Origin of the sequence: Nocardia sp. PE-7, assembly GCF_030486425.1 — a bacterium.
Taxonomy (GTDB): domain Bacteria; phylum Actinomycetota; class Actinomycetes; order Mycobacteriales; family Mycobacteriaceae; genus Nocardia; species Nocardia salmonicida_A.
Genome location: NZ_CP129614.1, coordinates 6,473,508 through 6,529,025, shown reverse-complemented (window position 1 = coordinate 6,529,025; position 55,518 = coordinate 6,473,508). Strand labels below are relative to the sequence as shown.

Here is a 55,518-nt window from a genome sequence, read left to right as displayed (position 1 = left end):
CGCGGTACACGGCCTGGATGTCCCAGTCGGTGAAGTTGCCGGTGCCCTTGACGTTGCCGGTGCCGTCGAGCTGGGTGCGTTCGGTCTTCAGGCCCACGACCTTGCCGTCGGCGCCGATGATCTCCGAGGGCGACTCGAAGAAGTGCAGGAACAGCTTGTGCGGGCGGTCGCCGTGATCGCGGATGGCCCACTGCTCCAAGGTGTTGGCGACCATGTCGACCTGCTTGGAGTTACGGCGCGCGGCTTCGGAGCCCTCGTCGTAGTCGATGTCCTCGGGGTTGACGATGACCTCGATCGTCGGCGAGTGATCCAGTTCGCGCAGCTCGAGGGGCGTGAACTTGGCCTGCGCGGGGCCGCGACGACCGAACACGTGGACCTCGAGGGCCTTGTTGCCCTTGAGTCCCTCGTAGACGTTCGGCGGGATCTCGGTCGGCAGCAGTTCGTCACCGGTCTTGGCGAGCACGCGCGCGACGTCGAGAGCGACGTTGCCGACGCCGAGCACGGCGACCTTCTCGGCCTCGAGGGGCCACGAACGCGGGACGTCGGGGTGGCCGTCGTACCAGGACACGAAGTCGGCGGCACCGTAGGAGCCGTCGAGGTCGATGCCGGGGATGGCCAGGGCGCGGTCGGCGTTGGCGCCGGTGGAGAAGATGACCGCGTCGTAGAACTGGCGCAGGTCGTCGAGGGTGATGTCGGTGCCGTAGTCGATGTTGCCGAGCAGGCGGACCTGGTCCTTGTCGAGGACCTTGTGCAGGGCGGTGATGATGCCCTTGATGCGCGGGTGGTCGGGGGCGACGCCGTAGCGGATCAGGCCGAAGGGCGCGGGCATGCGCTCGTAGAGGTCGATGCTCACGTCGGCATCGGACTTCATCAACGCGTCGGCGGCGTAGATACCGGCCGGTCCCGCACCCACGATCGCAATGCGAAGTGGGCGAGTCGCTGCACTCTGTTCGGTCATTTCTACGCGCACCCTTTGGTCGAGAACTGATTTGACGGCGTCAACTTAGCTTAGGCTAAGTCGCCGTTTCGGCTTACCGGCAGCTGCCGAGTTGCGGCAGCAGGCCGCAATCACGTGTGATTCTAGCTGCGACGCATATGGCATCCAGGGGCGCGGTGTGGCTGCCCGCACGGTTGTTTTTCCTGTCAGGATTACAGCTTGACATCGTCCTGGCCATGAAGAACCGGGATCCCCACCCTCGCGGGTCGGGTTTTCTGCTTCATCGACGACTGCCCGCCCGGAGGGTTCCGTTGAGGTCTCACACCATCTCCACAGACTGTCACCGCCAGCCCGGCGGCCAAAATATTCTTCGCGGCGTTCACATCCCGATCATGTCGGACACCGCAACCACACACCCATCCACGCACCTCGAGCGGCATCTTGTTCCGCAGGACACCACACGCCGAGCACAGCTTCGACGAGGGATACCAGCGATCTATTGCAACCACTTCGCGGCCGTACCAGTTGGCTTTGTACTCCAGCATCGACCGGAAATTCGACCACGACGCATCCGAGATCGCTCGCGCGAGCGAGTGATCTCGGATCATGTTGCGGACGGTCAAGTCCTCGATCACGAGCGTTTGGTTCTCACGCACGAGCCGAGTAGTGATCTTGTGCAGGTAGTCGCGTCTGCGGTCGGCGATGCGAGCGTGGACGCGAGCGACTTTGCGCCGAGCCTTGGCTCGGTTGGCTGAGCCCTTCTCCTTGCGGGACAAGTTGCGCTGAGCTTTCGCCAATCGGGCACGGTCAGCGCGTTCGTGGCGCGGGTTGGTGATCTTCTCGCCGCTCGACAGGGTGAGCAAATGAGTCAGCCCGGCGTCGATCCCGACCGTCTGATCGGTGCGAGGCAGCGATCCCACCGTGGGGTCCTCGCACAGCAAGGACACGAACCAGCGCCCGGCCGCGTCTCGCGACACCGTCACCGAGGAGGGATCGCCGGGCAGCCCGCGCGACCAGACGATATCGAGCGGTTCGCTCATCTTCGCCAAGGTCAGTTTCCCGTTACTCCATCGGAACCCTGACCGGGTGTACTCGGCACTGGGCCTGGACTTCTTACGGGATTTGAAGCGCGGATACCTCGCCCGTTTGGCCCAAAAGCTGGCGAACGCGGCTTGCAGGTGCCGCAACGACTGCTGCAACGGCACCGACGAAACCTCACCTAAGTAGGCGAGGTCTTCGCCGCGTTTCCATTCGGTCAGCATCGCCGACGTGGCGTTGTAGTTGACCCGCTCGCCCCGCTGCCACGCGGCAGTCCGGGCTTCGAGCGCGAGGTTGTATACCTTGCGTACACATCCGAAGGTTCGTTCCAACTCAGCGGCTTGCTCCGGGGTCGGGCGAAACCGGTACTTGAAAGCCCGCTTCACCACCTCGCTCATGCCTCACAAATTAACATGCTTGTTCGTAAACTGACTTTCCGAAAGGAGGAGTAGCGCTGGGCGCGCCAGGCATCAACTTGTCGTGCTCCTGCCGGTCATGGATGACCGCGCTTCCGCGCTACGGCACCCAATGAACGAGGAGCAAACAGGCTCGGATGACCAGCCCGTAGTGGTGGATCAGACCGACAAGCGTTCCATCGTCCCGTTCGTCGCGGCCGCGGTGATCGCGATCATCGTGCTCATCGGCATCGTGGCGGGCGGACTGCTCTCGCCCGCTGAGAAAAATGTCACAGAGGCCGACCGTCTCGCGGCCGCCGTCACCAACTATATCGACGCCCGCTCGCGCAGCGACCTGCGTCCACCGACCGGTGTGGCCTGCCCCGGCTTCGACGAAGAGTCCTCCGGCCTCGGTGAACGGCTGGGTGGCCCGAAATCGGCTGTCACGATCGACGGCAAGGGTTTCGAGAACGCGACCGTGAACGGCGACCGCGCGAAAATCGACGCGACCGTGGTGGTCGACGGCAAACCGGCCACGATCAACTGGAAACTGACCAGCGTCGACGGCGCGTGGCTGGTGTGCACTTTCTGAATCGTTTGACACGGTGACCTGTGCCGAGGCAATCTCAGATCGCAAGGTCATGAGTGCCAGCGTCAAGCCCCGGCTCGCTGGTCGGCAACCCTCCTCCGCGGTGGGGTGCTCCGGGTGACGACCTGGCCGTGTGTTCGGGGACTTCCGGCACGGCAAGAGCGGATTCACGCAGGAGGATCGACATGACTTACGCCGGCGACATCACCCCTGAGAAGGCGTGGGAGCTGCTCACCGAGCACCCCGGCGCCGTCCTGATCGACGTGCGCACCGAAGGCGAGTGGGCGAACATCGGCATCCCCGACACCAGCTCCATCGAACGCCCGGCCCATTTCATCGAATGGGTCGACGGCACCGGCACGCGCAACCCGGAGTTCGGCGTGCAGCTGGAGAAGGCACTCGCCGGTCGCCCCGACGACGCACCGGTGGTGTTCCTGTGTCGCTCCGGTCAGCGTTCCGCGCACGCGGCGAACCTGGCGACGGCGGCGGGCGTGGCACCGTCCTACAACGTGCTCGACGGTTTCGAAGGTGGTCCCGACGCGTTCGGTCAGCGCGGCAGCACCGGTTGGCGCGCGGTCGGCCTGCCGTGGCGTCAGGCATAAGGAGAAAAGCATGATCACCGGTGGTTCGTTCGACAAGCCACTGCCAGAGGGCGTCGGTCCGGGCACGCTCGGCGTGCGCGGTGGCCTGCGCCGTTCCGGTTTCGACGAGACGTCCGAGGCGCTGTATCTGACCTCGGGTTTCGTCTACGAGAACGCCGAAGCCGCCGAAGCCGCGTTCACCGGCGACGTCGAGCACTTCGTCTACTCCCGCTTCGGCAACCCGACCGTGGCGATGTTCGAGGAACGCATCCGCCTGCTCGACGGCGCCGAAGCGGCCTTCGCGACCGCATCCGGCATGTCGGCGGTGTTCACCGCGCTCGGCGCGCTGCTGAAGGCGGGCGACCGTCTCGTCGCCGCCCGCAGCCTGTTCGGTTCCTGTTTCGTGGTCTGCAACGAGATCCTCCCGCGCTGGGGCATCGAAACCGTCTTCGTCGACGGTGACGACCTCGACCAGTGGGAACAGGCTCTCTCCGTCCCCACCCAGGCCGTCTTCTTCGAGACCCCCGCCAACCCGATGCAGACCCTCGTCGACGTCCGCAAGGTCACCGAGCTCGCCCACGCCGCGGGCGCGAAGGTGGTGCTGGACAACGTCTTCGCCACCCCCCTGCTCCAGCGCGGCTTCGAGCTCGGCGCCGATGTGGTCGTCTACTCCGGCACCAAGCACATCGACGGCCAGGGCCGCGTCCTCGGCGGCGCCATCCTCGGCGCCAAGGACTACATCGACGGCCCCGTCAAAACCCTGATGCGCCACACGGGCCCGGCCCTGAGCCCCTTCAACGCCTGGACCTTGCTCAAAGGCCTGGAAACCATGCCGTTGCGCGTCCGCCACTCCACCGAGTCGGCCCTGCGAGTGGCCGAGTTCCTGGAGACCAAGAACTCGATCGACTGGGTGAAATACCCCTTCCTGGAATCACATCCACAGCACGCCCTCGCCAAGGAACAGATGACCGGCGGCGGCACAGTCGTCACCTTCGCCCTCAACGGCGACGACGGCAAGAAGCGAGCCTTCGAGGTCCTCAACCGCCTCCGCATCATCGACATCTCCAACAACCTCGGCGACGCCAAAACCATGATCACCCACCCCGCCACCACCACCCACCGAGCCATGGGCCCGGAAGGCCGTGCCTCGATCGGCTTGTCCGACGGCGTAGTCCGCATCTCGGTCGGCCTGGAAGACCTCGAGGATCTCCTCGGCGACCTCGACCACGCCCTGAGCTAGCTCCGGGTTCGACGACCAAAGCCGTTCGCTGTCAAGGATTTACACTGCGACCATGACTGCTGGGGGAGTCGCGCAGCCTGCGACGTTCTATTACCCGTCGATCCCGCGTTCGATGGCGATGATCGCGCTTTCGGCCGTGTTCGTCGCGCTCGGCGTTTGGATCGTGTTGTCCGATGATGCACCGTTGGTGCCGCTCATCGCAGGGGTGCTGTGCATACCGCTCGGACTCGGCGCCGGGCTCGTCTTCGTCGGCCGACTGATCTGGCGTCGACCGGAACTGGTATTGAGCAACGACGGACTCGACCATCGCCAGTCCGGTCGTTTCACCTGGGACGAAGTGGCTCACGCGCGCATATTCGTCCAGCGCACCTCGGCGCTGTCCAAGGTGCGTTACGTCCAGCTGGGCCTTCACGACCCGGAGGCATACTTCGCGCGAAGTTCCCGGCGAATTCGCCTGCTGGCCAAGCTGAATCAGAAGCTCGGTTACGGCGCAGTGAACCTGCCGGAATCGATGCTGGGCGCGTCACCGGAACAGGTACTGACCGCAATGCGCCACTATCGACCGACCCTGATCATCCTCCCGTAGCTACGGGCACAACCGAATTCTCCCGGACCACGCCTGTGTTAGCCCTCGAGAAGTGCCAGGCGCCAGGAGACGAATGGGCAGGGCAGATCTGACAGCCCTGTCACGAGTTGAGCGAAAGCTCCAATTCCCCTCGGCGCAAGCGCAGCTCACGCCGAGTCCTGTTCAACGGTGAACCGGCAAACGGGAGCTGGTCGAAATCGACCGTCGCGGCGGCGCGGAGCGCAAGTTGCTGCGCTGACTTCGCGGCCTTGGCAGGCAGCCCGATTTGTCCGGCGAACTCGGCCCAGTGCTTCGCTCGAAGGCCTCTGGTTCGTCCGGCGATCGGCAACGCCATCGAATCGTCGTCGTAGACGAGAGTGCACGGAATGTCGTACAGCGGCGCGATACTCCAGCGCCCCATGCTGTCCCGGAGGACCCCGACGTTCTTGCCGTGCAGGTCACCGTTGCCGGTCAACCACGCGAACAGGAACTGCAGGTAGAGATTTCGTGCTGCGATCAGAGGGGCACGGACCATGCCGGCAAGCGCTTCGACGACCTGCACCGCGTCAACGTTGTATTTCGACGACGGCGGCAACCCGAGGACCTGGGTGGCATCCTCGAACGCGAGACGATGCCATTCGTCCCCTTCGTGCACACGATCGAACCGTTGGACCAGCAAGCCGGGCTGTCCAGATCGGTCGTGCACCAGGTCCGACCTGGCAACCGCAACCTTCAATCCCCGTGCCGCGGTCAAGTGCGCGGATTCGTTTTCGATCAGGTACGGATATCCCGACTGTGACAGCTTCAGGATGAATCGACCGAAGCCCGCGGCAATCGGCGTGCTGATCATCGACGCGCTCGCCTTGTTCTGGATGCCGGGGATCGCCTGTCGATCGACATCGTCTACGAGGCGGTCGAATTCGAGCTCGTCGGCTGACATGCAGTCGACCAGCGCGGGAACGTCAACAGGTTGTGCGCCGGCGGGAAACACTTGAACGTCACCCGGTACATCGGCACCGACCGCGAGCAGCAGGCTGAGTTCGTCATCAGCGCTGGTCTTTACAGCACGACGAAGCACAGTCAAGCGGTGCCCTTCCGGCAGCAGGCCCGCGAAGAAGGCTGGTACAGACCCCGATGCGCCGGTGACCGGCTCGGTGCCGAGCGGCAGCGTAGAAGCGACCGGATCACCGGAATACTCGGGTGCGTACTGAAATTCGGTGGCGCCTTGCTGTGTCCGGTTGATCGAGGCGGCGAGGGTACCGGCCTTATAGACATCTGCGCTCCTGACGGTGCGCAATGCTTCGAAGTCTGTCATGGCGTGACCACCAGGGACAGCCCCAGCGCGCCGGCCACCGCTGCGACCGTCCCGATGCTGGGTGAACCTCGCCCCTGCTCGATATCGCGGACCGTTCGGGTCGAGGTGCCCGCAATTTCGGCAAGCTGCTCCTGCGTCAAGTGATGGAGGCGCCGCTCCGCTCGAATTGTCGCGCCCACCGCTTGCAGCATATTCGCAGCCAGCCTTCAGTCGGCAGAATTCCGCCGAATTTTCCATCGGCTAAGTGAGGGTACCTCACATGTTGGAATACCGGCAATATTCTGCCGACTTGGCGCGGGGTGGCCAACCTGTCACCCCGCCAGGGCTGAACCGGCAGGATATTGCCGAACTGAGGTTGGGGAGGGTGCTGAAGACCTCGAAGATCTGGACCACGCCCTGAGTTAGCTCCGAGTATCTGTCCTTGCGGCGTCCAGAATCGCGATCGCCTCGTCGAGCGGATCGATGACGAAGAGTTCGGTTCCGGCGTCGGTGTCGACGCGCAGGCGAGTGCGGAGGCCGCCGCTGAACAGGCCGCCGTCCGGGCTCTGCCGCCCGACGGCGCGCAGTTGGGTCAGGCTTGCTTCCCAGCGCTTGCCGCCGGTGATCGCATCGAGGTGATTGGGTACGAAGAGCAGTCGGGTTTCGGTCAGGTGGAGGCGTCCGCCGACGGCCCTGCCGCCCTGTGTTCGATTGGCGAGCTTCTGCCAGACGACGTTCTCGGAGGCGTTCAGCGCGGGGCTACCGATCCACAATCCCATGGTTCATTTCCTTGTGTCGTTCCGGTGTTCGTCACCATGGATCGACATCTGGCCGGGCGCCGTTAATGGCGCCCGGCCAGGGATCTGAACATGGCCGGTCTCAGCCCAGTGCGCGCAGGCGGGGGGCCAGGTCTCGCTTGAAGAGGTCGAGGAAGCGAAGCTGATCGTGCCCGGGGGCGTGGAAGACCAGGTGGTTGAGGCCGGCGTCGAGGTAGGGCTTGATCTTGGCGACGGCTTCGTCGGGGTCGCTGGCGACGATCCAGCGCTTGGCGACCTGTTCGATCGGGAGGGCGTCGGCGGCCTTCTCCATTTCGATGGGGTCGGTGATGTCGTGCTTCTGCTCGGGGGTCAGTGAGAGGGGGGCCCAGAAGCGGGTGTTCTGCAGGGCCAGTTCGGGATCGGTGTCGTAGGAGATCTTGATCTCGATCATCTTGTCGATCTCGGCGACATCGCGCTCGACCTTCTCGGCGCCTTCGGTGACCGCGGGCAGCAGCTTCTCGGTGTAGAGGTCCATGCCCTTGCCCGAGGTGCAGATGAAGCCGTCGCCCGAGCGACCGGCGTACCTGGCCACCACCGGGCCGCCTGCGGCGATGTAGACGGGGATGCCGCCCTTGGGAACGTCGTAGATGGATGCGCCGACGGTGTGGTAGTACTCGCCCTCGAAATCGACGCGATCGCCGGTCCACAGTTCGCGCATCATCTTCACCGCTTCACGCAGACGCGCGAAACGCTCCTTGAAGTCGGGCCATTCGCCCTTGTAACCGGTGGCGATCTCGTTGAGCGCCTCACCGGTGCCGACTCCGAGCATCACCCGGTTCGGGTACAGGCAGCCCAGCGTGGCGAAGGCCTGGGCGATCACGGCCGGGTTGTAGCGGAAGGTCGGGGTGAGGACCGAGGTGCCCAGCTGGATGCGCTCGGTGCGCTCGCCGACGGCCGCCAGCCAGGCCAGTGAGAACGGGGCGTGGCCGCCGTCGTGGCGCCAGGGCTGGAAGTGGTCACTCACGGTCGCACTGTCGAGGCCGTGCTGCTCGGCGGCGACGCCGAGTTCGACCAGCTCTCGCGGCCCGAACTGCTCTGCCGATGCCTTGTACCCGAGCTTGAGCTCAACCATTCCAGCCACTCCTGTCGTCCGTCGACCCCTGCTCTCACGACACTAGCGCGCGGTCGGTCATCCGCGCCCACGCTGTTCGGTCACCCACCACGCCGAGTTTTAGCGGACAATTAACTGGTGACCACCAAGGATGAGCAGATCTTGTCGTACCTGACCGACATGGACGGCGTGCTGGTGCACGAGGATCAGCTGATCCCCGGCGCCGACGAGTTCCTCGCCGAACTGCGCACCAACGAGATCCCGTTCCTCGTGCTCACCAATAACTCGATCCGCACCCCGCGCGACCTGCAGGCCCGCCTGCGCCATACCGGCCTCGACATCCCCGAGGAGTCGATCTGGACCTCGGCGCTGGCCACGGCGACGTTCCTCGCCGACCAGCGCCCCAACGGCACCGCGTATGTGGTCGGCGAATCCGGCCTCACCACCGCGCTGCACGAGATCGGCTACGTGCTCACCGACAGCGATCCCGACTATGTGGTGCTCGGCGAGACCCGCACCTACTCCTTCGAGGCCATCACCACCGCGATCCGCCTGGTCGATCGGGGCGCCAAGTTCATCGCCACCAACCCCGACGCCACGGGCCCCTCCCGCGACGGCGTGCTGCCCGCCACCGGTTCGGTCGCGGCTCTGATCACCAGGGCCACCGGTAAGGAGCCGTACTACGTCGGCAAGCCGAATCCGCTGATGATGCGGTCGGCGCTGCGTCAGATCGGCGCGCATTCGCAGTCGACGGTGATGATCGGCGACCGGATGGACACCGACGTGATCGCGGGGCTGGAGGCGGGTCTGCGCACGGTGCTGGTGACCTCCGGGATCTCGACCGAGTCCTCGGTGGAGGCCTACCCGTTCCGTCCGACGATGGTGGTCGACTCGGTGGCCGACCTGATCGGCCGGACCCGCCGCCCGTTCTCCGCCTGATCATGTGACCTGCGCCTCATCGGAATAAGGTTCCCCCTTCGCTGGTTATAGTTGCCATGGCAACCAAAGGAGGGCCCGTGCAGTTCGGAATCTTCAGCGTCGGCGATGTGACCACCGATCCCACCACCGGCCGCACCCCCACCGAGGCCGAGCGGATCAAGGCGATGGTCGCGATCGCGCAGAAGGCCGAGGAGGTGGGTCTCGATGTGTTCGCGATGGGCGAGCACCACAATCGACCTTTCGTGCCGTCCTCGCCGACCACGATGCTCGGCTATATCGCCGGGCGCACCGACAACATCTTGCTGTCCACCTCCACCACGCTGATCACCACGAACGACCCGGTCAAGATCGCCGAGGACTTCGCGATGCTCCAGCACCTGGCCGACGGCCGGGTGGACCTGATGCTCGGCCGCGGCAACACCGGCCCGGTCTATCCGTGGTTCGGCAAGGACATCCGCGACGGCATCCCCCTGGCCATCGAGAACTACGCACTGCTGCACCGGCTGTGGCGCGAAGACGTCGTGAACTGGGAGGGCAAGTTCCGTACGCCGCTGCAATCGTTCACCTCGACCCCGCGTCCGCTGGACGACGTGCCGCCGTTCGTCTGGCACGGGTCGATCCGTAGCCCGGAGATCGCCGAACAGGCCGCCTACTACGGCGACGGCTTCTTCGCCAACCACATCTTCTGGCCCACCGACCACTTCAAGCGGCTGATCGACCTGTACCGCCGTCGCTACGAGCACTACGGCCACGGCAGTGCCGACCAGGCCATTGTCGGACTCGGCGGACAAGTGTTCCTGCGCAAGAACTCTCAGGACGCGGTTCGCGAGTTCCGCCCCTACTTCGACAACGCGCCCGTCTACGGACACGGACCGTCGCTCGAGGAGTTCACCGAGCAGACCCCGCTCACCGTCGGCAGCCCGGAGCAGGTCATCGAGAAGACGCTCACTTTCCGCGAGCACTTCGGCGACTACCAGCGCCAGCTGTTCCTGGTCGACCATGCCGGACTGCCGTTGAAGACGGTGCTCGAGCAGCTCGACCTGCTCGGCGAGGAGGTGATTCCGGTGCTGCGCAAGGAATTCGCGGCCCGGCGTCCCGCCCGGGTACCCGACGCGCCCACCCATGCCTCGCTGGTGGCCGCCGCGCGAACGAAGGAGTTGACCGCATGACCACTCGCATCGCCGTGGTGTCGGCCGGGCTGTCGCAGCCCTCGTCCACGCGACTGCTGGCCGACCGGCTGGCCGCCGCGACGGCACGGGAACTGGGCGGCGAGGTGGAGCTGGACTTCGTCGACCTGCGTGATCACGCCCGTGAGCTGGCCGACAACCTGCTCACCGGGTTCCCCGCCCCCTCGCTGCGGGCGGCGATCGACAAGGTCGTCACCGCCGACGGTCTGATCGCCGTCACCCCGATTTTCAGCGCCTCGTACAGCGGTCTGTTCAAGACGTTCTTCGATGTGCTGGAACCGGATTCGCTGGCCGCGATGCCGGTGTTGACCGGCGCGACCGGCGGCACCGAACGGCACTCCCTCGCTCTCGAGCACGCGGTGCGTCCGCTGTTCGCCTACCTGCGCTCGATCGTCGTGCCCACCGCGGTCTACGCGGCCTCGACCGATTGGGGCGCCAACGGCGCCGACCAGGCGCTGAACAACCGAATAGACCGCGCCGCAGGCGAATTCAGCGCCTTGCTGCTCGGCCGAACGGCTACCCGGCCGACCGATCCCTATCTCGACACCACCCCGTTCGAAGACCTACTCGCGGCCAATCTTCCCCACTGATCCACACCTATTCCAGAAGGAGCACACTCATGACCAACGCCATCGCCAAGGGACTCACCGCAGGCACCTGGGCCATCGACCCCACCCACTCCACCGTCGGCTTCTCCGTACGCCACCTGATGGTGAGCAAGGTCCGCGGTCGCTTCACCGACTTCGACGGCGCCCTCGTGATCGCCGAGGACGGCACCGCCACCGCACACGCCGAGATCCGCGTCGACTCCCTCACCACCGACAACGCCCAGCGCGACGGTCACCTGCGCACCGCCGACTTCTTCCACGTCGAGCAGTTCCCGCTGATGACCTTCAAGTCCACCGGATTCCGCGGTGAGGGCAGCGATTTCGTCGTCGACGGCGAGTTCACCGTGCGCGGCAACACCAAGCCGGTCACTCTCGAGGTCGAGTTCCTCGGCGTCAACCCGGGCATGGGCAACGGCCCGGTCGCCGGCTTCGAAGCCAAGGCCGTGGTCTCGCGCCGCGACTTCGGCCTCGACATCGACATGCCGCTGCCCGACGGCGGCGCCGTGATCGGCGACAAGATCACCCTCACCCTCGAGATCGAGGCCGGCCTGCAGAGCTGAGCTCCGCGCCGCATCGACGCCCTCATCACCGGACCGGTGGCGGGGGCGTCGATGTGTTTGCGGCTAGTCCTCGTCGGCGATGATCGTGTCGAGGGTCGCCGCGAGGCGAGCGAGGGTCGCGACCGTCGCGGCGAACTCGGCGGGACCGAGCGCCTGCGCCAGCCGGTGCGCCATGGCCGCGTGCTGTGGGTCGATACGCCGAATGGCGGCGTGGCCTTCTTCGGTCATCGCGACCAACTTGGCCCGCTTGTGTGCCGGGTTGGGTCGGTACTCGCACATACCCTTGCCGACCAGCAGGTCCGCGATCCGCTGCACGCTCTGCCGGGTGATGCCCATCGCACGGGCGATGCCGGCCACCGGCTGCGGCTGTTCCAGCACGGCGGCCATCACCTGCCACCAGGCCACCGAGATCCCGGCCGGTGCGGACAGCCCGTCACCGATGGTCAGGAACTGACCGTTGAGCCGGAAGACGGTGAGCGCGGCGCCGTCGAGTAATTCCTGTTCGGAAGTCAAGCTGCGTGGGTCCCCTCGTATTCGGCCAGCGCGGCGTACCCGGCCGGATCCTTCTGCGCATACAGCTTGTACCAGGCCTCGAGGACGTGCGGTTCGTACAGGTCCAGCCGCGCGAAGATCTCTCTCGCGAATTCGAACGGTGACATGCCGTCGGCGGTGATCACGTCACGGTCGGTGATCGCCGCCGTCTCGACGTAGTGCTCGGCACCCGAATATCCGCTGTAGACAAGGAATTCCGCCGCATTGCTGGTGTGTGCGCGGTCATCGAGCAAGCCCGCCGCGGCAAGTCCGAAGGTGGCGCCGCAGATCGCGGCCACCGGCACCCCGGCGTCGACGAACTCCTTCGCCTTCTGCGCGAACGCGATCAGGTCCCCACTCATCCACAGGTCCGCGCCCGGCAGGATCAGCATCGCGCTGTCGGCCGGATCGAGATCGGCGAGGGCGAGGTCGGGCGTCACTCGCAGGCGCCCCATGGTGGTGATCGGTTCGGTGGTGAGGCCGACCGTCGCGACCTCGAACGTTCCGGGCTCCCGGTGCCAGTTTCCGTTGGCGATGTGCGCCGTAACGGCTCCCACTTCCCAGTCGGCGAGGGTGTCGTAGACGGCTACATGAACTGTGGTGATCGACATGACAGAATGCTGTCATATTTGACAGGATGCTGTCAATAAGAATTTTACTACCGGCTTATAGCCGAGGCTCCGTACCCTGACGGCATCCGGTGCGAGACAGGGAGGTTCACCCGCGATGACCGATTCCGTGCACGGCATGACGGGCACCATCACGTCGCCGATTCGGGAGGCGGGCGCACTGGGTGAGGTGCTGATCTCGATTCGTGGGGGTACCGAGCTCTACCTCGCCCGAGCCGACGAGCCGATCGCCGCCTGGACCACCGTGTTGATCGTCGCGGTCCATCCGGGGCGGCTGGTCGATGTGGTCACTTGGATTCCGCTTCCCTCAGAATGAAAGGGGCCCGCGATGCTGGGCTATCACGTTCCCGATCCCGACGAAGCCATGCTGGTCAGTGGTGCCAAGACCAAGGACGACACCCCCTTCAAAGTAGTCATCGGCCGCGGCACCTGGGTGGTGCCGCTGTTCCGCAAGGTCCGCTACCTGTCGCTGGCCATGTTCGAGTCCGAGATCCGCGAGCGCTGCGTCACCAAGCAGGCCATCCAACTCGATGTGCGCGCGGTGATCGCGTTCAAGGTCGCCAACGACACTCAGTCGATCGTCAATGCGGCACAACGCTTCCTGTCCGAGCAGGAACAGGAGATGTCGGTGCTCACCGGCCGGATCTTCTCCGGTCACCTGCGCTCGATCGTCGGCTCGATGACCGTCGAGGAGATCATCCGCGAACGCCAGAAGCTGGCCGACGAGGTCCTCATCGCCTCCAAGGTGGAGATGAGCAATATCGGCCTGTGGGTCGACTCGTTCCAGATCCAGAGCATCGACGACGGCAATCTCGGCTACATCAACGCGCTCGCGGCGCCGCACAACGCGGCGGTCCAGCGCGATGCCCAGATCGCCCAGGCCCAGGCCGCCCAGCGCTCCGCCGAGGCCGAACAGGAGTCGTTGCGCCGTCGCGCCGAATACGAGCGCGAAACCGCCATCCTCAAGGCCGAGTACCAGCGCGACATCGACAAGGCCAACGCCGAAGCGGCACAGGCGGGCCCGCTCGCCGACGCCATCGCCAGGCAGGCCGTCCTGCACGCGCAGGCCGAGCAGGCGCGCAAGAACGCCGAACTCCGCGAGCAGCAGCTCCAAGCCGAAGTGGTGAAACCCGCGCAGGCGGAAGCGGAACGCGTCCGCATCCTCGCGGTGGCCGAAGCCGACCGCACGCGAATTCAGGCCGAAGCCGCAGCGTCCAACAACCGGATCGCGCTGGACCAGATGCTCATCGAGCAGCTCCCCGAAATCGTCAAGCAGGCCTCACACGGCCTGGCGGGCGCCAACCTCACCGTCCTCAACGGCCCCGACGGTGTCGGCGAGCTGCTCAACGGCATGGTCGGTCAGGGTCTGACGGTGTTCAACTCCCTGCAGAAGGCACTGTCGAACGGCGAAGTCGACAAGGTCTGATGCGCGAGGGCGTCCCGGGCCTGACAAGCCCGGGGCGTCGCGGGGCACCTCGGGTACGCGGACCAGGTCAGACAGTCCGGCGCAGGGCGAACATGCGTAGATCGCGGGTGGTGCGGTCGCGGTAGGCGGCGTAGGCGCCGGTGATCTCGACGAAGCGGGCGAAGATCGCGTCCTGGTCCGCGTCTGGGACCGGAGTGGCGGTGACCGGGATGCGCTCGCCCGCGATGGCGACGGTGGCCGACGGGTCGGCGAGCAGGTTGGCGGTCCACGCGGGGTGATGTTGCTGGCCGAAGTTGGAGCCGATCACGTACAGGGTGTCGCCGTCGTGGACGTAGAGCAGTGGCTGGGTACGGGCGACGCCGGACTTGCGGCCGGTGGTGGTGAGCAGGATCACCGGGGCGCCGATCGGGCCGAGCACGGTGTACTTGGCGTCGGTGCGTTCCAGCAGGGCGCGGTCGAGCGGGGTGATCGTGCGGACCAGCCAGGACCCCGGCTTGGTCGCGGCGAAACGGTTGGCTGCGCGCGACAGGGGGTTGGTGCGCGAACCCCACTGCCGATCCGGGAACTGCGATGTCATGGGCCGGACTATAGCCCGACCAATCGCACCATGATCCGGGCACTGAGTGTCATTCGGGCCGGACTATAGCCCGACCGATCGGACCATGATCCGGGCACTGAGCGTCATAAGGGCCGGACTATAACCCGACCGATCGGACCACACCGCGCCCCTGAATCGCCGACAATTCACTAAGCTCGCGAGCATGGTCGAACAAGCGCCGTCCACCGTGTACATCGCCTCACCCGAGGGTGACACCGGAAAATCTACGGTCGCACTGGGTGTCCTCGGCATGCTGTGCGCGACCACCGCACGCGTCGGCGTATTCCGTCCGATCACCCGCTCGGCCGACGAACCCGACTACATCCTCGAACTGCTGCTCGAGCACAGCACCGCCGATATCAGCTACGAGCAGGCCATCGGCGTCACCTACGAGGACGTGCACCGCGACCCCACCGCCGCGATCAGCGATATCGTGATGCGGTTCCACGATGTCGCGAAGGCCTGCGACGCGGTGGTGATCGTCGGCAGCGACTACACCGACGTCGCCAGCCCGAGCGAGCTGCGCTTCAATGCCCGCATCGCGGTGAACCTGGGCGCGCCGGTGCTGCTGGTCGTTCGCGGCGCCGACCGCACGCCCGGCGAGGTCAAACAACTGGTCGAACTGTGTACCAGCGAACTCACCACCGAGCACGCTCACCTCGTCGCGATCGTGGCCAATCGCTGCGCCCCTGACGAGTTGGACGAAATCGCCACCACACTGGCGAGTTTCGATGTTCCGTCGTGGACCCTGCCCGAGGTGCCGCTGCTGATGGCGCCGACGATGGCCGAGCTGTGCGAGTCCATCGAGGGCGAAATATACAGTGGCGACCCGGAATTGCTGCAGCGTGAAGCGCTGCGCATCATGGTCGGCGGCATGACCGCCGAACACATCTTGGAGCGCCTCTCCGACGGTGTGGTGGTGATCGCGCCCGGCGACCGATCCGATGTGCTGCTCAGTCTGGTGAATGCCCATGAGGCAGCGGGCTTTCCGTCGCTGGCCGGGGTCATCATGAACGGTGGCCTTCGCCCGCATCCGGCGATCGCGCGACTGATGGAGGGTCTGCAGCCCAGGCTGCCCATCCTCGCCACCGAACTCGGCACCTACGACACCGCCAGTGCCGTGCACGGCACCCGTGGCCGGATGTGGGCGGGCAGTCCGGGAAAGGTGGACACCGCACTCGCGCTGATGGAGCAGCGGGTCGACGCGCCGGAACTGTTGCGGCGCATCCAGGTTCCGACCTCGACGGTCGTGACACCGCAGATGTTCGAGTACCGGCTGATCGAACGCGCCCGCGCCGATCGCAAACGCATCGTGCTGCCCGAGGGCGACGACGACCGCATCATTCGGGCCGCCGGACGAGTACTACAGCGCAAGATCGCCGACCTCACCATCCTCGGTGACGAGGCCTCGGTGCGCGCCCGTGCCGCCGAACTCGGTGTCGACATCGCCGACGCCGAGGTGCTGGCGCCGCGCACCTCCGGCTACCTCGACGACTTCGCCGCCGAATACACCGAACTGCGCAAGCACAAGGGCATGACGCTTGAGCGTGCGCGCGAAACCATGGCCGACATCTCCTATTTCGGCACCATGATGGTCTACAAGGGAATCGCCGACGGCATGGTCTCGGGCGCCGCGCACACCACCGCGCACACGATTCGGCCCTCGTTCGAGATCATCAAGACGGTGCCCGGCGTATCCACGGTGTCGAGTGTGTTCCTGATGTGCTTGGCCGATCGTGTTCTCGCCTATGGCGATTGCGCCGTGGTGCCCGACCCGACCTCGGAGCAGCTGGCCGATATCGCGGTGTCCTCGGCGGGCACCGCGGCCCGGTTCGGGATCGACCCCCGGGTGGCGATGCTGTCGTACTCCACCGGCGCGTCCGGGACCGGCGCCGATGTCGACAAGGTCCGCGCGGCAACCGAAATCGTGCGCGAGCGCGCGCCGGAACTGCCGGTGGAAGGCCCGATCCAGTACGACGCCGCGATCGAGCCCGCTGTCGCCAGCGCCAAGCTGCCCGATTCCGAAGTGGCGGGCAAGGCAACGGTTTTCGTCTTCCCCGACCTCAATACCGGCAACAACACCTACAAGGCGGTGCAGCGTAGCGCGGGTGCGGTCGCGATCGGGCCGGTGCTGCAGGGGCTGCGTAAACCGGTGAACGATCTCTCGCGCGGCGCGCTGGTCGCCGACATCGTCAACACCGTGGCGATCACCGCCATCCAGGCACAGGGAGACGGCAAGTGAGTGATCTCGTCCTGGTGCTGAACAGCGGCTCTTCGTCGATCAAATATCAACTGCTGCATGCTGTCTCGGCAGAGGTGTTGGCGTCCGGGCTGGTCGAGAAGATCGGCGAGTCGCACGGCGGACGGATCGTGCACGAGGCGGGCCCCGCCAAGCTCGAGTACGACGGCACGATCGAGGACCACAAGGCCGGTCTGCTGCGGGCGTTCGAGATGTTCCGCGAAACCGGCCTCGATCTGACCACGATCGGGATCGGCGCGGTCGGGCACCGGGTGGTCCACGGCGGCGAGGTGTTCTGGGAGCCGACCCTGATCACCGACGACGTGCTGCACGCGATCGACGAGTTGTCGGTGCTCGCGCCGCTGCACAATCCCGCCAATGTGGTCGGCATCGAGTCGACGCGAGAGCTGCTGCCCGGCATTCCCGAGGTCGCGGTCTTCGACACGGCGTTCTTCCACACCCTGCCCGACGCGGCCAAGACCTATGCCATCGACGCGAAACTGGCCGCCACCCACGGCATTCGCAAGTACGGCTTCCACGGCACCTCGCACCAGTACGTGTCGGACAAGGCCGCGCAATACCTGGGCAGGCCGACCGAAGAGCTGAACCAGATCGTGTTCCACCTGGGCAACGGCGCGTCCGCTTCATCGATCCAGGGCGGCGTCGCGATCGACACCACCATGGGCATGACCCCACTCGAAGGTCTGGTGATGGGCACCCGGCCGGGCGACCTGGATCCGGGTGTCACGCCGTACCTCATGCGGGCGGCCGATCTGGACGTGAGCCAGGTGGAGCAGCTGCTCAATCGCAACTCGGGCATCAAGGGCCTGTCCGGGGTGAACGACTTCCGTGAGCTGCAGAAGCTGATCGACGGCGGCGACACCCAGGCGAAGCTCGCCTACGACGTTTACATCCACCGCCTGCGCCGCTACCTCGGCGCCTATCTCGTCGAACTCGGCACCGTCGACGCCATCGTCTTCACCGCCGGTGTGGGCGAGAACAGTCCGGCGGTGCGCGCCGACGCCCTGGCGGGGCTACAAGCCCTCGGTATCGAGATCGATCCTGTTCGCAACGAGACGAGAGCCCCTGGCGTCCGGCGCATTTCGCCGGACTTCGCTCCGGTTGCGGTGCTGGTGGTACCCACCAACGAGGAGCTGGCCATCGCACGCGCGGCCCACGAACTGGTCGGCGCGCGCTGAGCTCAGAACCAGGATTTGGGGCGCAGCGAGTTGGCGAGGTCGACGAGGGCGTAGCGGTGGTCCCGGTCCGGCGCGTTGCGGGCGAGGGAACGCAGGCCGGTTTCGGTGCCGTCGCGCAGGTCGCGTTCGGTGAAGCCACGCCCGAACAGCTTGGCGTCCTTACGTTTCGGGGTGTTCCCGGCCTGTAGCCAGGCCAACGCGGTGCCCTGGACCAGGGTGCGCATGAGGGTGGCCCGGTGCTCGCCGGGGGCGATGGACTGGGCGCGCGAGGCGGCCAGCCGCAGGATCTGTTCGTCGAGTTCGGCGACGGGGGAGCTGGTGAGCAGCAACAGGATCGCTGTGGTCTGGGCGGTGGTGAAGTGGCGCGACGCGGCGGGCACGTCGTCGAGCGCGTGCACCGCTTCGCCGACTCGCCCCGCCACCGCCAGCTGCCTGGCGAGGCCGAATGCCGCGCTCACCACGGCCCGGTCGGTGCGCCATACGGTGTCGTAATAGCGTTCGGCGAAGCTGCGCCACTGTTCGGGCGCCGCGGAATCCCAGTGTTGCAGGATGAGTTCCGCGGTGGCGGCCAGCGCCAGCTTGGGCGCGATCTCACCGGGCAGCACCCGCAGCACCGCCTCGAACGACGCGAAGGCGGCTTCGTAGTCGAGTTCGAGCAGATGCGCCTGACCGGTGAACCAGTCCGTGCGCCAATCGGTTTCGTTCGGCACCCGGTCGAGCATGTGCAGAACCGCCGCCGACTCGCCTAGTTCCAGCCGTGCTCGCGCCTCGGCGAAGAGCAACTCGCCCGCCAGGGTTTCGGGCGCGTTGTCGGGGTCGGCCTCGGCTCGCTCGCGGGAGTCGTGCAGCGCCTCCAGCACCCGTTCGGGTTCCGGGTTGGCGGTCGCCGCCAGCAGCGGAGCCGACGGGTCGGCGGGGTCGATCAGCGGAATCGGCAGTGCGGCGACCACATCACGGGAATCCAGTAGCGGTGAGCGACCGACACCGTCGAGGTAGGCGTCGGTCTGGCTGATCAGCTCCTCGGTTCCGAAGCTGGTGCGTTGTGGACTGAACACTGTGGACAGCTGTGGATGTTCGGTGCCGGTGTCGAAAGCGAGGATCTCGCGCAGCACACCGGCCAGCTGCGCCGACATCGCCCGCGCCGACGGAAAACGAAGTGCCGGATCGAGATCGGTGGCGGTGAGCAGGAATCGATGGAAGAACTCGTAGCGGGCGAGCAGCGGTTCGTCGGCGGGGTCGGGGATGCCGTCGAGGTAGCGGCCGTGTTCGCTGGGCAACGCCAGCGTGAGCGCGGCGAGCGTCCGGCCGACGGTGTAGACGTCGGAGGCAGGCGTCGGCCCGGTCCTGGCGATCTCCGGCGCCTGGAAACCCTTGGTGCCGTACAGGTTTCCGTAGGCGTCGATGGTGGCGACCGCGCCGAGGTCGATCAGCTTCACCTGGTCCTCGGTGACCATCACATTGTCGGGCTTGAGGTCGTTGTAGGTGAGACCGATCGAGTGCAGATACTCGAGTGCGGGCAGGATCTCCAGCACGTACGCGATGGCCTCGGCCAGCGGCATCTGCTCGCCCCGCGGCTTGGCGTCGAGGATGTCACGCAGCGAATGGCCGCCCACGTACTCCATCACGATGTAGCCGATGGACCCGTCACCGGCGGTGTGCTCGACGAAGTTGTGGATCTTGACGATGCTCGGGTGCGCCACCTCGGCCAGGAACTGCCGCTCGGCCACCGCCACGGCCTGCGCTTCGGCGTCGCCCGCGTGCAACAGCCCCTTGAGCACCACCCACCGATCGCTCACATTGCGGTCGATGGCCAGATAGATCCAGCCCAGCCCGCCGTGCGCGATGCAACCCTGGATCTCGTACTGCCCGGCGACCATGTCGCCTTCGTGCAGCGACGGCCGGAAATCGTAAGCGGCCCCGCAGGTTTCGCATTCGCCACTGGTCGAGGCCGCCCGCGCCGGCGTCGAACGCCCGACCGGATTGCTACAGCGCCAGCAGAACCGCCGACCTTCCGACACCATCGGATCCGCCAGCACGGCAGCACGCGGATCGGCCGGGGTCACCGTCGGAATCGGCACCAGCCCGGCCCCGAGTCGTCGGGTGGGTCGCGAGCGCGCCGTTCGCACGCTGCGCCCCGACCGTGCGGTACCCCCACCGGTCTGCGGCGTGGACGGCCAGGATTCGGGATCGACCGGACTCGCCTGCGTGCCGGGTGGTTCGGTGCGCTGCGCGGCCTCGGTCGCCGCGTACGGTGCGATCATGGGGTCCCGCGGTGCGGCCTCGGTCGGGGCGTACGGTGCGGTTCGCGGTGCGGCTTCGGTCGGTGCGTACGCCGCTGACTCGGGTACCGGGGGACGAGTCGCCCGCTGTGTGGCGAGCTGCTCGTCCGCCTGCTGTGCCGTCGCGGCCTGGGCGATCTCGCCCGATCGCTCGACGGCGCCGGACTCTTCGGCTCGCTGGGTGGCATCGGTGGCCGGGGTGTGGTCGCGGCTGCTCGCCTGCTGTCGGGCGAACTCCGCGGCCGCCTCGGCGGTGAGTTTGGGCAACGGCCGCGTCTCGTCGTCGCCGGGCAACGTCCATCCGCCCGGCAGCGTGCCCGGCCGCTGACGCTGGGTCAGCTGGGTCTGCTCGCGCCGTTCCGGGTCGGGGGCCGGATCGTTCGGCTCGGCGCCGATCTCCGGGTCCGGATCAGCTTGTCCCAGTTCGCCATCCAGGGGATTCGTACTCATGGCCGTCAGTCCTGGTACTTCGGGGCGGGCGGGCTCGGCGTCTCGCCGAGAGTCGCGAGCCAGCGGCGGTGGATCCGCGTCCAGGTGCCGTCGTTGCGGATGCGGTCCAGGGTGGCGTTGACGAAACGCACCAGGTCGTCGTCGCCTTTGGGGATGCCGATGCCGTACGGCTCGGCGCTGATGCTGCCGCCGACCACCTCGGTGTAGGGGTCCTGGGCGGCCAGGCCCGCCAGGATCGAGTCGTCGGTGCTCACCGCGTCGACCTGGCGCTGTTGCAGCACCACCAGGCAGTCGGCCCAGGTGGGCACCGTCAGAATCGTGGCGGCGGGTTGGTCGCGGCGGATGTGATCGAGGGAGGTGGTGCCGCGCACCACGCACACGCGCTTGCCCGCCAGATCGGCGAGACCGCCGATGCCGGAATCCTTCACCGCGAGCACCCGCTGGTCGGCCCGCAGGTACACCGTCGAGAAGGCTACGCGCTGACGTCGCTCGCAGGTGATGGTCATCGTCTTCGCGATCAGGTCGACGGTGTGATCCTGCAGCGCTCGCTCGCGCTCTTCCGAAGCGAGACTGCGGTATTCGATCAGATCAGGGTTGCCGAGCAGGTCACGGGCGATCTCGCGGGCGATGTCGGCGTCGAAGCCGACGATGCGGCCGCTGAGCGGATCGCGGAAGCTGAACAGATTGCTGCCCGCGTCGAGTCCGACGATGAGCCTGCCGCGTGCGCGGATGGCGTCGATCGTCGGGCCGGAGGCGATGCTCGGCCGCAGGCTCGCGGTCGGATCGCCGCACTGCTCGCCACCGGTAGCGGGCACGGGGGTATCGGTGCCGATCGGAATCGCCTTGGCGGGCAACGGCGGTTCGGAATAGACGCCGCGCTGATCGGGCACGGGTGTGCTGTCGGAGCAGCCGGCGAGCACCCCGACCAGCACCAGCGCCGCGAGGACGCGCCCGCGCCTCACCGGTACTCCCGCAGTCGCGGCCACAACCCGAGCGCGACGCAAGCCGCCGCCGCGATCCCGAGCACGAACGCGCCGGGGGAGAGGAACGACAGCACGTCGATCGCCTGAGAGACCTTCGCGCGCAGGGTGTCTCGTGTCACCGCGCCCGCCTTGTCCAGTGCCCGATCGAGTGCGTCCACCTGGGCGGCCGAATCGGCGGCGCTCGGACCGGTGGCCACGGTGGCCGCGCCCATGAAATCGCCACGCTCGAGGGTGTCGTTCATCCGCTGGTGGGCCGACTGCCAGCGGGTCAGCGCGGCCCGCGCGTACGCCACTTCGTCGCGCGCGGGGGCGTCATCGGGATAACCGGCGAGCAACTCGTTGAGCCGGGCGGCATTGGTATCGAAGGTGCGGTCGTAGTCGCCGGTCGCGTCGCGGCGTACCAGCTTCACCATTTCCGCTGATCTGGCTTGCTGCACCAGGATCCGACTCTCGGCCAGCCGCGCCGACGGCACCGCTCCTTCGTCCCGGCAGCGAATCATCGCCACCGCGGACAACGATCCGGCCGCCACTGTCCAGATCAGCGTCAGTGCCAGCGCGCCGGTGCCGATCAGCAGGCCCATATTGAAGAACCGGCGCGAGCGCCGCGCCAGCTCGACCTGCACCCAGATCAGCGCGCCGAGCGCCACCACCAGCAGCGCGATCGCCGTCCACGGCGGTTGTACGTGCCGGTGCTGCGCGGCGGTGACCGCGTCGAACCGATGGTCTTCCAATTCCTCGGCCATCGGCAGCAGCCCGGTCTGCATCTGATGCGAGGCCTCGCTCAGATACGCCGCGCCCACGGGATAGCCGCTGCGGTTGTTCACCCGTGCGGTCTCGATCAGCCCGCTGTAGACGGGCAGCCCGGTCGCGATGCCGGTGCGCAGCCTGCGATCGGTGCCCGACGGGTCGGCCGCTTCCTCGTCGGAGACGTGGCCGGCCTGCGTCACCAACTCCGCGGCGGCCTCGCCGATGGCCTGGGTGTAGCGGTCGCGCACGGCCTTGGGCTCGAGTCCGCCCGCGATGAAGGCGGTGCCCGCGGCGGCGTCGGCGATCGAGAGCGAGGTGTAGAGGTGGTTGGCCGAATGCGCGTCGGGTTCGGTGTCGTCGAGCAGGACGCCGAGAGCTTGCTGACGCTCACTCACGGTTGTCGAAGTCACCGCGCCCGCGGTGACGCACAGCACCATCAGCACCAGTCCGGCGGCAACCAACCGCCCCGGCGAGGAGTGCGCGAAGCTGCGCAAGCGGGCCGGTTGGAACTGCGCGCGTAACGCTCTGACGTCGGGCGCGGGCGGCCGGTCCACGGGCGCGGCCGGTCGGCGCAACGGCACCCAGCGCGGTGTCACCGGCGCGGCTCCCGGGGTCTCGGAAGGCTTCGGACCGGCCTCGGCCTGCGACGACGGGCGAACCCGGACGGCCGCCACCTCGGTCGAGGCATTGCGATTCCCCGGTTCGTCCATCGTTCACCTCCCGGCGCTGTTCGTGCACACCTACCTGTGCGGAGTTTATTGTGGGCCTACGGGTAGCGCAGCCCCTCACATACCCCCGAAGCGGTTGCTGTTCGGCTGCTCGGAGGAAAGAGTATGGGATGCGCGGCGACGGAGACGGCTGGTACAAGAGCCCTGACGGGGTCAAGCACTGGGGCAAGTTCGGTGCGGCGGGGCTACTGCTGCGCGCGCCGTTGCCCGGTGGCGGGTCGGCGGTGCTGTTGCAGCACCGGGCGCCGTGGAGTCATCAGGGCGGAACCTGGGCGCTGCCCGGCGGCGCCCGCGATTCGCACGAGTCGCCCGAGCACGCGGCCGTCCGGGAGGCGGAGGAGGAAGCGGGCATCACCGCCGACGACCTCCAGGTCCGCGCCGAGCGCCTGACCATGACCGCCGCGAGCGGCTGGACCTACATCACCGTCATCGCCGATGCCGACAAACCGCTGCCCACGGTCGCCAACCGGGAGAGCGCCGAACTCGCCTGGGTCCCCGAGGACGAGGTCACCGACCTGCCGTTGCACCCCGGCTTCGCCACCGCCTGGACCGAACTGCGGGCGGTGCCGTTGCGGGTGCGCGTCGAGGCCGACGCCGAACTCGCCGACGCGCTGCCCCGCACAGTCGAACTTCCCGACCAGGGCTTCTTCTGGCTGCACGCCCGGCTCGATGGCCCCGGCGTCGAGGTCGTCCTCGATGGTGAGCCGACCGACGGACCGACCCTCACCAGGGCGGACATCCTCGCCTGACTCGCGGCACCACCTCGCCCGGCCCGACTGTGTACAGCCGGACCCGACCGGCGCGCCCACGCCGCGACGGCGAGCTCAGTCAGCGGCGAGTAGTGCTTGTTTGAGTTCGCGGGCCGCGGCTTCCGGATCGGCGGCTTCGGTGATCGCCCTGACCACGACGACGCGGCGGGCGCCGGCGGCCAACACCTCCGGCAGTCGCTGCGCGTCGACGCCGCCGATGGCGAACCAGGGGAGCGTGGGATGGGACTCGGCGGTCGTGCGGACGAAGTCCACGCCTGCGGCTTGGCGGCCGGGCTTGGTGGGCGTGGTCCAGATCGGGCCGGTGCAGAAGTAGTCGAGGTGGCCGTCGATGGCGGCCAGGCCCGCCTGATTGCGGTTGTGGGTGGAGCGGCCGATCACCACATCGGGGCCGACGACGCGTCGCGCGTAGGTGGGCGGCAGGTCGCCCTGGCCGAGGTGCAGCACGTCCGCGCCCGCGGCCAGGGCGATATCGGCGCGGTCGTTCACCGCGAGCAAGGCGCCGTGGCGTCGCGTGGCCGCCTTGATCTCGGCGAGTGCGCCCAGCTCTGCCTTGGCCTCCAGCGCGCCGAATTCGGCTTCGCCCGGCGACCCCTTGTCCCTGAGCTGCACGATGTCGACGCCACCGGCCAGCGCGGCGTCGACGAATCTGGCCAGATCGCCCTTCTCCCGGCGCGCGTCGGTGCACAGATACAGCAGCGCACTCGACAGACGCTCCCTGGGCGGGACGGAACGGTTGGGATGGGAGGGCTGCACGTCCACGACGGTAGTCGCGCTACCGTTGGAGTGCGAACGCCGTGGCGGGCGATAGGCGAAAAAAGACAGGTGGAACGTGATGCGGACTCTGGCGGTCGTTGGCGGCGGCGCCGTCGGACTCGCCGTCGCATGGCGGGCCGCCGAGGCGGGCTGGACGGTTACCGTTTACGACCCCGAACCGGCGCGCGGCGCTTCCTTCGTGGCCGGTGGAATGCTCGCTCCGCTGTCGGAAGGCTGGCCAGGTGAGGATCGCGTGCTCGCCTTCGGCGCGGCCGCGCTGGCCGAGTGGTCCGCCTTCGGGGAGAGCCTGCGCGCGATCTCCGGCGAGTCGATGTTCGTGGCCGACGAGACGCTGACCGTGGCGCTCGACGGCGCCGATGCCGCCGACCTGCGCACCGTCTCGGAGTGGCTGGCCGGGTTCGGCCACGACCTGCGGGTGCTCGACCGGGCGGGAGTCCGCGTGCTGGAACCCGCACTCGCGCGCACCGTCCGCGCGGGCCTGCACGCGAAGACCGAACCCGCCATCGACAACCGGCGGGTACTGCGCGCTCTCCAATCCGCCTGTGCCGGGGCCGGTGTCGAGGTTCGCGCCGAAGCTGTTGTCGCACTGGATGATCTACCGCACGACCGCGTCGTCCTCGCGGCGGGCGCTCGCTCCGCCGAGCTCTGGCCGGGCTTGCCGGTGCGCCCGGTGAAGGGCGAGATCCTCCGGTTGCGTCGCAGGCCGGGCGTCAGCCCGCCGCCGACCAGGGTGATCCGCGCCAGGGTCCACGGCCGGCAGGTCTACCTGGTCCCTCGCGAAGACGGAATCGTCGTCGGTGCAACACAATACGAAGCGGGCTTCGACACCACCGTCACCGTCGGTGGCGTCCGTGACCTGATCGCCGACGCCGAGACCATCCTGCCCGGCATCGCCGAATACGAACTGGCCGAAGCGAATGCGGGTTCGCGGCCGGGAACACCCGACAACCTCCCGCTGCTCGGCCACCTCGACGACCGGGTCGTCGCCGCCACCGGGCACGGCCGCAACGGCATGCTCACCCTGGCGCTCACCGCCGCGGTCGTGCCCGCACTGCTCGACGGCGCCACCCCGGCGGTGGTGGAAGCCGCTTCACCCCAACGTTTTCCGGCATCGCAGATGCCATCTCTGTCGCAAGGAGGAGTTCGATGACCTCGACCATCCCGATCGGCGTCACCGTCAACGGTGTCGACCACGAGTTCCCCGAGCCGCTCAGCGTCCGCGAACTGCTGGCAAAGCTCGAATTGCCCTGCCGGGGTGTGGCATTGGCGGTCGACGGCGCGGTCTTCTCGAAGTCGCGCTGGGACGAACCGGTCGGCCGCGGCTGGACCATCGAGGTGCTCACGGCGGTGCAGGGTGGCTGAGGCCGTCGCGCCGTTGCGTATCGCGGACAAGGAGTTCGGTTCGCGCCTGATCATGGGCACCGGCGGTGCCGAAAACCTCGCCGTCCTGGAACAGGCCCTGATCGCCTCGGGCACCGAGCTCACCACTGTCGCCATGCGTCGCGTCGACGCCGCGGGCGGCACCGGCGTGCTCGACCTGCTCAAGCGCCTCGACATCACGCTCCTGCCCAATACCGCGGGCTGTCGCACCGCCGCCGAGGCCGTGCTCACCGCCCAGCTGGCCCGCGAGGCGCTCGACACCAACTGGGTCAAGCTCGAGGTGGTGGCTGACGACCGAACCCTGCTGCCCGACCCCTTCGAACTCCTCGACGCCGCCGAGAAGCTCGTCGACGACGGTTTCGTGGTCCTGCCGTACACCTCCGACGACCCCGTACTCGCGCGCCGCCTCGAGGAAGCGGGCTGCGCCGCGGTGATGCCGCTCGGCTCCCCGATCGGCACGGGTCTCGGCATCGGCAACCCCCACAACATCGAGATGATCGTCGCCGCCGCAGGGGTCCCCGTGATCCTCGACGCGGGCATCGGCACCGCCAGCGACGCCGCCCTCGCCATGGAGCTCGGCTGCTCGGCGGTCCTGCTCGCCACCGCCGTGACCAGGGCGAAAGAGCCCGAACTCATGGCATCGGCCATGTCGGCGGCGGTGCGCGCCGGCTATCTGGCCCGGCAGGCGGGCCGTATCCCGAAGCGTTTCTGGGCTCAGGCTTCTTCCCCAGCCGTCTAAGGGTCGAAGGTCATCCTCGAGGATGACCCGACTCGCTACTTCCCGGCGACGCGCGTTGCGCGGGTTGTCAGGCAAGCTAGGGCTCATGATCGAGCTGAAGGGCCTGACGAAGCAATTCGGCCAGACCGTCGCGGTGCAGGACCTCACGTTCACCGTCCGGCCAGGACTGGTGACCGGGTTCCTCGGACCCAACGGTGCCGGTAAATCGACGACCATGCGGATGATCCTCGGACTGGACAAGCCGACGGCGGGCAGTGCGCTCATCGACGGCAAGCGGTACCAGCAGCTGGAACGCCCGCTCACCCAGGTCGGCGCGCTGCTGGATGCCAAGTGGGTGCATCCGAACCGCTCCGCGCGCGCCCACCTGGAGTGGCTGGCCGCCTCCAACGACATCCCGAAGTCGCGGGTCGAGGAAGTCCTGCGCCTGGTCGGCCTGTCCGAGGTGGCGGGCAAGAACGCGGGCGGATTCTCGCTCGGCATGTCCCAGCGCCTCGGCTTGGCGGGTGCGCTGCTCGGCGACCCGAAGGTGCTGTTGTTCGACGAGCCGGTGAACGGCCTCGACCCGGAGGGCATCCTGTGGATCCGCCGGTTCATGCAGCGCCTGGCCGCCGAGGGTCGCACGGTGCTCGTATCGAGTCACCTGCTCTCGGAGATGTCGCAGACCGCCGAACAGCTCATCGTCATCGGTCGTGGTCAGCTGATGTTCGACGGCACCACCCAGGAGTTCATCGACCGCGCCTCCGAGCAGTCGGTGCGCGTGCGCAGCCCGCAACTGGATCAGCTGCGCAGCCTGCTCACCTCGCACGGCATGACCGTGAAGGAGGACGGCGATGCCGCGCTGATCGTCGCGGGCGTCACCTCCGACGAGGTCGGCAAGGTGGCGGGCACGAACAACGTCACGCTCTACGAGCTGGCGCCGCAGCAGGCCTCGCTCGAGGAAGCGTTCATGCGGATGACCGGCGGCGCCGTGGAGTACCACGGTGAAAGCTTCGATCAAAAGGCGATGGGAGGTGCGCTCTGATGGGCGTGCTCGCAGCGGAACGAATCAAACTCACCTCGACCCGCTCGCCCTGGTGGTGCTCGGCGGTCGTCGTGGTCCTCGGCATCGGCCTCGCTTTGCTGATCGCGCTGGTCACCAATGCCGACACCGCGGGCACCTCGGAGGAGGGCCCGCCGTTGCTCACCCCGACGGTCGCGGTATCGGGTGTCTCCAGCTTCGGCGTGATGGTGCTGATGATCATGGCCGCGTTGACGGTGACCAGCGAATATCGCTTCGGCGTGATCCGCTCCAGCTTCCTCGCCGTCCCGAACCGGTCCAAGGTCGTGCTGTCCAAGACCGCGCTGGTCGGCGTGTACGCGGCGGTGCTGACCGGTGTCCTCTCGCTCATCGCCTTCATCGTGGCCAAGGTGATCGTCGGTGACGACGCTCCCGGTCTCGTGCTCGACGGCAACTGGCGAGCCCTCTACAGCGTGCCGATCTACGCCTTCCTGTGCGTCATGCTCGCCATCGGCGTCGGTGTGCTGGTCCGGCAGTCCGCCGCGGCGATCTCGCTGATCGTGCTGTGGTCGCTGCTGGTGGAGAACCTGCTCGGCGCGTTCGGCAGCTTCGGCCGCACCGTGAAGCCGTTCCTGCCGTTCCAGAACGCGAACCGGTTCCTGAGCGTCGAGGAGTACGCGGGCGAATGGCATTGGGGCGTATGGGGCAGTCTGATCTACTTCGCCGCCTTCGTGGCGATCGTTTTCGTCGGGGCGCTCGTGCTGGTCAACCGCCGCGACGCCTGATAATCCTGCCCGGGCCGCCCTCGTAATCGCCCGGGCCGCGAGGGCCGCGACCTTGTCGGGAGGTCGCCCCTGCATGAGCCCCCGGCGTCCGCTGCCCGGACGCCGGGGGCTCGCGCGTATCCAGTGGGTACACGGGTAACTCACCGGGCACGGGCGACCGCGACCACGCATGGAACCGCTGGCCGCGTCACCTCGTCTTCACGCACCTGAGTCTGGCTGGAAGTCTCGGGGAGGCGGATCGGCTAACCTTTTGAGCGTGAGTGAAACGCCTTCTGGCGGGGTGAATCCGCGGCGCGACGCCGCTGCGGACGTATCCATCCCGTTGGAGCCGATCGTCAGTGGATCCGCCGAATCCGACCCCGGCGTGCGCGCGGGGAGGAAGCGCCCCCAGCTCTCGTCGAAATTACAGGCCGCCAACCGTCGGGCCGACGTGATCGGTGCGCTGCGCAAGGCGCGCCAACAGCTGCCCGGTGACCCCTCGTTCGGCGATCCGCTGTCGGTGACGGGCCCCGGTGGTGCGCGCGCGGTGGCGCGAGCCGCGGACAAGATCGTCGGCGGCGCGCCGACCGCGGCCAGGGAGATCGGTTTCGGCGCCCTGCAGGTGTGGCAGGCCGGGCTGGAGCGGATCGGTCGTGGGCGTGGCACCGAGGAGGTGACCATTGTGTTCACCGACCTGGTCGGGTTCTCGAGCTGGTCGCTGTCGGTGGGCGACGAGCTCACCCTGGAACTGCTGCGCAAGGTCGCCAGGGCCATCGAGCCGCCGATCGTCGAGCGCGGCGGTCAGGTGGTCAAGCGGATGGGCGACGGGCTGATGGCGGTGTTCTCCTCGCCCGATCGGGCCGTGCGCGCCGCGCTGGCGGCTCGTCGCAATCTCGCCGAGGTCGAGATCGCCGGTTACCGCCCGCGCATGCGGGTCGGCCTGCACACCGGTTCGCCCCGTGAGATCGGTGGCGACTGGCTCGGCGTCGACGTCAATATCGCCGCCCGCATGATGGAGGCGGGCGGCAACGGGAACACGATGGTATCCAGTGTCACGCTGGCTGCTCTGCGCCCGGAAACACTGGATGAGCTGGGTGTCGTCGCCAAACCGTACAAGCGGAATTTCTGGGCGGCGCCGCTGAACGGCGTGCCCGAAGACGTCAGGATCTTCAAGCTACATACGACGGGCTGAGCGCTTGGCCAGCCGATCCTGTTCCTTCCAGTAGGCCCGGAACGCCTGCTGGGTCGGGGTCGGCTTGGTGGTCAGCGCCTGCCAGTTCGTCGAGCGCACGAAGTCGATCGTCAGCAGCACCGGCAGGATGAACGCGTGGAAGAAGATCAGGTAGTCGCCGCCTTCGAACACGAACGTCAGGTACCCCGCGTAGCCGAGGAACGCGATGCCGAATACGGCGTTGAGGCCGCGGGAGAGCGCGCTGCGGCCGTTGTCGATGTTGGCCATGATGATCATCGCGAGGCCGCTGACTGCGAGCAGGCCGACATACCAGGTGAACATGCGGGCAAGCCAACAGCGCTCGCCTTGCCCTGATCTTGCGAAAGTCTTGCTACTCGAGCCAGAGTGCGGCGCCGAGCCCCGCCAGGACGGCGGCGACGATCAACCCGATCGACATCGCGCGATTGTTCTTCCAGGTCGTGTACGCACCGCCGAGCAGGAATCCGGCGAGGGCGAAGAGGAGGACGGACAGCATGGACTCCATCTTGCCTGGTGAATTGTCCGCGATTAACAAGCACGCGTGCTTGCTTTTTTTCTGAACCGCTGCGATCCTGGGTGCCATGAGTGCTCTCTCCGCTGATCCGGACCTGATCCGGATCGGGAATTGTTCCGGGTTCTACGGTGACCGGCTCAGCGCGATGCGCGAAATGCTGGAGGGCGGGCACCTCGACGTGCTGACCGGCGACTACCTCGCCGAGCTCACCATGCTGATCCTGGGCCGCGACCGGATGAAGGACCCCAGCCTCGGCTACGCCAAGACCTTCGTGCGCCAGATCGAGGACTGCCTGGCCCTCGCACTCGAGAAGAACGTGCAGATCGTCACCAACGCGGGCGGGCTCAACCCGGCCGGGCTGGCCGAGCGGCTGCGCAAGGTCGCCGCCGACCTCGGGCTGGACGCCAAGATCGCCTACGTCGAGGGCGACGACCTGGTCGCCCGCGCCGCCGAGCTCGATCTGGGTCAGCCGCTCACGGCCAACGCCTACCTCGGCGCGTGGGGCATCGTCGAATGCCTGAACTCCGGCGCCGACATCGTCGTCACCGGCCGGGTCACCGACGCCTCGGTGATCGTCGGCCCGGCGGCGGCCCACTTCGGCTGGGGCCGAACCGATTACGACGCGCTGGCCGGCGCCGTGGCGGCCGGGCACGTGATCGAATGCAGCACCCAGGCCACCGGCGGCAACTTCGCCTTCTTCACCGAACTCGGTGACATCGGCCGCCCCGGCTTCCCGATCGCCGAGATCCGTCGCGACGGATCCTGCGTGATCACCAAGCACGACGGCACCGGCGGCGCGGTCACCGTCGACACCGTCGAAGCCCAGCTCATGTACGAAATCCAGAGCGCGCGCTACGCCGGACCCGACGTGACCACCCGCCTGGACAGCATCGCGCTGAGCCAGGAGGGCAAGGACCGCGTTCTGATCAGCGGGGTCACCGGTGAGGCGCCGCCGCCGCAGCTCAAGGTCTCCCTGAACACCCTCGGCGGCTTCCGCAACGAGATGTCGTTCATCCTCACCGGCCTCGACATCGAAGCCAAAGCCGCACTGGCGCAACGGCAGCTGGAATCCTGGCTGCCGGACAAGCCCGCCGAGCTCACCTGGACGCTGGCCCGCCTCGATCGCCCCGATGCCGAGACCGAAGAGCAGGCCAGCGCGCTGCTGCGCTGCGTGGTGCGCGATGCCGATCCGAACAAGGTGGGCCGCGGGTTCTCCAGTGTCGCGGTGGAATTGGCCTTGGCCAGCTACCCGGGCGCCAGCTTCACCGCGCTGCCCGGAAACGGTTCTCCCTACGGCGTCTTCACCCCCGGCTTCGTCGACGCGCACGAGGTGCCGCACGTGGCGGTGCTGGCCGACGGCAGCCGTGTCGATATCGCACCCGCCACGGAAACCCTTGTTCTCGAACCTGTTTCCGAACCCGAGCTCCCCGCGCCGCTGCCCCCCGCCGAGACCGATCGCGTGCCGCTCGGCACGATCGCTCTTGCCCGCAGCGGCGACAAGGGCGGTGACGCCAATATCGGCGTGTGGGTGCGCACCGACGACCAATGGCGCTGGCTGGTGCACACGCTCACCGTCGACAAGCTGCGGGAACTTCTCCCCGAGACGGCCGAACTGACCGTCACCCGTCACGTGCTGCCCAATCTGCGCGCGGTCAACTTCATCATTTCCGGTCTGCTCGGCAAGGGCGTCGCCTACCAGGCGCGTTTTGACCCGCAGGCCAAGGGGCTCGGCGAATGGCTGCGCTCCCGCCACATCGATATGCCGACGGAGCTGCTCGCATGACGTCTGTTTGGGAAACACCGGAGCGAAAAGAGCTGCGCGCCACCGTGCGCGGGTTCGTGGAGCGGGACATCCTGCCCGACCTCGACGCCTGGGAGCGCGCGGGCGAGCTCCCGCGCGAACTGCACAAGAAGGCGGGCGAACTCGGCCTGCTCGGCATCGAGTACCCGGAATCGGCGGGCGGTGAGGGCGGCACCGCCATCGACTCGGTGATCGTGGGCGAGGAGATCCATGTCGCCGGCGCGTCCGGTGGGCTGTGGGCCTCGCTGCTGACCTGTGGCATCGCGTTGCCGCACATGATCGCCTCGGGCAATCAGGCGCAGATCGATCAGTGGGCCAAGCCGACGCTGACCGGTGACCTGATCGGCTCTCTGGCCATCACCGAGCCCGGCGGCGGTTCCGATGTCGGGCACCTCACCACCACCGCCGTGCGCGACGGTGACGACTTCATCATCAACGGCGCCAAGACGTTCATCACCTCGGGTTGTCGCGCCGACTTCGTCGTCACCGCGGTGCGCACGGGCGGCCCCGGCGCGGCGGGTGTTTCGCTGATCCTCGTGCCGAAGGGCACGCCCGGCTTCACCGTCAGCCGCAAGCTGGAGAAGATGGGCTGGCTGGCCTCCGATACCGCCGAGCTGTCGTATGTGGACGTGCGGGTGCCCGCGTCGAACCTGGTCGGCGCCGAGAACAGCGGCTTCGCGCAGATCGCCGCCGCGTTCGTGAGCGAGCGGGTCGGCCTGGCGGTGCAGGCGTACTCGCTGGCCCAGCGCGCGCTCGATCTCACCGTGCAGTGGTGCCGTGATCGCGAGACCTTCGGTCGTCCGCTGATCAGCCGCCAGAAGGTGCAGATGACGCTCACCGATATGGCCCAGCGCGTGGATATCTCGCGTACCTACACCCGGGCGCTGGTGGAGCGCTACGTCGCCGGTGAGGAGAACCTGATCGCCCAGGTGTGCTTCGCCAAGAACAACGCCGTCGAGACCGCCGAATGGGTGGCCAACCAGGCTGTGCAGCTGCACGGCGGGATGGGCTACATGCGCGAGGCCGAGGTCGAGCGCATCTACCGCGATGTGCGCATCATCGGCATCGGCGGCGGCACCAACGAGATCCTGACCATGCTGGCGTCGAAAGTATTGGGGTACCAGGCATGACGACCTTCCGTTCCATTCTCGACAACACCTCGCCCGAGTACACCGCGGCCGCCGAGGCGATGTCGGTCAAGCTCACCGAGGTCGAGGCGGAGTTCGCCAAGGCGATCGCCGGTGGCGGCGCCGACAAGGTGGCCCGCCATCACAAGCGCGGCAAGCTGACGGCGCGTGAGCGCATCGAACTGCTGCTCGACGAGGACTCGCCGTTCCTCGAACTGTGCCCACTAGCGGCCTGGGGCAGCGACTTCCAGGTCGGCGCCTCGACGATCGCCGGGATCGGCCTCGTCGAGGGTGTCGAAGCCATGATCGTCGCGCCCGACCCGACCGTGCGCGGCGGCGCCTCGAATCCGTGGACGCTGCGCAAGCAGTTCCGGATCAACGAGATCATCAGGGAGAACCGGCTGCCGGTGATCTCGCTGGTCGAGTCCGCCGGCGCGGATCTGCCGACGCAGAAGGAAGTCTTCATCCCCGGCGGCGCGATGTTCCGCGACCTCACCCAGGCCTCGGCCGCCGGAATCCCCACTATCTCCCTGGTTTTCGGCAACTCGACCGCCGGTGGCGCCTACATCCCCGGCATGTCCGACTACGTCGTGATGGTCAAGGAGGGCGCGAAGGTCTTCCTCGCGGGCCCGCCGCTGGTGAAGATGGCCACCGGTGAGGACTCCGACGACGAGACCCTCGGCGGCGCCGAGATGCACGCCCGCACGTCAGGTCTGGCCGACTACCTGGCCGCCGACGAACAGGACGCGATTCGGCTGGGCCGCAATATCGTTCGTCGACTGAACTGGAAGAAGCAGGGCCCCGAGCCGCGCGCCGAGGTCATCTCGCCGCTCTACGATCCCGAGGAACTGCTCGGCATCGTGCCCTCGGACCTGAAGATCCCGTTCGACCCCCGCGAGATCATCGCCCGCGTCGTGGACGGCTCCGATTTCGACGAGTTCAAGCCGCTCTACGGTTCCTCGCTGGTCACCGGGTGGGCCGAGATCAACGGCTACCCGATCGGCATCCTCGCCAATGCGCGCGGCGTGCTGTTCTCCGAGGAATCGCAGAAGGCCACCCAGTTCATCCAGCTGGCGAACAAGAAGAACACGCCACTGTTGTTCCTGCACAACACCACCGGCTACATGGTCGGCAAAAAGTACGAGCACGGCGGCATCATCAAGCACGGCGCGATGATGATCAACGCCGTCGCCAACTCCACGGTGCCACACATCTCGCTGCTGGTCGGCGCCTCCTACGGGGCCGGGCACTACGGCATGTGCGGGCGCGCGTTCAACCCGCGCTTCCTGTTCGCCTGGCCGAGTGCGAAGTCCGCCGTCATGGGCGGCGCGCAGCTGGGCGGCGTGCTCACCATCGTGCAGCGCGGCGCGGCCGAGTCCAAGGGCCTGCCGTTCGACGAGGAGGCCGCCGCCGGTCTCGCCGCGATGGTCGAGGCGCAGATCGAGGCCGAGGCCATGCCGATGTTCCTGTCGGGCAGGCTTTTCGACGACGGCATCATCGACCCCCGCGACACCCGCACCGTGCTGGGAATGGCTCTGTCGGCCATTCACACAGCCCCGATCAAGGGCGCCGAGGGCTTCGGCGTCTTCCGAATGTGAGGCAAACAATGACTGCATCGCGAAGCGATTCGGTGAGGGGCGGCGGTCGGGCGACGGGCGGGCCTATTACCAACGTTCTCGTTGCCAATCGTGGTGAGATCGCGCGCCGTGTCTTCGCCACGTGCAGGCGAATGGGTATCGGGACCACCGCGGTCTATTCCGATGCTGATGCCGCGTCGCCGCACGTGTCCGAGGCCGACGCCGCCATCCGGCTGCCCGGCAACACACCCGCCGAGACCTACCTGCGCGGCGAGCTGATCATCGAGGCCGCCCTGTCGGCCGGTGCCGACGCGATCCACCCCGGCTACGGATTCCTCTCCGAGAACGCCGAATTCGCGCGGGCCGTGCTCGACGCGGGTCTGGTGTGGATCGGTCCGCCGGTCGCGGCCATCGAGCAGATGGGCTCCAAGGTCGAGTCCAAGAAGATGATGGACGCCGCCGGTGTCCCCGTGCTCGCCGAGCTCGACCCGGCCGAGGTCACCGACGCGCACCTGCCCGTGCTGATCAAGGCGTCCGCCGGTGGTGGCGGTCGCGGCATGCGCGTGGTGCGCGACCTCGCCGAGCTGCGGGATCAGATCGCCGGCGCGCAGCGCGAGGCCGAGTCGGCCTTCGGCGATCCGACGGTGTTCTGCGAGCGCTATCTGGAAACCGGCCGCCACATCGAAGTCCAGGTCATGTCGGACACTTTCGGCAAGACCTGGGCGGTGGGCGAGCGTGAGTGCTCGATCCAGCGTCGTCATCAGAAGGTCGTCGAGGAAGCCCCGTCGCCGCTGGTCGAGAAGGTCGACGGCATGCGTGAGCGGCTGTTCGAGGCGGCGCGGCTGGCAGCCGAGGCGATCGGGTACGAGGGCGCGGGCACCGTCGAGTTCCTGGCCGACGAGAAGGGCGACTTCTTCTTCCTGGAGATGAATACCCGGCTCCAGGTGGAACATCCGGTCACCGAGCAGACCACCGGCCTCGACCTGGTCCGCCTGCAATTGCAGGTGGCCTCGGGTCTGCCGCTGCCCGCGACCCAGCCCGCGCAGCGCGGTCATTCGATCGAGGTCCGCCTCTACGCCGAGGACCCCGCCAACGACTGGCAGCCGCAGAGCGGCCCGGTGCACAAGATCGAGATTCCCTTCACCGCCGGTGAATTCACCGTCCTCGAGCAGCCCGGCGTGCGTCTCGACACCGGCGTCGTGGACAACTCGCTGGTCGGCGTGCACTACGACCCGATGCTGGCCAAGGTGATCTCCTACGCCGAAACCCGTTCGGAGGCAGCGCATCTGCTCGCCACCGCGCTCCAGCGCGCCAAGCTCCACGGCCTGGTCACCAACCGTGATCTGCTCGTGCGGGTGCTGCGCCACCCGGCGTTCCTCGCCGGTGACACCGACACCGCCTTCTTCGCCACCCATGACCTGGCCGTGCTCTCGGCGCCGCTGGCGTCGGAGGCCGACGAGGCACTCTCGATCGTGGCCGCGGCGCTGGCTGATTCAGCTGCCAACCGCAGCGCCTCGCGCCTGGCCGGGCTCACCCCGAGCGGCTGGCGCAACCTGCCGTCGCAGCCGCAGACCAAGTCCTACGAGAGCCGCACCACCGGTACCCACGAGGTGCGCTACCGCTTCACCCGCACCGGTGTCGAGGTCGAGGGCCACGAGGGTCTCGAGCTGATCTCGGTGGCCGCCGACCGCGTCGTCCTCGGCGTTCCCGGCGAACGTGGCTCGGTGCGTAGGCAATTCGAGATCGCCCGCTACGACGACCTCGTCGCGATCGACTCCCCGCTCGGACCGGTGGCCGTGCGCAGGCTGCCGCGCTTCACCGACCCGTCCGAGCAGGTCGCGGCCGGTTCGCTGCTCGCGCCGATGCCGGGCAGCGTGATCCGCCTCGGCGCCGCCGAGGGCGACCAGGTCAAGCAGGGGCAGCCGATCCTGTGGTTGGAGGCGATGAAGATGGAACACACCATCGCCGCGCCCGCCACCGGCATTCTCAGCGCACTCAATGTGACCGTCGGCCAGCAGGTCGAGGTCGGAACCGTCCTCGCCGTCGTCGAGGAAGAAGAGCAGGAGCAGGCATGAGCTTCATCGAAACCGAAGAGCAGACCGCGCTGCGGGCGGCGGTCGCCTCGCTCGCGGCCAAGTACAACTACCGCGACTACGTGCTGCCGCTCTCGCGCAAGAACGAGCCGCTCACCGAACTGTGGGACGAAGCGGGCAAGCTCGGCTTCCTCGGGGTGAACCTGCCGGAGGAGTTCGGCGGCGGTGGCGCGGGCATGTACGAGCTGGCGCTCGTGCAGGAAGAGCTCTCGGCGCAGGGCGCGGGCCTGCTGCTGATGGTCGTGTCCCCGGCCATCTGCGGCACCATCATCACCAAGTACGGCACCGACGCGCAGAAGCAGACCTGGCTGCCCAAGCTCGCCGACGGCACCTCGAAGATGGTCTTCGCGATCACCGAGCCCGACGCGGGCTCCAACTCGCACCAGATCACCACCACGGCCCGCCGCGACGGTGACGACTGGATCCTCAACGGCCGCAAGATCTTCATCTCCGGCGTCGATCAGGCCGAGGCCATCCTGGTGGTCTCGCGCACCGAGGACCACAAGACCGGCAAGCTCAAGCCCGCGCTGTTCATCGTGCCGGTCGACGCGCCCGGCCTGGTGAAGAACGTCCAGGAGATGGACGTCATCGAACCGGACCACCAGTACACGCTGTTCTTCGACGACGTGCGCCTGCCGGGCGACGCCCTGGTCGGCTCCGAGGACGCGGCGCTGGCGCAGCTGTTCGCCGGGCTGAACCCCGAGCGCATCATGGGCTCAGCCATGGCGATCGGCCTCGGCCGCTACGCCATCGACCGCGCGGTGGAATACGCCAAGGAGCGCACGGTCTGGAAGACCCCGATCGGTGCGCACCAGGGTATTTCGCATCCCCTCGCGCAGATCAAGATCGAGCTGGAACTGGCCAAGCTGATGATGCAGAAGGCCGCGACCCTCTACGACACGGGCGACGAGTTCGGCGCCGCCGAGGCCGCCAATATGGCCAAGTATGCGGCGGCCGAGGCCAGCATCAAGGCGCTCGATCAGTCGATCCAGACCCACGGCGGTTCGGGTCTGACCCGTGAGGTCGGCCTGGCGGCCATGCTCCAGGCGGCGCGCATCATGCGCATCGCCCCGGTGAGCCGCGAGATGATTTTGAACTTCGTTTCGCAGCACTCGTTGGGTTTGCCCAGGTCTTACTGATGTTCGGTGGTCCCAGGAGGTGTGAGGCTGTGTTTGTTGGAGCGCTGGCGCGCTCGAGTCGCGGCCCCTAGGGGCCGCCGGTTAGCCACCGGGGCTTGCTCCTTCGTCGCCTACGCCCCGGCGGCTAACCGGCGACCCGGCCGCGACCGGCCACTTCGTGGCCGCCGCTCCCTAAGGGTCGCGGGTCGGGGTTGGGAGGGCGGTCATGGCGGATTCAGTGGATTGAGTAGGAGGCTTAGATGGACGGATCGGCTGATAGTCCTTATGTGCGGTACGAGGTTGTTGATGGGTTCGCGAGGCTGACCTTCGACTCGCCGCACAACCGCAATGCACTCTCGTCCAGGCTTGTTCGTGAGCTGCTTGCGGGATTCGATGCTGCGGCAACTGATCCCGCCGTGCGTGGCATTGTCCTCGCCCACACCGGCGACACCTTCTGTGCGGGCGCCGACCTCAAGGAAGCGAGCACCGCCGACCCCGCGGTGGCCGCCGACGAACGCACCCGCGTGATGATCGACGTGCTGCGCGGCATCCTCGCCTCGCCCAAGCCGGTGATCGCGCAGATCGACGGCAATGTCCGCGCCGGTGGCATGGGCATCATCGGGGCCTGCGACCTCGTCGTCGCGGGGCCGGGCAGTAGTTTCGCGCTCACCGAGGTGCGCATCGGGATGGCGCCGTTCATGATCTCGCTCACCCTGGTGCCGCGGCTGGACCAGCGGGCCGCGAGCCGCTACTTCCTGACCGGCGAGAAGTTCGACGCCGCGACCGCGCAGGAGATCGGCCTGGTCACCGTGGCCGCCGAGGACGCCGCCGCCGAGGTGAAACGCCTGTCAGGGGAGCTGCGCAAGGGTTCACCGCAGGGGCTGGCCGAGTCCAAGAAATTGGTCAACGCAGCCCTGCTGGCGACCTTCGACGCCGAGGCGGAAGCGCTGGCCGAGCGGTCGGCGAGCTTCTTCGGCACCCCCGAGGTGATCGAGGGCATGACGGCCTTCTTCCAGAAGCGCCCACCCAACTGGGCACAATAGTCCGATGGCGACACCCCACGAACCCAAGCAGGACCGCAGCCGGGCCACCCGGCAGCGGCTGCTGGAGGCGACCATCGACTGCCTGGCCGAAACCGGCTGGGCAGCTGCCACCGTGTCGGTGGTCGCCGAGCGGGCCGGGGTGTCGCGTGGCGCCGCGCAACACCATTTCCCCACTCGTGAGGAACTGATCACCGCCGCGCTCGAGTTCATGTTCGAGTTCCGGATGGACATGGCAAAGGCCGAAGCCGAGACGGTGAACGCGGTCGCCCAGGGTGAAGGCCGTACGCGCGCCGTCGTTTCCGCGCTGGTGGAGTCCTACACCACCCCGTTCTTCAAAGCCGCCCTCCAGGTCTGGACCCACGCCGCCGCCGACCCGGCGCTGCGCGAGCGCATCCTCCCCCTCGAGGCCCGCTTCGGCCGGACCTCCCACCGCCGCGCCGTCGAGGCGCTCGGCGTCGACGACTCCGACCCGGTCGCCCACCACCTGGTCCAGGCCACCCTCGACCTCGCCCGCGGCCTCGGCCTCGCCGACGTCCTCACCGACGACTCCGCCCGCCGCAAACTGATCGTCGACCAGTGGGCCGCCACCCTCCACACCGCCCTCAACATCACCCATTGACCCCTTGTGATCAGGTCGTTTCGGAGTATATAGTTCAACCATGGGGGAATATATATCGAGGGACTGTGTGATGACCAAACGCCTGATCGAGATCGACGACGAGCTACTCGAGTCCGCGCAGGACGCGCTCGGAACCGCTGGCGTCTCCGATACCGTTCGTGCCGCGCTGAACTCGGCCGTGGTGGCGCATGCGCGCGCGAGCGAAGTCGAATGGTTGGTCAACGGCGGCATGGCCGAAATGGCCGACAAGGATCGGCGCGACGACGTATGGCGATAACGGCGCGCTATCTCATCGACACGAGCGCGGCTGCTCGAATGCGTCATCCGGATGTGGGGGCCGCGCTCGGGCCGTTGCTCGAGGCCGGGTTGATCGCCACCTGCGCACCGCTCGATTCCGAGGCGCTCTACAGCGCCCGAAGCGCGGCGGAATACGAACAGATTCGTTTTCGACGCCGCGCAGCCTATGAGTACCTGCCCACCAACGACGAACACTGGCAAAGCGCCTTCACGATTCAACGCGAACTCGCGCGGTCGGGCCGCCACCGCGCGGTCGGCATCCACGACCTGCTCGCGTCGGTGCTTGCGATAGAACACCGCCTTGTCCTGTTCCACTACGACTCCGATTTCGAGACAGTGGCGTCGGTGGTGGATCTCAATCACCGCTGGGTCGCGCCTCGAGGAAGTCTCGAGACGTCGTGACCAGGTGATGTCACACTCCGGCCGACTACTTCGTCGACTCTGTGAACGCGAAAGAAGCGACGGAGGAGTGATCATGGCGGAGCAGAAGAAGATCGCGGTGGCCGGGGCGACCGGGCGGCTGGGCAAGCATGTGGTGGATGTGCTGGTCGAGCGCGGGCACGAGGTGGTGGCGTTCTCGCGGGCCGACGGAGTGGATATCGAGACCGGCGCGGGGCTGGACGAGGCGCTGACCGGGGTGGACATCGTCATCGACGCCGCCAGTACGCCTTCGGCGGACCAGCAGGTGGCGACCGAGTTCTTCACCGCCTCCGCGCGGAATCTGCATGCGGCGGGGGAGCGGGCTGGGGTGGAGCGGCTCGTCGTGGTGTCGATCATCGGGATCGACGGTTCGCTTGCGGGCTACAACGCGGCCAAGCTCGCCCATGAGCAGGAGCTGCTCAAAGGCGCGCTGCCGGTGCAGATTCTGCGTGCCGCGCAGTTCCACGAGCTCGTCGAGGTCATGGTGGGGTGGGGCACGCAGGACGCCGTCGCCTACATCGCGGGCATGCGCACCCAGTTGGTCGCCGCGCGAACCGTCGCCGAGGCGCTGGTCGACCTCGCCGTGAATCCGATTGTTGCCGATGATGTTCCGTTCCCCGAGATCGCGGGTCCCCAGCCGGAGACGATGGCCGGTGCCGCCGCCGCGCTGGTAGCGGCTCGCGGTGATGCCCTCCAGATCATCGAGACCTCCGACTCCGCCGATCCGGACCGCGAGCAGTTCGAGAACGGCACCCTCCTGCCTTCCCCGCACGCCTCCCTGGCCGGTCCGACCTTCGCCGAGTGGATCGCCGCCACGGTGGCCGTCGCTCGCTGATGCACCTGTGACCGAGTGCGGTTCGGGACACGGAAGCCGGGCCCGACGGATCGAGATGATCCGCCGGGCCCGGCGTGTGTTCGGGGGCTACTACTTCGGCTGGGTGAGGTCGTAGAGGGTTACCCCGTCGACCGTGGTGGCGGTGTAGTTCGCTGTCACCCAGGCGGTGATCGCCGAACTGGTCGATGCACTGTTCCCGCCGGGACCACCGCGGCCACCGGCGACGAAGTAGTGGATCTTTCCATCGGCCACGTACTGCTGGAACTGTTCGAGGGTGGGCGAGGGGTCGCTGCCGTTGAAGCCGCCGATCGGCATCACCGGCAGCTCGGTGGCCAGCTGGTACCCGGCCGCGCTGTTGGAACCGACCGCCGCCGCGACCCAGGTGTAGTCGGCGCCATTCGACTCGAGCAGGGTGACGATCTGATCGCTCGGACGTGATCCGCCCAGCAATCCACCCGCACCGCCCATGCGCTGGTCACCGCCGACGCCGTCCGCGGTGGCCGTACCCTGCGCGGAACCGTCCGCCGTCGCGGCGGCCCCGTCATGCCCGGAGGGCGTGCCGATCTGCGCGCCCGCAGGCGCCCCGTCGGGGGGCGTGCCATTCGGGGTGGCGGATCCGTCTCCGCCGGGTCTGCCACCGTCTCCGCCGGGACGCATGCCGGGTCCACCCATTCCGTGCATCCCACCGGCGCTCGGCCCCGCGGACGGGATCGCGCCGGAATGCGCGGACGCGAGGGTGTCGACGGAGTACGCGATCGGCCCGGCGAGCCCGATGAAGGCGGCGGCGAGTGCGGCGATCACCGACTGCTTGCGCGTCAGCGGGAAAACGAAGGCGACGGTGGCGACAACACCGACGACCAGGATCGCCCATCGCAACCAGGGTAGGAAGGAAGCGCTGCGCGACAGCAACATCCACGCGGTCGCCGTGGTGAGCCCGAGGGCGAGAGCGCCCGCGCACCGAACCCACAGCCGATCACGCGCACCCCAGATCTGCACGGCTCCGATCCCCACCAGCGCCGCGACGGCAGGCGCGAGCGCCACCGTGTAGTACTGGTGGAAGATCCCCGCCATGAAGCTGAACACCAACCCGGTGACGAGAAGCCAACCGCCCCAGAGGATCAGCGCGGCCCGACGCCGATCGGTGCGCGGCGCGCGACCACGCAACGCGAGCCCGACCACCAGCGCGAGCAACGCGGCCGGAATCAACCACGCGATCTGACCACCCTGCGCGGGTTCGAACATCCGGGTGATCCCGGTGCTGCCCCACATCCCGTTCCCGCCGGCGGGCAGTTCACCGCCTGGCCCGACGCTGCCGGTCTCGTTGCCGTTCAACCGCCCGAGCCCGTTGTAGCCGAGGGTGAGTTCGATGATCGAATTGTGCTGCGACCCACCGATCCACGGCCGGGAGCTCGCGGGCCACAGCTCTACCGCGAGCAACCACCAGCCCGCCGCGACAATCATCGCCGCACCGGCGGCGAACAGCTGCGTGATCCGCTTACCCAGCTTCGGCGGCCCGGCGATCAGATACGTCAGTGCCAGGGGCGGCACCACCAGCAGCACCTGCAACTGCTTGGCGAGGAACCCGAATCCGATCAATCCGCCGGTGAGCAGCAACCAGCGCCAGCGCCCGTCGGCTACCGCCCGCGTCATCGCCCAGGCGGCCCCGATCATCAGGAACACAAGCAGCGCGTCAGGGTTGTTGAACCGGAACATCAGCACCGCAACGGGAGTCACCGCGAGAGCCGTGCCCGCGATCAACCCCGCCGCCGGCCCGAACGATCTGCGCACCGTCGCCCACAGCAGCGCGACGCTCGCCACGCCGAGCAGGACCTGGGGCACCAGCATGCTCCAGCTGTTGAGCCCGAACAGCCGTACCGAAAGTTCCATCACCCACAGCGAAGCGGGCGGTTTGTCCACTGTGATCGAGTTCGCGGCATCGGAGGAACCGAAGAAGAACGCCTCCCACGATTGCGAACCCGCCTGTATCGCAGCGGCATAGAAGTCGTTGGCCCACCCGTTGGCGCTGAGATTGATGAGATAGGCGATCAGCGTGCCGAGCAGCAGCGCAGCCAACGCCGGTCGTTCCCAACGCCTTCGGCTCGGCTCGGCGTTCACGATCCCGGTGGGTGACGGCGGGGCGATGGTCGTGGTCATCGGCGCACCCCCGGCGTGCTCATGCGCTCTGCCGACCCGACCACCGGGGCGGGATCGTCGACGCCCACGTGCCGGAACACCCAGCGCAGACCCACGAAACGAGCGAGCGTCGCAACAAGATTGGCGGTGATCAGCACTGTGAGCTCCACCGCGACGGGAGCGTCGGGAGCCCAACGGTGCAGGGCGAACAGCGACCCGCTGGTGATCGCCAGCCCGAACGCGAAGATGGCCAAGCCCTGGAACTGGTGCGACACGGCATTGCCGCGTCCGCGCACGCCGAAGGTGAACGCCCGATTGGCGGCGGTATTGCCCACGGCGGTGATCAGCAGCGACACCAGATTGGCGCCCTGGCTGCCGACCAACGGCTGCAACAGCAGATACAGGACGATATAGGCGAGCGTCGAGGTCACCCCGACGATCGCGAACCGCACCAGCTGGCCGACCATGCCGAGCGGCACCCCGGCCACCAGCGGTTCGCGGCCGACGGCGGCCCGCAACTCGTCCACGGGGAGCGCGCCGGTGGTCAGTGCCCTGGTCAGACGCCAGATCCCGCGCAGATCCTTGCGCGCGGTATCGATGATGTCGACCCGGCTGTCCGGATCGTCGATCCAGTCGACGGGTACCTCGTGAATCCGTAGACCCGCGCGCTCGGCCAACACCAGCAGTTCGGTATCGAAGAACCATTCGCCATCGCGCACCAGCGGCAGCAGCTCGCGCGCCACCTCGGTTCGCACGGCTTTGAATCCGCATTGCGCATCGGAAAAGCCCGCCCGCAGCGTTGTTTTCAGCAGCAGGTTGTAGCAGCGGGAGATGATTTCGCGCTTGGGTCCGCGCACCACCCGCGAAGACGAGTCGAGCCGGGTGCCGATCGCGAGGTCGGAATGCCCGGACACCAGCGGTGCGATCAGCGGCAACAGCGCGTTCAGGTCGGTCGACAGGTCGACGTCCATGTAGGCCACCACCGCCGCGTCCGACCCCTCCCACGCGGTCCGCAGTGCCCGCCCACGCCCTTTGGCGTCCAGGTGCAATACCTGGACGCCGTCGAGCTCCGCCGCGAGCAGCTCGGCCACCGCGAGAGTGGCGTCGGTGCTGGCATTGTCGGCGATGGTGATGCGGGCCGTGAAGGGGAATCCGGCGCGCAGATAGCTATGTAATCTCCGCACGCACAGGCCGAGGTCGACCTCTTCGTTGTAGACGGGTATCACTACGTCGAGCACCGGCGCGCGGCTGCTCTGCATGGCCTTCTGCTCGGCCTCGGTCTGAGTCATGCCACCCACACTCGATGGCCGCGCTGCCACCGAGCTGGGACCGAGCTGGGAGGTTGCTGGGGATCGAGATCAGCCGCGACGCAGGCGCAGCACGCTGTCGACGCGCTGTCCGACCACACCGTCGGGGCTGGTCGACGGGGTGTGGACCAGCTCGGCGGTCTCGGCCTGCCACTCGGGTCCGAGCTCGAGCTGCTCGAGTACCTGCTCGATGGTCGGGAACACGTGGGCGTGCATCTCGCTGGAGGCCCAGCTCGGCGCGGCCGCGTGCGCGCCGATCACCAGCACCCCACCCGGCGCGACGGCAGCCGCCGCACTGCGCAGAATTCCGGCCCGCTCGTCCGGGCGCTCCACCGGCGAGTGCAGGAACTGCGCGGACACCAGGTCGAAGGTGCCCGCCGGGAAGCTCGCCTGGAGGTCGTGGCGATCCCACACGATCGTCACCCCGGCTTCGGTGGCCCGCCGCGCACCGCGCTCCATCGCGGTCGCGGAGATGTCGACCGCGGTGACCTGCCAGCCGCGCTCGGCCAACCAGATCGCGTCGGCGCCTTCGCCGCAGCCCAGGTCGAGGGCCGTCCCCGGGGTCAGTTCTGCGACCTCCCGCACCAGAAGGGGGTTCGGGTTACCGGTCCAGATCTGTGCACGGTCGCGGTAGAAGTCTTCCCAGAACTCTTCGGCGTTCGCTACGGTCTCGGTCATCGATGCTCCTGGTCAGTCAGGGTGAACGGATCATCCGATAGTGCATCGGCGCCTCTGATAACCGCCAGAAACTTTGCTGTTTCAGCAAATGTGTTCCCGCTCTCGGTGGGGTGCGTAACCCGCGGTACGGCTCGACCTAGTATTACTACCGTGACGCGCGGTTACCCCAATACGGACGAAGCGCCGCGTCGTCGTGTCGACGCGCGGACCGAACGCTGGCGCGAGCATCGTGTGCAGGTGCGCATCGAGTTCGTCGATGCGGCTTTCCGGGCGCTCGACCAGGTCGGGCCCGATGTGAGCATGGGCGATATCGCCAAGGAGGCCGGAGCGGCCAAGCCGAAGCTGTATCGCCATTTCGAGGACAAGACCGACCTCTACAACGCGATCGTCGACCGCCTGCGCGACATGCTCTGGGAGCGCGTGCTCACCAGCGTGAATCTCACCGACGATTCGATCGCCGAACTCGTCCACACCGCGGCCACCGAGTATGTAGCGGTGGTGTCGGCACACCCGAATGTCTTCCGGTTCATGCTGCACAGCCATTTCAGCCAGCAGGCCAAGGAAACCGAACGCGCACTGGTCGCGGCCCGTCAATCGGCGAGGCGGGCAGCGGAATTCTTCGCGGGCCTGCTGCCGACGGAATCGATCGATGTGACCGGGATCGAATTGGTGAACTATTCGATTTTCGGTGCGGTCGCCTCGGCTACGGACTGGTGGCTCGGGGCGAATCAACGCGAAGTATCGGCGATGCCGGTCGAACGCTTCGTCGACTATCTGGCCGAGAGCATCTCGGCGCTGGCGCAGGCGCATGCCCGCTTCAATGGAGTGAAGATCGACCCGTCGAAACCCCTACGCGACGCGTTCTGTTCCGCCTCTCCGTGACTTCTAGCCAGACTCAGGCAGTGTCGGACTTGCGTCGGCGGCCGGCGGGGCGTGCGGAATGGGTTAGCTCGAGTCGGTGAGTTACCCATGTTCTTGCGAGATCTGTGGGTTGTAGTCTGCGTCGATCCATCGCGCCCGACACGAACTCCGTTGTTCTCGCCGAACACGCCATTGGGTCGGCGGGGGGTGCGATGGGTTCAGTATGAACCCGGGCACCGACAAGTTCGCGACGCCACGCTAGGCGTTGGTGTGCAGTCTCCAGAGTGGTGAGACGGGCCCGTGACCCGCGCCGAGGTCGTACGAGGCGGCCAGGCAGCGGTAGGTCCACTCCTTGGCGAACTCCACCGCGTCGGGCACCGAGTAGTCGTTGGCCAGCGCGCTGGCGATCGCCGCGGCCAGGGTGTCGCCGCCGCCGTGGTCGTTGCCGGTGGCGATGCGCGGCGCGGTGAACTCACGGAAGGTGTCGCCGTCGTAGAGCAGATCGGTGCTGAACTCCGACGCGCGCAGGTGCCCGCCCTTCACGATCGCCCACTGCGCACCGAGCGCGTGCAACGCCTCGGCGGCCTTGCGCGCGGTGGCGTCGTCGATCACTTCGATGCCGGTGATCAGGCGCACCTCGTCGAGGTTCGGGGTGACGACGGTCGCGAGGGGAATCAACGTAGTGCGCACTGCCTCGAGGGCTTCGGCGTGCAGCAGCGGATCCCCGTGCATGGAGGCCGCGACCGGATCGACCACCAGTGGGATGGTGCCGTCGCGCCCGATTCCCAGCTCGCGACACACCTCGGCGACCGCTTCGATGATCGCGGTGGAGGCGAGCATGCCGGTCTTGGCCGCACCGATGCCGATATCGCGAACGACCACCCGCACCTGATCGGCCACCACCTGCGCCGGGATCTCGTGAAAACCGCTGACGCCCACCGTGTTCTGTACGGTCACGGCCGCCACCGCCACGCAGGCGTGCACCCCGCACAGTGCCATGGTGCGCGAATCGGCCTGGATACCGGCGCCGCCGCCGGAGTCGGTGCCCGCGATGGTGAGCGCGCGAACGGGGGTCTGACCATCGGGGGTCAGCGGCAACATCTTCACGCCCCAACCCTACGGCCGCGCACTCCGCCGCGAGACCCCACCTGCGCTCTGCAAATGAAAACCATTATCATTAATTCTCGTGACCGATACCCAGACACATCTGCCCGTCACCGTCCTGTCCGGCTTCCTCGGCGCGGGCAAGACCACGCTGCTCAATCACATCCTCGCCAACCGCGACGGCCGCCGGGTCGCGGTCATCGTCAACGACATGAGCGAGGTCAATATCGACGCGGCGCTGGTCGCGGGCCAGGGCCACCTCGACCGCACCGAGGAGAAGCTGGTCGAACTCACCAACGGCTGCATCTGCTGCACCCTGCGCGAGGACCTGATCGAGGCCGTCGCCGGCTTGGCGCGCGCGGGCCGCTTCGACCAACTGGTGATCGAGTCCACCGGCATCTCCGAGCCCATGCCGGTGGCGGCCACCTTCGACTGGGAGTTCGACGACGGGTTCCGCCTCGGTGACATCGCCCGCCTCGACACCATGGTCACCGTCGTCGACGCCTCGACCTTCCTGGCCGAACTGGTGCGCGGCCAGGCGCTGGCCGATCGCGATCTCGCGGCGGGTGAGGGCGACGGGCGCTCGATCGCGGATCTGCTGGTGGACCAGGTGGAGTTCGCCGACGTGCTGTTGATCAACAAAACCGACCTGGTCAGCGCGAACGCGGCGGCCACCGTCGAGGCCACCGTGCGCAAACTCAACCCGCGCGCCCACGTGCTGCGCACCGAGAAGGGCGTCGTCGACCTGTCCGAGGTGCTCGCCACCGGCCGCTACAGCCCGGAGGTCGCCGCCGAATCCGACGGCTGGGCAGCGGAACTGGCGGGCGGACATACCCCCGAGACCGAGGAATACGGGATCAGCAGCATCACCTTCGTCGCCGATCGCCCGTTCCATCCGCAGCGCCTGGCCGACGTCTTGGCGCAGCTGCGGGGGATGTTGCGCAGCAAGGGATTCTGCTGGATCGCGAGCCGTCCGGAGCTGGCGGCGATCTGGTCGCAGGCCGGACCGAATATGACCTTCGAACCCGGCGCGTGGTGGTCGGAGCTGGAAGTGCCCGCGGGACAGGAAATCGTCTTCATCGGGGTGCGCCTCGATGCGCTCGACCTGCGGCGCCGCCTCGACGCCGCGCTGCTCACCGATGCGGAGTTCGCGGCGGGCGCGAGCGCGTGGACCGGCTACGCGGATCCGTTCCCGGCCTGGGCCGACTTGCACGTGCATCACTGATTGGCATCTTTGGTGCGCGTATCACACTGCGCTGGTGCATGATTCGAATGGGCCGCGACCCACGCGCCGATGAGGGGAGCGTGGGCCGCGGCACCTGATCGAATCAGGCGAGCCCGGCGAAGAACTCGCGGATGTCGTTGACCAGCACCTCGGGCGCCTCGTGCGCGGCGTAGTGCCCGGCCGCGTCGTTGGCGCCGCCCTTGCCCGCGCTGGTGTCGTAGGAGTTCCAGCTGACGATCTTGCTGTGGTCACGCTCGGCGAACCGGCGGATCGACTGGAAATCGCCCGCGAACATCGCCAGCCCGGTCGGGACCGTGGTCGGTTCGGTCGGCTGCTCGGCGGCGTGCGCGTCCTCGTAGTAGAAGCGCAGCGACGAACCGGCCGTCCCGGTGAGCCAGTACAGCGCCACATTCGCGATCACGAACCGCGCGTCGAGCGTCTCGCCGAACAGCTGCGCGTTCCAGCCGAGCAGGCCCACCGGGGAATCGGCCAGTGCGTAGGCCAGGGTCTGCGGCTGCTGGCTGTGCAGGGTGTTGAACGCCATCTTGTTCTCGTGGAACCACTGAAGATGTTGCAGCGCGGCCATATCCGCCTCGGAGAGGCCCTCGAACTCGGCCGGGTCGCCGGACGGGAACGAGAACAGCTGGGTGACGTGCACGCCGATCACGGTGTCGGGCGCGATCCGGCCGATCTCGGGGGAGACCATCGAGCCGCCGTCGTTGCCGATGGCGCCGAAGCGGTCGTAGCCCAGGCGCGTCATCAGCTCCGCCCAGGCGCGAGCGGTGCGGTAGCGGTTCCAGCCGGTGCTGCGGGTGGGGCCGGAGAAACCGAAACCGGGCAGCGAGGGGATCACCAGGTGGAAGGCGGGCTGATCGGCCGATTCCGGCTCGGTGAGCGGTGCGATCACGTCGAGGTATTCGAGGATCGAACCGGGCCAGCCATGGGTGAGGATCACCGGCGTCGCATCGGGGCGCGAGGAGCGGATGTGCAGGAAGTGGATGTCCTCACCGTCGATCTCGGTGGTGAACTGCGGGTAGGCGTTGAGCTCGGATTCCACCGCGCGCCAATCGAACTCCTCGAGCCAGTACTCGGCGAGGCCGCGGACGCGACCGGCCGGGACGCCGTAGGCATCGCCGACGCCGGGCAGCTCGTCCGGGAACAGGGCATTGCGCAGGCGGCCGGCGAGATCGTCGAGCTGGGCCTGCGGAACTTCGATCCGGAACGGGGTGATGGTGGCCATGTCGACTCCTCTTATTGAAACGGAATGTTTCGTTCTGTTCCAAAGGTAGCAGAACGGATCATTCCGTTTCAAGTGGTAGCCTGATATTCATGGCGAAGCAGAACGAAACCGCAGATCAGCCGCGCTTGCCCGGCCGCAAGGCGCAGGCCGCGCGCAATAACGGCCTGATCCTCGATGCCGCCCGCGCGGTGTTCCTCGACGATCCCAACGCGCCGATCGCCGCCGTCGCCGAACGAGCGGGGGTCGGGATCAGCGCCCTCTATCGGCGGTATCCGAGCAAGGAGGTGCTGCTGCGCACGCTCTGCCACGAGGGGTTGCGCCGATTCAACACCGAAGCCGATGCGGCACTGGAGGATTCGGACGGTTGGCGCGGATTCGTCGGATTCCTGCAACGGGTCGTCGAGGCCGACGTGCACTCGCTCACCGCGCGCCTCGCGGGCACCTTCACCCCCGACGAATCGATGCTTCCCGACGTCGTGCACTCGGGCGAGGTCGGCGAGGAGTTGGTCCGCCGCGCCCACGCGAGCGGACGGCTACGCCCCGACATCGACGCACTCGACCTCGGCCTTATCCTCGAGGCCTGCGCCGCGATCACGATGCCCGACCCGGTGCGCACCGCCGAACTGCGCCAACGGGTACTCGCGGTGATCGTGGACGGGCTCACCGCCGAGGGTGATCTGCCCGGGCCGCCCCCCGCCCCCGGAGAATTCGCGTGGCGATGGGAACGCAAGTCCTGATCGGCTCGGAGCTGGCAGACTCGACGCATCACCCCCGGACTACAACGCGGAGGCGCGTAGTGAACTGGACTCTGGAAGTTGTGATCGTCCCGGTCTCCGATATCGACCGGGCCAAGGATTTCTACGCCAACCGACTCGGCTTCGTCGTCGACCACGACTCGGTGATCTCCGACGACGCGCGCATCGTGCAACTCACCCCACCCGGCTCGGGCTGCTCGATCGTCATCGGCAAGGGCGCGGTGCCGGAGATGCCGCCCGGCTCGCTGAAGGGACTGCAACTCGTGGTCCCCGATATCGAGCAGGCGCACGCGGAGTTGGTGGCGCGCGGGGTCGAGGTCAGCGAGGTCCAGGAACTCGGCAAGAATCCGCGGCCGGTCCCGCACCCGCTCGACAATGTCGGCTTCGTCTTCTTCAGCGACCCCGACGGCAATGGCTGGGCCGTGCAGCAGATCTCCAGCAGAGCGGATAAATCCTCGAGCTGATTCGAACCCTGTCGGTATACCGCTTCCGGCGGGCACCATGCTCGCATGCTGTTGGAGAGGCCCACCGAAACCGACGAGCGACGGATCCCGCTGTACCGCCGCCCGGGGTTCCTGCGCGCGCTCTCGCCGATCGCGCTGTTGATCATCTGGCAGCTCGCCAGTACCAGCGGCGCGATTTCCGCCAAGAAGCTGCCCGCTCCGTCCGCGGTGCTCGACGCGGGTCTGGAAACCTACCGCTCCGGGCAGCTCACCGAGGCCCTGCTGGTCTCCGGCCAGCGCGCGCTGTACGGCTTCGCGCTCGGCGCGGTGCTCGCGCTGGTGCTCGGCGTGCTCGCGGGTCTGAGCAAGATCGGTGAGTACGCGGTCGATCCGCCGTTGCAAATGATCCGCACCATCCCGCTGTTCGGCCTGATCCCGCTGTTCATCATCTGGTTCGGCATCGGCGAGGAACCCAAGGTCTACCTGATCGCGCTCGGCGTGTTCTTCCCGCTGTACCTCAATACCTTCTCGGGTATCCGCCAACTGGACCCGAAACTGCTCGAACTCGGCAGTGCCCTGCACCTCGGACTCGCCGAACGCCTGCGTCTGCTCGTCCTGCCCGGTGCCCTGCCGCAGATCCTGGTCGGCGCGCGCCAGAGTCTCGGCATCGCCTGGCTCTCGCTGATCGTGGCCGAACAGATCAATGCCAGTGCGGGACTCGGCTTCGTCGTCAACAACGCCCGCGAATTCCTGCGTACCGACATCGTCGTGTTCGGCCTGGTGGTCTACAGCCTGCTCGGCCTGCTCACCGACTCGATCGTGCGACTGCTCGAACGCCGCGCCCTGCGCTGGCGTCCGGCGGTGCACCGCTGATGTCCGCCACCACCTCCGCCGACCACGGGACCCACCCCGTCCCGATGGTCGCCAGGCCTGCCACCCGCCGCCGTTCGATCGCGAGGTTCTCATCATGACCGCTGCCGCCGCCACGACTGTCACCCCCATCTCCGCTCGGTCGGCCCGGGTGCCCGCCGCTCGAATCAGCGGTCTGAGCAAGCGATTCGGTGAACGAACCGTGCTCGACGGCATCGATCTCGAGATCGGCGCGGGCGAGATCGTCGCCCTGGTCGGACGCAGCGGATCGGGCAAGTCCACCCTGTTGCGCATCCTCGGCGCACTCGATACCGCCACGCGCGGTGAGGTTTCCGTCGAGGGCAGGCCGACGATCGTCTTCCAGGAAGCACGGTTGATTCCGTGGCAGCCGGTGGCGCGCAATGTCGCCCTCGGCAGGCCGAAGCCACGCAATCGACGGGCCGATGAGAAAGCCGCCCGTGACCTGCTCGCCGAAGTCGGCCTCGCGGGCCGCGCCGACGCGTGGCCGCTCACCCTGTCCGGCGGTGAGGCCCAACGTGCCGCGCTGGCACGGGCATTGGTGGCCGAGCCGACGCTGCTGCTGCTCGACGAGCCCTTCGGCGCTCTCGACGCGCTGACTCGGCTGACGATGCACGACCTGCTCCTTCGACTGCACGCCCAACGCGAATTCGGCGTCCTGCTGGTGACCCACGACGTGCTCGAGGCGATCACGTTGGCCGACCGCGTCCTGGTCCTCGACGACGGCCGAATCGCCGCCGACGTGTCCATCGAGTTGCCACGCCCTCGCACCGCCGCCGCGCCGGAAGTCGCCGAATACGCGACGCAACTGCTCGCGCTGCTCGGCGTCACACACTGAATCCCTCCGCTCCATCGCACGAAAGTTGTTCCAGTGAAACGCAATCCGATATCCCGTCTGGCAGGCCTCGCGCTCGCCGTTGCCGCGACGCTCACCCTGAGCGCCTGCGGTGACGACGCGGCGACCGAGAGCGCACCCTCGGGTCCGGTCGACCTCAGCACCGTCACGCTGAAAGTCGGTGATCAGAAGGCGATTTCGATCGAGGTCTTGCTGAAGGCATCGGGACAGCTGGAGAACCTGCCCTACAAGATCGAATTCTCCACCTTCACCGCCGGTCTGCCGCTGGTCGAGGCGGCGAGCGCGGGCGGCATCGACATCGCCCAAACCGGCAACACCCCGGTGATCTTCGGCGCGGCCGCCGACGCCGACATCAAGATCGTCGGCGCGCTCTCGGCGACCGGCAAGGGTGACGCGATCCTGGTCGGCAAGGACTCGACGATCGCTTCCGTCGCGGCGCTGAAGGGCAAGAAGGTCGCCGTCTACAAGGGCAGCTCGGCGAACGCGAACCTGCTGCTGCAACTGCAGAAGGCGGGCCTGTCGCTGAGCGATGTCGAGCCGGTCTACCTCGCCCCCGGCGACGGCTACACCGCGCTCACCCGCGGTGACGTCGACGCCTGGGCCACCTGGGACCCCTACACCGCCATCGCGGAGAAGGAGATCGGCGCCAAGTCGATCGCCACCGCCGACCAGGCCGCCAACGGCTACAACTTCTGGGTAGCAGGCAACAAGACCGTCGCCGACGCGGGCAAGTCCGCCGCCCTCGCCGACTTCTTCCAGCGCTACGCCGCCGCCACCAAGTGGTCCTCGGACAACCTCGACACCTGGTCGACCAAGTACGCCGAACTGACCCAGATCAGCGTGGACGCCTCCCGCACCACCTGGACCCGCTCGATCAAGGAGCCGATCAAGCTCACCGACCAGGTCATCGCCTCCGAACAGGAGATCGCCGACGCCTTCACCAAGGCCAAGGCCATCCCCGGCAAGGTCGACTTCAAGTCCTTCGTCGACACCCGCTTCGACAAGGCGTAACCCGCACCGAATCACCGCGGCGCCGTCGATCCCTTCCGGATCGGCGGCGCCGCTACGCTTTTCCGAACGCGAGCGCGACGTTGTGGCCACCGAATCCGAACGAGTTGTTGAGCGCGTAGTCGATCCGCTGCGGCCGCGGCGTGCCCGCGACGATGTCGAGGTCTATCGCCGGGTCGGCGTTGTCGAAATTCAGTGTGGGCGGGACTACCTGCTCGCGCAGGCTCAGGATCGTGAGGACCGATTCCAGCGCGCCCACCGCGCCGATCGAATGACCGAGCGCAGATTTCGGCGCGTACACCGAGGCATCGGGAGTGACCGCGGTGATGGCCGCGGCCTCGGAGGCATCGCCCACCGAGGTCGACGTAGCGTGCGCGTTCACGTGGTCGATATCGGAAATCCGCAGCCCCGCTGTGTGAATCGCCTTGCGCATCGCGCGCGCCGCGCCGGCGCCCGCCGGGTCGGAGGCCACGATGTGGAAGGCGTCGGAGGTGATGCCCGCGCCGAGCACTCTGGCGTGGATCCGGGCACCACGCGCTGTCGCGTGCCGCTCGGATTCGAGCACGAGCAGCGCGCCCGCCTCACCGAAGACGAAACCGTCACGGTCGCGGTCGAACGGCCGGGAGGCGCGCTCGGGCTCGTCGTTGCGGGTGCTCATCGCCCGCATCATCGCGAAGCCCGCGATGGGAACGGGGTCGATGTGACCCTCGACGCCGCCGGTGACCACCACATCGGCCTCGCCGGTGCTGATCAGCCGCCACGCGTGCGCGATCGCCTCCGACCCCGACGAGCAGGCCGATACCGGTGCGAAAACCCCACCCTGCGCGCCGATTTCGAGTCCGACCGTGGCGGCGGGACCATTCGGCATCACCATCGGCACGGCCAGCGGAGAGACCTTGCGGTAGCCGCCCGCCCGCATCGCGTCGACGGCATCGATCAGCGCGTCCCCGCCGCCGAGGCCGGTACCGATGGCCACGGCCAACCGCTCACGGTCGACTTCCGGACTGCCCGCCGCCTGCCAGACCTGTCTGCCGAGGGTGAGGGCCATCCGTTCGACATAGGAGTGCCTGCGCTGCTCGATCCGCGTGAGCTCGGCATCGGGCGAGGTGACCAGTGGCCCGCCGATGCGCACCGGCAGCTCGTGTTCGGCGAGGAATTCCGTGGGTAGCGCACGGATTCCGCTCTCGCCACGCAGCAGCCGCGACCAGGTCTCGTCCATGGTGTCGGCCAGTGCTGTGGTCGCCGCGTACGCGGTCACCACCACGCCGTCCCGAGTTTCTGAAGCGATCGGTACAGTCATGATGTCATGAATACCTGTAGCACTCGCTACA

57 protein-coding genes and 1 riboswitch (1 of these 58 cut by a window edge) are annotated in these 55,518 nt (G+C 67.6%); of the genes, 36 read left to right on the top strand and 21 right to left on the bottom strand.

The features are described 5' to 3' along the window. Positions 1-958, bottom strand: partial view of an FAD-dependent oxidoreductase gene (locus QX204_RS30585; RefSeq protein ID WP_301903934.1) — the 5' portion only. Its footprint begins 431 nt before the window's first position; only the first 958 of its 1,389 coding nucleotides appear in the window; it begins with the start codon at positions 956-958; its stop codon lies beyond the left edge, outside the window. A 191-nt stretch (positions 959-1,149) separates the two neighbouring features. Continuing rightward, entirely contained in the window at positions 1,150-2,373 is a 1,224-nt protein-coding gene (locus QX204_RS30580; protein WP_301903933.1) for an RNA-guided endonuclease InsQ/TnpB family protein, read from the bottom strand. A 172-nt stretch (positions 2,374-2,545) separates the two neighbouring features. On the opposite strand from QX204_RS30580, the gene QX204_RS30575 reads away from it, so the two are divergent. From QX204_RS30575 to QX204_RS30560, 4 genes are all read left to right on the top strand, one after another. Next, positions 2,546-2,962 carry an Rv0361 family membrane protein gene (locus QX204_RS30575; protein ID WP_301903932.1) on the top strand — a complete coding sequence of 139 codons (417 nt, stop codon included), beginning with the start codon at positions 2,546-2,548 and terminating at the stop codon, positions 2,960-2,962. A gap of 45 nt (positions 2,963-3,007) precedes the next feature. Continuing rightward, positions 3,008-3,127, top strand: a riboswitch (SAM riboswitch). 17 nt (positions 3,128-3,144) lie between these two features. Further along, entirely contained in the window at positions 3,145-3,561 is a 417-nt protein-coding gene (locus QX204_RS30570) for a rhodanese-like domain-containing protein (protein WP_301903931.1), read from the top strand. A 10-nt stretch (positions 3,562-3,571) separates the two neighbouring features. Further along, entirely contained in the window at positions 3,572-4,780 is a 1,209-nt protein-coding gene (locus QX204_RS30565; protein ID WP_301903930.1) for an O-succinylhomoserine sulfhydrylase, read from the top strand. A gap of 52 nt (positions 4,781-4,832) precedes the next feature. Then, the gene (locus QX204_RS30560; RefSeq protein WP_301903929.1) at positions 4,833-5,366 is read left to right on the top strand and encodes an STM3941 family protein; all 534 of its coding nucleotides are present in this window, start codon (positions 4,833-4,835) and stop codon (positions 5,364-5,366) included. 100 nt (positions 5,367-5,466) lie between these two features. Here the strand turns inward: QX204_RS30560 and QX204_RS30555 are convergent, their stop codons facing one another. The 4 genes from QX204_RS30555 to fgd all read right to left on the bottom strand — a co-directional run bounded on the left by QX204_RS30555 (position 5,467) and on the right by fgd (position 8,529). Next, entirely contained in the window at positions 5,467-6,660 is a 1,194-nt protein-coding gene (locus QX204_RS30555; RefSeq protein WP_301903928.1) for a type II toxin-antitoxin system HipA family toxin, read from the bottom strand. Next, a complete protein-coding gene (locus tag QX204_RS34490) occupies positions 6,657-6,851 on the bottom strand; it encodes a type II toxin-antitoxin system RelB family anti-toxin (RefSeq protein ID WP_357373707.1) in 195 nt (64 codons plus the stop codon). Before QX204_RS34490 ends, QX204_RS30555 begins: the two co-directional genes overlap by 4 nt. 210 nt (positions 6,852-7,061) lie before the next feature. After that, positions 7,062-7,418, bottom strand: a complete 357-nt coding sequence (locus tag QX204_RS30550) for a hypothetical protein (protein WP_301903927.1) — start codon at positions 7,416-7,418, stop codon at positions 7,062-7,064. A gap of 100 nt (positions 7,419-7,518) precedes the next feature. Further along, positions 7,519-8,529, bottom strand: a complete 1,011-nt coding sequence (gene fgd / locus QX204_RS30545) for a glucose-6-phosphate dehydrogenase (coenzyme-F420) (RefSeq protein ID WP_301903926.1) — start codon at positions 8,527-8,529, stop codon at positions 7,519-7,521. Between the two features lie 117 nt (positions 8,530-8,646). Between fgd and QX204_RS30540 the strand changes: the two genes are divergently transcribed. The 4 genes from QX204_RS30540 to QX204_RS30525 all read left to right on the top strand — a co-directional run bounded on the left by QX204_RS30540 (position 8,647) and on the right by QX204_RS30525 (position 11,802). Beyond that, positions 8,647-9,447, top strand: a complete 801-nt coding sequence (locus QX204_RS30540) for an HAD-IIA family hydrolase (RefSeq protein ID WP_301903925.1) — start codon at positions 8,647-8,649, stop codon at positions 9,445-9,447. 77 nt (positions 9,448-9,524) lie between these two features. Beyond that, on the top strand, positions 9,525-10,616 hold the full coding sequence (locus tag QX204_RS30535) for an LLM class flavin-dependent oxidoreductase (protein WP_301903924.1): 1,092 nt from the start codon (positions 9,525-9,527) through the stop codon (positions 10,614-10,616). Next, positions 10,613-11,224, top strand: coding sequence for an FMN reductase (locus QX204_RS30530; RefSeq protein WP_301903923.1), 612 nt, complete (start codon positions 10,613-10,615; stop codon positions 11,222-11,224). Before QX204_RS30535 ends, QX204_RS30530 begins: the two co-directional genes overlap by 4 nt. Before the next feature lie 29 nt (positions 11,225-11,253). Next, positions 11,254-11,802 (top strand): YceI family protein, encoded by a 549-nt coding sequence (locus tag QX204_RS30525; RefSeq protein ID WP_301903922.1) that lies wholly within the window; start codon positions 11,254-11,256, stop codon positions 11,800-11,802. Between the two features lie 63 nt (positions 11,803-11,865). Here the strand turns inward: QX204_RS30525 and QX204_RS30520 are convergent, their stop codons facing one another. Together QX204_RS30520 and QX204_RS30515 are read right to left on the bottom strand one after the other, a co-directional pair. After that, a complete protein-coding gene (locus QX204_RS30520; protein ID WP_301903921.1) occupies positions 11,866-12,315 on the bottom strand; it encodes a MarR family winged helix-turn-helix transcriptional regulator in 450 nt (149 codons plus the stop codon). After that, complete coding sequence (locus QX204_RS30515) at positions 12,312-12,944, bottom strand: DJ-1/PfpI family protein (RefSeq protein WP_301903920.1); 633 nt, start codon at positions 12,942-12,944, stop codon at positions 12,312-12,314. The genes QX204_RS30520 and QX204_RS30515 overlap by 4 nt, the downstream gene beginning before the upstream one ends. 115 nt (positions 12,945-13,059) lie before the next feature. On the opposite strand from QX204_RS30515, the gene QX204_RS30510 reads away from it, so the two are divergent. Beyond that, positions 13,060-13,278, top strand: a complete 219-nt coding sequence (locus tag QX204_RS30510) for an NfeD C-terminal domain-containing protein (RefSeq protein WP_056814983.1) — start codon at positions 13,060-13,062, stop codon at positions 13,276-13,278. 12 nt (positions 13,279-13,290) lie between these two features. Then, positions 13,291-14,388, top strand: a complete 1,098-nt coding sequence (locus QX204_RS30505) for an SPFH domain-containing protein (protein ID WP_301903919.1) — start codon at positions 13,291-13,293, stop codon at positions 14,386-14,388. 67 nt (positions 14,389-14,455) lie between these two features. Here the strand turns inward: QX204_RS30505 and QX204_RS30500 are convergent, their stop codons facing one another. After that, positions 14,456-14,965, bottom strand: coding sequence for a nitroreductase family deazaflavin-dependent oxidoreductase (locus QX204_RS30500; RefSeq protein ID WP_301903918.1), 510 nt, complete (start codon positions 14,963-14,965; stop codon positions 14,456-14,458). A gap of 184 nt (positions 14,966-15,149) precedes the next feature. Here QX204_RS30500 and pta point away from each other — a divergent pair, with 184 nt between their 5' ends. Then, positions 15,150-17,228 carry a phosphate acetyltransferase gene (gene pta, locus QX204_RS30495; RefSeq protein ID WP_301903917.1) on the top strand — a complete coding sequence of 693 codons (2,079 nt, stop codon included), beginning with the start codon at positions 15,150-15,152 and terminating at the stop codon, positions 17,226-17,228. Further along, on the top strand, positions 17,225-18,424 hold the full coding sequence (locus QX204_RS30490) for an acetate kinase (RefSeq protein ID WP_301903916.1): 1,200 nt from the start codon (positions 17,225-17,227) through the stop codon (positions 18,422-18,424). Before pta ends, QX204_RS30490 begins: the two co-directional genes overlap by 4 nt. Positions 18,425-18,426: 2 nt before the next feature. On the opposite strand, the gene QX204_RS30485 is transcribed toward QX204_RS30490, so the two are convergent. Genes QX204_RS30485 through QX204_RS30475 form a run of 3 tightly spaced genes read right to left on the bottom strand, consistent with a single transcriptional unit; the run spans position 18,427 to position 23,593 of the window. After that, the gene (locus tag QX204_RS30485; RefSeq protein ID WP_301903915.1) at positions 18,427-21,153 is read right to left on the bottom strand and encodes a serine/threonine-protein kinase; all 2,727 of its coding nucleotides are present in this window, start codon (positions 21,151-21,153) and stop codon (positions 18,427-18,429) included. Positions 21,154-21,158: 5 nt separating this feature from the next. Continuing rightward, complete coding sequence (locus tag QX204_RS30480; protein ID WP_301903914.1) at positions 21,159-22,115, bottom strand: glutamate ABC transporter substrate-binding protein; 957 nt, start codon at positions 22,113-22,115, stop codon at positions 21,159-21,161. After that, complete coding sequence (locus QX204_RS30475; RefSeq protein WP_301903913.1) at positions 22,112-23,593, bottom strand: GlnX family signal transduction membrane protein; 1,482 nt, start codon at positions 23,591-23,593, stop codon at positions 22,112-22,114. The genes QX204_RS30480 and QX204_RS30475 overlap by 4 nt, the downstream gene beginning before the upstream one ends. Positions 23,594-23,721: 128 nt before the next feature. Between QX204_RS30475 and QX204_RS30470 the strand changes: the two genes are divergently transcribed. After that, positions 23,722-24,360, top strand: a complete 639-nt coding sequence (locus QX204_RS30470) for an NUDIX domain-containing protein (protein ID WP_056814971.1) — start codon at positions 23,722-23,724, stop codon at positions 24,358-24,360. A gap of 75 nt (positions 24,361-24,435) precedes the next feature. Here QX204_RS30470 and thiE read toward each other — a convergent pair whose 3' ends face one another. After that, complete coding sequence (gene thiE, locus QX204_RS30465; RefSeq protein ID WP_301903912.1) at positions 24,436-25,134, bottom strand: thiamine phosphate synthase; 699 nt, start codon at positions 25,132-25,134, stop codon at positions 24,436-24,438. Between the two features lie 79 nt (positions 25,135-25,213). On the opposite strand from thiE, the gene thiO reads away from it, so the two are divergent. The 6 genes from thiO (at position 25,214) to QX204_RS30435 (ending at position 30,227) form a co-directional block, all read left to right on the top strand. Next, positions 25,214-26,305, top strand: coding sequence for a glycine oxidase ThiO (thiO, locus tag QX204_RS30460; RefSeq protein ID WP_301903911.1), 1,092 nt, complete (start codon positions 25,214-25,216; stop codon positions 26,303-26,305). Beyond that, positions 26,302-26,517 (top strand): sulfur carrier protein ThiS, encoded by a 216-nt coding sequence (thiS, locus tag QX204_RS30455; protein ID WP_056814965.1) that lies wholly within the window; start codon positions 26,302-26,304, stop codon positions 26,515-26,517. Before thiO ends, thiS begins: the two co-directional genes overlap by 4 nt. A gap of 52 nt (positions 26,518-26,569) precedes the next feature. Beyond that, positions 26,570-27,274 (top strand): thiazole synthase, encoded by a 705-nt coding sequence (locus QX204_RS30450; protein ID WP_301908157.1) that lies wholly within the window; start codon positions 26,570-26,572, stop codon positions 27,272-27,274. 85 nt (positions 27,275-27,359) lie between these two features. Next, the gene (locus QX204_RS30445; protein ID WP_301903910.1) at positions 27,360-28,295 is read left to right on the top strand and encodes an ABC transporter ATP-binding protein; all 936 of its coding nucleotides are present in this window, start codon (positions 27,360-27,362) and stop codon (positions 28,293-28,295) included. After that, a complete protein-coding gene (locus tag QX204_RS30440) occupies positions 28,295-29,056 on the top strand; it encodes an ABC-2 transporter permease family protein (protein WP_301903909.1) in 762 nt (253 codons plus the stop codon). The genes QX204_RS30445 and QX204_RS30440 overlap by 1 nt, the downstream gene beginning before the upstream one ends. A gap of 364 nt (positions 29,057-29,420) precedes the next feature. Next, the gene (locus QX204_RS30435) at positions 29,421-30,227 is read left to right on the top strand and encodes an adenylate/guanylate cyclase domain-containing protein (protein WP_301908156.1); all 807 of its coding nucleotides are present in this window, start codon (positions 29,421-29,423) and stop codon (positions 30,225-30,227) included. On the opposite strand, the gene QX204_RS30430 is transcribed toward QX204_RS30435, so the two are convergent. Both QX204_RS30430 and QX204_RS30425 read right to left on the bottom strand, forming a co-directional pair. Further along, positions 30,210-30,548 (bottom strand): hypothetical protein, encoded by a 339-nt coding sequence (locus QX204_RS30430; RefSeq protein ID WP_301903908.1) that lies wholly within the window; start codon positions 30,546-30,548, stop codon positions 30,210-30,212. The two genes, QX204_RS30435 and QX204_RS30430, sit on opposite strands and share 18 nt — an antisense overlap. Before the next feature lie 49 nt (positions 30,549-30,597). Next, positions 30,598-30,741, bottom strand: coding sequence for a CG2302 family histidine operon protein (locus QX204_RS30425; protein ID WP_165610314.1), 144 nt, complete (start codon positions 30,739-30,741; stop codon positions 30,598-30,600). A gap of 85 nt (positions 30,742-30,826) precedes the next feature. Between QX204_RS30425 and QX204_RS30420 the strand changes: the two genes are divergently transcribed. The 10 genes from QX204_RS30420 (at position 30,827) to QX204_RS30375 (ending at position 41,689) form a co-directional block, all read left to right on the top strand. Then, the gene (locus tag QX204_RS30420) at positions 30,827-32,542 is read left to right on the top strand and encodes an acyclic terpene utilization AtuA family protein (protein WP_301903907.1); all 1,716 of its coding nucleotides are present in this window, start codon (positions 30,827-30,829) and stop codon (positions 32,540-32,542) included. After that, positions 32,539-33,690: an acyl-CoA dehydrogenase family protein gene (locus QX204_RS30415; protein WP_301903906.1), complete on the top strand. Its 1,152-nt coding sequence runs from the start codon at positions 32,539-32,541 to the stop codon at positions 33,688-33,690. Before QX204_RS30420 ends, QX204_RS30415 begins: the two co-directional genes overlap by 4 nt. Further along, positions 33,687-35,285 carry an acyl-CoA carboxylase subunit beta gene (locus QX204_RS30410; protein WP_301903905.1) on the top strand — a complete coding sequence of 533 codons (1,599 nt, stop codon included), beginning with the start codon at positions 33,687-33,689 and terminating at the stop codon, positions 35,283-35,285. Before QX204_RS30415 ends, QX204_RS30410 begins: the two co-directional genes overlap by 4 nt. Positions 35,286-35,293: 8 nt before the next feature. Continuing rightward, positions 35,294-37,339, top strand: coding sequence for an acetyl/propionyl/methylcrotonyl-CoA carboxylase subunit alpha (locus QX204_RS30405; RefSeq protein WP_301903904.1), 2,046 nt, complete (start codon positions 35,294-35,296; stop codon positions 37,337-37,339). Further along, entirely contained in the window at positions 37,336-38,496 is a 1,161-nt protein-coding gene (locus tag QX204_RS30400) for an acyl-CoA dehydrogenase family protein (RefSeq protein ID WP_301903903.1), read from the top strand. Before QX204_RS30405 ends, QX204_RS30400 begins: the two co-directional genes overlap by 4 nt. Positions 38,497-38,735: 239 nt before the next feature. After that, positions 38,736-39,518 carry an enoyl-CoA hydratase family protein gene (locus QX204_RS30395; protein ID WP_301903902.1) on the top strand — a complete coding sequence of 261 codons (783 nt, stop codon included), beginning with the start codon at positions 38,736-38,738 and terminating at the stop codon, positions 39,516-39,518. Positions 39,519-39,522: 4 nt separating this feature from the next. Beyond that, positions 39,523-40,137 (top strand): TetR/AcrR family transcriptional regulator, encoded by a 615-nt coding sequence (locus tag QX204_RS30390; RefSeq protein WP_056814935.1) that lies wholly within the window; start codon positions 39,523-39,525, stop codon positions 40,135-40,137. Positions 40,138-40,207: 70 nt separating this feature from the next. Further along, positions 40,208-40,414, top strand: a complete 207-nt coding sequence (locus QX204_RS30385) for a hypothetical protein (RefSeq protein WP_056814932.1) — start codon at positions 40,208-40,210, stop codon at positions 40,412-40,414. After that, positions 40,405-40,836: a PIN domain-containing protein gene (locus QX204_RS30380; RefSeq protein ID WP_301903901.1), complete on the top strand. Its 432-nt coding sequence runs from the start codon at positions 40,405-40,407 to the stop codon at positions 40,834-40,836. Before QX204_RS30385 ends, QX204_RS30380 begins: the two co-directional genes overlap by 10 nt. A gap of 73 nt (positions 40,837-40,909) precedes the next feature. Continuing rightward, the gene (locus QX204_RS30375; RefSeq protein WP_301903900.1) at positions 40,910-41,689 is read left to right on the top strand and encodes an SDR family oxidoreductase; all 780 of its coding nucleotides are present in this window, start codon (positions 40,910-40,912) and stop codon (positions 41,687-41,689) included. 90 nt (positions 41,690-41,779) lie between these two features. On the opposite strand, the gene QX204_RS30370 is transcribed toward QX204_RS30375, so the two are convergent. From QX204_RS30370 to QX204_RS30360, 3 genes are all read right to left on the bottom strand, one after another. After that, a complete protein-coding gene (locus QX204_RS30370) occupies positions 41,780-43,843 on the bottom strand; it encodes a glycosyltransferase family 39 protein (RefSeq protein ID WP_301903899.1) in 2,064 nt (687 codons plus the stop codon). Continuing rightward, positions 43,840-45,111: a bifunctional glycosyltransferase family 2/GtrA family protein gene (locus tag QX204_RS30365; protein ID WP_301903898.1), complete on the bottom strand. Its 1,272-nt coding sequence runs from the start codon at positions 45,109-45,111 to the stop codon at positions 43,840-43,842. The genes QX204_RS30370 and QX204_RS30365 overlap by 4 nt, the downstream gene beginning before the upstream one ends. A 69-nt stretch (positions 45,112-45,180) precedes the next feature. After that, positions 45,181-45,807, bottom strand: a complete 627-nt coding sequence (locus QX204_RS30360; RefSeq protein ID WP_301903897.1) for a class I SAM-dependent methyltransferase — start codon at positions 45,805-45,807, stop codon at positions 45,181-45,183. A 150-nt stretch (positions 45,808-45,957) separates the two neighbouring features. Between QX204_RS30360 and QX204_RS30355 the strand changes: the two genes are divergently transcribed. Beyond that, on the top strand, positions 45,958-46,689 hold the full coding sequence (locus tag QX204_RS30355; RefSeq protein WP_301903896.1) for a TetR/AcrR family transcriptional regulator: 732 nt from the start codon (positions 45,958-45,960) through the stop codon (positions 46,687-46,689). 237 nt (positions 46,690-46,926) lie between these two features. Here QX204_RS30355 and thiD read toward each other — a convergent pair whose 3' ends face one another. Next, positions 46,927-47,775 carry a bifunctional hydroxymethylpyrimidine kinase/phosphomethylpyrimidine kinase gene (thiD, locus tag QX204_RS30350; RefSeq protein ID WP_301903895.1) on the bottom strand — a complete coding sequence of 283 codons (849 nt, stop codon included), beginning with the start codon at positions 47,773-47,775 and terminating at the stop codon, positions 46,927-46,929. A 79-nt stretch (positions 47,776-47,854) separates the two neighbouring features. Between thiD and QX204_RS30345 the strand changes: the two genes are divergently transcribed. Beyond that, the gene (locus tag QX204_RS30345) at positions 47,855-48,997 is read left to right on the top strand and encodes a GTP-binding protein (RefSeq protein WP_301903894.1); all 1,143 of its coding nucleotides are present in this window, start codon (positions 47,855-47,857) and stop codon (positions 48,995-48,997) included. A gap of 103 nt (positions 48,998-49,100) precedes the next feature. On the opposite strand, the gene QX204_RS30340 is transcribed toward QX204_RS30345, so the two are convergent. Further along, on the bottom strand, positions 49,101-50,237 hold the full coding sequence (locus tag QX204_RS30340) for an epoxide hydrolase family protein (protein ID WP_301903893.1): 1,137 nt from the start codon (positions 50,235-50,237) through the stop codon (positions 49,101-49,103). Between the two features lie 89 nt (positions 50,238-50,326). Between QX204_RS30340 and QX204_RS30335 the strand changes: the two genes are divergently transcribed. The 5 genes from QX204_RS30335 (at position 50,327) to QX204_RS30315 (ending at position 54,190) form a co-directional block, all read left to right on the top strand. Continuing rightward, a complete protein-coding gene (locus QX204_RS30335) occupies positions 50,327-50,974 on the top strand; it encodes a TetR/AcrR family transcriptional regulator (RefSeq protein WP_301903892.1) in 648 nt (215 codons plus the stop codon). A 59-nt stretch (positions 50,975-51,033) separates the two neighbouring features. Then, positions 51,034-51,456 (top strand): VOC family protein, encoded by a 423-nt coding sequence (locus tag QX204_RS30330; protein ID WP_301903891.1) that lies wholly within the window; start codon positions 51,034-51,036, stop codon positions 51,454-51,456. 45 nt (positions 51,457-51,501) lie between these two features. After that, positions 51,502-52,308 (top strand): ABC transporter permease, encoded by an 807-nt coding sequence (locus tag QX204_RS30325; RefSeq protein WP_301903890.1) that lies wholly within the window; start codon positions 51,502-51,504, stop codon positions 52,306-52,308. 94 nt (positions 52,309-52,402) lie between these two features. Then, entirely contained in the window at positions 52,403-53,161 is a 759-nt protein-coding gene (locus tag QX204_RS30320) for an ABC transporter ATP-binding protein (protein WP_301903889.1), read from the top strand. Positions 53,162-53,194: 33 nt separating this feature from the next. Further along, on the top strand, positions 53,195-54,190 hold the full coding sequence (locus QX204_RS30315) for an ABC transporter substrate-binding protein (RefSeq protein WP_301903888.1): 996 nt from the start codon (positions 53,195-53,197) through the stop codon (positions 54,188-54,190). 52 nt (positions 54,191-54,242) lie between these two features. On the opposite strand, the gene QX204_RS30310 is transcribed toward QX204_RS30315, so the two are convergent. After that, positions 54,243-55,487: a KasA/KasB family beta-ketoacyl-ACP synthase gene (locus QX204_RS30310; RefSeq protein WP_301903887.1), complete on the bottom strand. Its 1,245-nt coding sequence runs from the start codon at positions 55,485-55,487 to the stop codon at positions 54,243-54,245. Positions 55,488-55,518: the final 31 nt, after the last annotated feature.

Bases quoted from the DNA above. Each gene is read 5' to 3' on its own strand.
- QX204_RS30580 (WP_301903933.1), bottom strand. From the start codon at position 2,373: ATGAGCGAGGTGGTGAAGCGGGCTTTCAAGTACCGGTTTCGCCCGACC.
- QX204_RS30570 (WP_301903931.1), top strand. From the start codon at position 3,145: ATGACTTACGCCGGCGACATCACCCCTGAGAAGGCGTGGGAGCTGCTC.
- QX204_RS30565 (WP_301903930.1), top strand. From the start codon at position 3,572: ATGATCACCGGTGGTTCGTTCGACAAGCCACTGCCAGAGGGCGTCGGT.
- QX204_RS30560 (WP_301903929.1), top strand. From the start codon at position 4,833: ATGACTGCTGGGGGAGTCGCGCAGCCTGCGACGTTCTATTACCCGTCG.
- QX204_RS30555 (WP_301903928.1), bottom strand. From the start codon at position 6,660: ATGACAGACTTCGAAGCATTGCGCACCGTCAGGAGCGCAGATGTCTAT.
- QX204_RS34490 (WP_357373707.1), bottom strand. From the start codon at position 6,851: ATGCTGCAAGCGGTGGGCGCGACAATTCGAGCGGAGCGGCGCCTCCAT.
- QX204_RS30550 (WP_301903927.1), bottom strand. From the start codon at position 7,418: ATGGGATTGTGGATCGGTAGCCCCGCGCTGAACGCCTCCGAGAACGTC.
- fgd (WP_301903926.1), bottom strand. From the start codon at position 8,529: ATGGTTGAGCTCAAGCTCGGGTACAAGGCATCGGCAGAGCAGTTCGGG.
- QX204_RS30530 (WP_301903923.1), top strand. From the start codon at position 10,613: ATGACCACTCGCATCGCCGTGGTGTCGGCCGGGCTGTCGCAGCCCTCG.
- QX204_RS30525 (WP_301903922.1), top strand. From the start codon at position 11,254: ATGACCAACGCCATCGCCAAGGGACTCACCGCAGGCACCTGGGCCATC.
- QX204_RS30515 (WP_301903920.1), bottom strand. From the start codon at position 12,944: ATGTCGATCACCACAGTTCATGTAGCCGTCTACGACACCCTCGCCGAC.
- QX204_RS30510 (WP_056814983.1), top strand. From the start codon at position 13,060: ATGACCGATTCCGTGCACGGCATGACGGGCACCATCACGTCGCCGATT.
- QX204_RS30505 (WP_301903919.1), top strand. From the start codon at position 13,291: ATGCTGGGCTATCACGTTCCCGATCCCGACGAAGCCATGCTGGTCAGT.
- QX204_RS30500 (WP_301903918.1), bottom strand. From the start codon at position 14,965: ATGACATCGCAGTTCCCGGATCGGCAGTGGGGTTCGCGCACCAACCCC.
- pta (WP_301903917.1), top strand. From the start codon at position 15,150: ATGGTCGAACAAGCGCCGTCCACCGTGTACATCGCCTCACCCGAGGGT.
- QX204_RS30485 (WP_301903915.1), bottom strand. From the start codon at position 21,153: ATGAGTACGAATCCCCTGGATGGCGAACTGGGACAAGCTGATCCGGAC.
- QX204_RS30475 (WP_301903913.1), bottom strand. From the start codon at position 23,593: ATGGACGAACCGGGGAATCGCAATGCCTCGACCGAGGTGGCGGCCGTC.
- QX204_RS30470 (WP_056814971.1), top strand. From the start codon at position 23,722: ATGCGCGGCGACGGAGACGGCTGGTACAAGAGCCCTGACGGGGTCAAG.
- thiO (WP_301903911.1), top strand. From the start codon at position 25,214: ATGCGGACTCTGGCGGTCGTTGGCGGCGGCGCCGTCGGACTCGCCGTC.
- thiS (WP_056814965.1), top strand. From the start codon at position 26,302: ATGACCTCGACCATCCCGATCGGCGTCACCGTCAACGGTGTCGACCAC.
- QX204_RS30450 (WP_301908157.1), top strand. From the start codon at position 26,570: ATGGGCACCGGCGGTGCCGAAAACCTCGCCGTCCTGGAACAGGCCCTG.
- QX204_RS30445 (WP_301903910.1), top strand. From the start codon at position 27,360: ATGATCGAGCTGAAGGGCCTGACGAAGCAATTCGGCCAGACCGTCGCG.
- QX204_RS30440 (WP_301903909.1), top strand. From the start codon at position 28,295: ATGGGCGTGCTCGCAGCGGAACGAATCAAACTCACCTCGACCCGCTCG.
- QX204_RS30430 (WP_301903908.1), bottom strand. From the start codon at position 30,548: ATGTTCACCTGGTATGTCGGCCTGCTCGCAGTCAGCGGCCTCGCGATG.
- QX204_RS30425 (WP_165610314.1), bottom strand. From the start codon at position 30,741: ATGCTGTCCGTCCTCCTCTTCGCCCTCGCCGGATTCCTGCTCGGCGGT.
- QX204_RS30420 (WP_301903907.1), top strand. From the start codon at position 30,827: ATGAGTGCTCTCTCCGCTGATCCGGACCTGATCCGGATCGGGAATTGT.
- QX204_RS30415 (WP_301903906.1), top strand. From the start codon at position 32,539: ATGACGTCTGTTTGGGAAACACCGGAGCGAAAAGAGCTGCGCGCCACC.
- QX204_RS30410 (WP_301903905.1), top strand. From the start codon at position 33,687: ATGACGACCTTCCGTTCCATTCTCGACAACACCTCGCCCGAGTACACC.
- QX204_RS30405 (WP_301903904.1), top strand. From the start codon at position 35,294: ATGACTGCATCGCGAAGCGATTCGGTGAGGGGCGGCGGTCGGGCGACG.
- QX204_RS30400 (WP_301903903.1), top strand. From the start codon at position 37,336: ATGAGCTTCATCGAAACCGAAGAGCAGACCGCGCTGCGGGCGGCGGTC.
- QX204_RS30395 (WP_301903902.1), top strand. From the start codon at position 38,736: ATGGACGGATCGGCTGATAGTCCTTATGTGCGGTACGAGGTTGTTGAT.
- QX204_RS30390 (WP_056814935.1), top strand. From the start codon at position 39,523: ATGGCGACACCCCACGAACCCAAGCAGGACCGCAGCCGGGCCACCCGG.
- QX204_RS30385 (WP_056814932.1), top strand. From the start codon at position 40,208: ATGACCAAACGCCTGATCGAGATCGACGACGAGCTACTCGAGTCCGCG.
- QX204_RS30380 (WP_301903901.1), top strand. From the start codon at position 40,405: ATGGCGATAACGGCGCGCTATCTCATCGACACGAGCGCGGCTGCTCGA.
- QX204_RS30375 (WP_301903900.1), top strand. From the start codon at position 40,910: ATGGCGGAGCAGAAGAAGATCGCGGTGGCCGGGGCGACCGGGCGGCTG.
- QX204_RS30370 (WP_301903899.1), bottom strand. From the start codon at position 43,843: ATGACCACGACCATCGCCCCGCCGTCACCCACCGGGATCGTGAACGCC.
- QX204_RS30365 (WP_301903898.1), bottom strand. From the start codon at position 45,111: ATGACTCAGACCGAGGCCGAGCAGAAGGCCATGCAGAGCAGCCGCGCG.
- QX204_RS30360 (WP_301903897.1), bottom strand. From the start codon at position 45,807: ATGACCGAGACCGTAGCGAACGCCGAAGAGTTCTGGGAAGACTTCTAC.
- QX204_RS30340 (WP_301903893.1), bottom strand. From the start codon at position 50,237: ATGGCCACCATCACCCCGTTCCGGATCGAAGTTCCGCAGGCCCAGCTC.
- QX204_RS30335 (WP_301903892.1), top strand. From the start codon at position 50,327: ATGGCGAAGCAGAACGAAACCGCAGATCAGCCGCGCTTGCCCGGCCGC.
- QX204_RS30325 (WP_301903890.1), top strand. From the start codon at position 51,502: ATGCTGTTGGAGAGGCCCACCGAAACCGACGAGCGACGGATCCCGCTG.
- QX204_RS30320 (WP_301903889.1), top strand. From the start codon at position 52,403: ATGACCGCTGCCGCCGCCACGACTGTCACCCCCATCTCCGCTCGGTCG.
- QX204_RS30310 (WP_301903887.1), bottom strand. From the start codon at position 55,487: ATGACTGTACCGATCGCTTCAGAAACTCGGGACGGCGTGGTGGTGACC.